The 57,283-nt window shown below is 58.5% G+C and carries 49 protein-coding genes and 2 pseudogenes; 31 read left to right on the plus strand and 20 right to left on the minus strand.

Features of this window, described 5'->3' with window-relative positions; translation table 11 throughout:
- Window positions 1-214 precede the first annotated feature (214 nt).
- Window positions 215-1,156, plus strand: coding sequence for a hypothetical protein (locus FJ145_18735; GenBank protein MBM4263453.1), 942 nt, complete (start codon window positions 215-217; stop codon window positions 1,154-1,156).
- Between the two features lie 4 nt (window positions 1,157-1,160).
- Here FJ145_18735 and FJ145_18740 read toward each other — a convergent pair whose 3' ends face one another.
- Window positions 1,161-2,297 (minus strand): rubrerythrin family protein, encoded by a 1,137-nt coding sequence (locus FJ145_18740; protein ID MBM4263454.1) that lies wholly within the window; start codon window positions 2,295-2,297, stop codon window positions 1,161-1,163.
- A gap of 78 nt (window positions 2,298-2,375) precedes the next feature.
- On the opposite strand from FJ145_18740, the gene FJ145_18745 reads away from it, so the two are divergent.
- The gene (locus FJ145_18745) at window positions 2,376-3,584 is read left to right on the plus strand and encodes a threonine ammonia-lyase (GenBank protein MBM4263455.1); all 1,209 of its coding nucleotides are present in this window, start codon (window positions 2,376-2,378) and stop codon (window positions 3,582-3,584) included.
- A gap of 150 nt (window positions 3,585-3,734) precedes the next feature.
- On the opposite strand, the gene FJ145_18750 is transcribed toward FJ145_18745, so the two are convergent.
- The 3 genes from FJ145_18750 to FJ145_18760 form a co-directional block, all read right to left on the minus strand.
- Window positions 3,735-4,205, minus strand: coding sequence for a universal stress protein (locus FJ145_18750; GenBank protein MBM4263456.1), 471 nt, complete (start codon window positions 4,203-4,205; stop codon window positions 3,735-3,737).
- Between the two features lie 125 nt (window positions 4,206-4,330).
- Window positions 4,331-5,416, minus strand: coding sequence for a universal stress protein (locus tag FJ145_18755; protein ID MBM4263457.1), 1,086 nt, complete (start codon window positions 5,414-5,416; stop codon window positions 4,331-4,333).
- Between the two features lie 9 nt (window positions 5,417-5,425).
- Entirely contained in the window at window positions 5,426-7,003 is a 1,578-nt protein-coding gene (locus FJ145_18760) for a kinase (GenBank protein ID MBM4263458.1), read from the minus strand.
- 301 nt (window positions 7,004-7,304) lie between these two features.
- On the opposite strand from FJ145_18760, the gene FJ145_18765 reads away from it, so the two are divergent.
- The gene (locus FJ145_18765) at window positions 7,305-8,747 is read left to right on the plus strand and encodes an ATP-dependent DNA ligase (protein ID MBM4263459.1); all 1,443 of its coding nucleotides are present in this window, start codon (window positions 7,305-7,307) and stop codon (window positions 8,745-8,747) included.
- A 360-nt stretch (window positions 8,748-9,107) separates the two neighbouring features.
- Here FJ145_18765 and FJ145_18770 read toward each other — a convergent pair whose 3' ends face one another.
- Window positions 9,108-9,446: a cupin domain-containing protein gene (locus tag FJ145_18770; protein ID MBM4263460.1), complete on the minus strand. Its 339-nt coding sequence runs from the start codon at window positions 9,444-9,446 to the stop codon at window positions 9,108-9,110.
- 80 nt (window positions 9,447-9,526) lie between these two features.
- Between FJ145_18770 and asnS the strand changes: the two genes are divergently transcribed.
- The 4 genes from asnS to aroG all read left to right on the plus strand — a co-directional run bounded on the left by asnS (window position 9,527) and on the right by aroG (window position 13,930).
- Window positions 9,527-10,918, plus strand: a complete 1,392-nt coding sequence (asnS, locus tag FJ145_18775; protein ID MBM4263461.1) for an asparagine--tRNA ligase — start codon at window positions 9,527-9,529, stop codon at window positions 10,916-10,918.
- A gap of 163 nt (window positions 10,919-11,081) precedes the next feature.
- Window positions 11,082-12,341, plus strand: coding sequence for an MFS transporter (locus FJ145_18780; protein MBM4263462.1), 1,260 nt, complete (start codon window positions 11,082-11,084; stop codon window positions 12,339-12,341).
- Window positions 12,317-12,673: an MFS transporter gene (locus FJ145_18785; GenBank protein MBM4263463.1), complete on the plus strand. Its 357-nt coding sequence runs from the start codon at window positions 12,317-12,319 to the stop codon at window positions 12,671-12,673. The genes FJ145_18780 and FJ145_18785 overlap by 25 nt, the downstream gene beginning before the upstream one ends.
- A 177-nt stretch (window positions 12,674-12,850) precedes the next feature.
- On the plus strand, window positions 12,851-13,930 hold the full coding sequence (gene aroG / locus FJ145_18790; protein MBM4263464.1) for a 3-deoxy-7-phosphoheptulonate synthase AroG: 1,080 nt from the start codon (window positions 12,851-12,853) through the stop codon (window positions 13,928-13,930).
- A 73-nt stretch (window positions 13,931-14,003) separates the two neighbouring features.
- On the opposite strand, the gene FJ145_18795 is transcribed toward aroG, so the two are convergent.
- The 3 genes and pseudogenes from FJ145_18795 to FJ145_18805 form a co-directional block, all read right to left on the minus strand.
- Window positions 14,004-14,531 (minus strand): hypothetical protein, encoded by a 528-nt coding sequence (locus FJ145_18795; protein ID MBM4263465.1) that lies wholly within the window; start codon window positions 14,529-14,531, stop codon window positions 14,004-14,006.
- Window positions 14,532-14,588: 57 nt separating this feature from the next.
- Window positions 14,589-15,610: pseudogene (locus FJ145_18800) on the minus strand (DUF2235 domain-containing protein).
- A 347-nt stretch (window positions 15,611-15,957) separates the two neighbouring features.
- Window positions 15,958-17,754, minus strand: a complete 1,797-nt coding sequence (locus FJ145_18805; protein MBM4263466.1) for a GMC family oxidoreductase — start codon at window positions 17,752-17,754, stop codon at window positions 15,958-15,960.
- 17 nt (window positions 17,755-17,771) lie between these two features.
- Here FJ145_18805 and FJ145_18810 point away from each other — a divergent pair, with 17 nt between their 5' ends.
- The 3 genes from FJ145_18810 to FJ145_18820 are packed head-to-tail and all read left to right on the plus strand — an operon-like array spanning window position 17,772 to window position 20,745.
- Window positions 17,772-18,824 (plus strand): hypothetical protein, encoded by a 1,053-nt coding sequence (locus FJ145_18810; protein MBM4263467.1) that lies wholly within the window; start codon window positions 17,772-17,774, stop codon window positions 18,822-18,824.
- A 13-nt stretch (window positions 18,825-18,837) separates the two neighbouring features.
- The gene (locus FJ145_18815; GenBank protein ID MBM4263468.1) at window positions 18,838-20,190 is read left to right on the plus strand and encodes an MmgE/PrpD family protein; all 1,353 of its coding nucleotides are present in this window, start codon (window positions 18,838-18,840) and stop codon (window positions 20,188-20,190) included.
- A gap of 12 nt (window positions 20,191-20,202) precedes the next feature.
- On the plus strand, window positions 20,203-20,745 hold the full coding sequence (locus FJ145_18820; protein ID MBM4263469.1) for a hypothetical protein: 543 nt from the start codon (window positions 20,203-20,205) through the stop codon (window positions 20,743-20,745).
- Here FJ145_18820 and murJ read toward each other — a convergent pair.
- Window positions 20,649-22,289 (minus strand): murein biosynthesis integral membrane protein MurJ, encoded by a 1,641-nt coding sequence (murJ, locus tag FJ145_18825; protein ID MBM4263470.1) that lies wholly within the window; start codon window positions 22,287-22,289, stop codon window positions 20,649-20,651. The two genes, FJ145_18820 and murJ, sit on opposite strands and share 97 nt — an antisense overlap.
- 786 nt (window positions 22,290-23,075) lie before the next feature.
- On the opposite strand from murJ, the gene FJ145_18830 reads away from it, so the two are divergent.
- The 3 genes from FJ145_18830 (at window position 23,076) to FJ145_18840 (ending at window position 25,946) form a co-directional block, all read left to right on the plus strand.
- Window positions 23,076-24,371, plus strand: coding sequence for an MFS transporter (locus FJ145_18830; protein ID MBM4263471.1), 1,296 nt, complete (start codon window positions 23,076-23,078; stop codon window positions 24,369-24,371).
- 68 nt (window positions 24,372-24,439) lie between these two features.
- Window positions 24,440-25,555, plus strand: a complete 1,116-nt coding sequence (locus tag FJ145_18835; protein MBM4263472.1) for a Rieske 2Fe-2S domain-containing protein — start codon at window positions 24,440-24,442, stop codon at window positions 25,553-25,555.
- 106 nt (window positions 25,556-25,661) lie between these two features.
- Complete coding sequence (locus FJ145_18840) at window positions 25,662-25,946, plus strand: hypothetical protein (protein MBM4263473.1); 285 nt, start codon at window positions 25,662-25,664, stop codon at window positions 25,944-25,946.
- A 254-nt stretch (window positions 25,947-26,200) separates the two neighbouring features.
- Here FJ145_18840 and FJ145_18845 read toward each other — a convergent pair whose 3' ends face one another.
- The 7 genes from FJ145_18845 to FJ145_18875 form a co-directional block, all read right to left on the minus strand.
- Window positions 26,201-27,217 (minus strand): hypothetical protein, encoded by a 1,017-nt coding sequence (locus tag FJ145_18845; GenBank protein ID MBM4263474.1) that lies wholly within the window; start codon window positions 27,215-27,217, stop codon window positions 26,201-26,203.
- 278 nt (window positions 27,218-27,495) lie between these two features.
- Window positions 27,496-29,733, minus strand: coding sequence for an ATP-dependent DNA helicase RecG (gene recG, locus FJ145_18850; GenBank protein ID MBM4263475.1), 2,238 nt, complete (start codon window positions 29,731-29,733; stop codon window positions 27,496-27,498).
- A gap of 41 nt (window positions 29,734-29,774) precedes the next feature.
- Window positions 29,775-33,005: a carbamoyl-phosphate synthase large subunit gene (gene carB, locus FJ145_18855; protein ID MBM4263476.1), complete on the minus strand. Its 3,231-nt coding sequence runs from the start codon at window positions 33,003-33,005 to the stop codon at window positions 29,775-29,777.
- A 6-nt stretch (window positions 33,006-33,011) separates the two neighbouring features.
- Window positions 33,012-34,178 carry a glutamine-hydrolyzing carbamoyl-phosphate synthase small subunit gene (carA, locus tag FJ145_18860; protein ID MBM4263477.1) on the minus strand — a complete coding sequence of 389 codons (1,167 nt, stop codon included), beginning with the start codon at window positions 34,176-34,178 and terminating at the stop codon, window positions 33,012-33,014.
- Between the two features lie 10 nt (window positions 34,179-34,188).
- Window positions 34,189-36,144, minus strand: a complete 1,956-nt coding sequence (locus tag FJ145_18865; GenBank protein MBM4263478.1) for an aspartate carbamoyltransferase catalytic subunit — start codon at window positions 36,142-36,144, stop codon at window positions 34,189-34,191.
- A gap of 6 nt (window positions 36,145-36,150) precedes the next feature.
- The gene (pyrR, locus tag FJ145_18870) at window positions 36,151-36,690 is read right to left on the minus strand and encodes a bifunctional pyr operon transcriptional regulator/uracil phosphoribosyltransferase PyrR (protein ID MBM4263479.1); all 540 of its coding nucleotides are present in this window, start codon (window positions 36,688-36,690) and stop codon (window positions 36,151-36,153) included.
- Window positions 36,691-36,874: 184 nt separating this feature from the next.
- The gene (locus FJ145_18875) at window positions 36,875-37,369 is read right to left on the minus strand and encodes a metallophosphoesterase family protein (protein MBM4263480.1); all 495 of its coding nucleotides are present in this window, start codon (window positions 37,367-37,369) and stop codon (window positions 36,875-36,877) included.
- A gap of 30 nt (window positions 37,370-37,399) precedes the next feature.
- Here FJ145_18875 and nbaC point away from each other — a divergent pair, with 30 nt between their 5' ends.
- Window positions 37,400-37,945: a 3-hydroxyanthranilate 3,4-dioxygenase gene (gene nbaC, locus FJ145_18880; GenBank protein MBM4263481.1), complete on the plus strand. Its 546-nt coding sequence runs from the start codon at window positions 37,400-37,402 to the stop codon at window positions 37,943-37,945.
- Window positions 37,946-37,988: 43 nt separating this feature from the next.
- Here nbaC and FJ145_18885 read toward each other — a convergent pair whose 3' ends face one another.
- Window positions 37,989-38,621, minus strand: coding sequence for a glutathione S-transferase family protein (locus FJ145_18885; GenBank protein ID MBM4263482.1), 633 nt, complete (start codon window positions 38,619-38,621; stop codon window positions 37,989-37,991).
- A gap of 214 nt (window positions 38,622-38,835) precedes the next feature.
- Between FJ145_18885 and FJ145_18890 the strand changes: the two genes are divergently transcribed.
- The 8 genes from FJ145_18890 (at window position 38,836) to FJ145_18925 (ending at window position 47,161) form a co-directional block, all read left to right on the plus strand.
- Window positions 38,836-41,076 (plus strand): hypothetical protein, encoded by a 2,241-nt coding sequence (locus FJ145_18890; protein MBM4263483.1) that lies wholly within the window; start codon window positions 38,836-38,838, stop codon window positions 41,074-41,076.
- A 155-nt stretch (window positions 41,077-41,231) separates the two neighbouring features.
- Window positions 41,232-42,839 (plus strand): sulfatase, encoded by a 1,608-nt coding sequence (locus tag FJ145_18895; GenBank protein MBM4263484.1) that lies wholly within the window; start codon window positions 41,232-41,234, stop codon window positions 42,837-42,839.
- A 70-nt stretch (window positions 42,840-42,909) separates the two neighbouring features.
- A complete protein-coding gene (locus FJ145_18900) occupies window positions 42,910-43,554 on the plus strand; it encodes an HAD family hydrolase (GenBank protein ID MBM4263485.1) in 645 nt (214 codons plus the stop codon).
- The gene (locus FJ145_18905; GenBank protein MBM4263486.1) at window positions 43,541-44,365 is read left to right on the plus strand and encodes a class I SAM-dependent methyltransferase; all 825 of its coding nucleotides are present in this window, start codon (window positions 43,541-43,543) and stop codon (window positions 44,363-44,365) included. The genes FJ145_18900 and FJ145_18905 overlap by 14 nt, the downstream gene beginning before the upstream one ends.
- Window positions 44,338-44,763 (plus strand): AAA family ATPase, encoded by a 426-nt coding sequence (locus FJ145_18910; protein ID MBM4263487.1) that lies wholly within the window; start codon window positions 44,338-44,340, stop codon window positions 44,761-44,763. The genes FJ145_18905 and FJ145_18910 overlap by 28 nt, the downstream gene beginning before the upstream one ends.
- A gap of 198 nt (window positions 44,764-44,961) precedes the next feature.
- Window positions 44,962-46,143, plus strand: coding sequence for a bifunctional glutamate N-acetyltransferase/amino-acid acetyltransferase ArgJ (gene argJ / locus FJ145_18915; protein ID MBM4263488.1), 1,182 nt, complete (start codon window positions 44,962-44,964; stop codon window positions 46,141-46,143).
- A gap of 176 nt (window positions 46,144-46,319) precedes the next feature.
- Complete coding sequence (locus FJ145_18920; GenBank protein ID MBM4263489.1) at window positions 46,320-46,661, plus strand: hypothetical protein; 342 nt, start codon at window positions 46,320-46,322, stop codon at window positions 46,659-46,661.
- An 80-nt stretch (window positions 46,662-46,741) separates the two neighbouring features.
- Window positions 46,742-47,161, plus strand: a complete 420-nt coding sequence (locus FJ145_18925) for an amidohydrolase family protein (GenBank protein ID MBM4263490.1) — start codon at window positions 46,742-46,744, stop codon at window positions 47,159-47,161.
- A 174-nt stretch (window positions 47,162-47,335) separates the two neighbouring features.
- On the opposite strand, the gene FJ145_18930 is transcribed toward FJ145_18925, so the two are convergent.
- The gene (locus FJ145_18930) at window positions 47,336-48,781 is read right to left on the minus strand and encodes a DUF853 domain-containing protein (GenBank protein MBM4263491.1); all 1,446 of its coding nucleotides are present in this window, start codon (window positions 48,779-48,781) and stop codon (window positions 47,336-47,338) included.
- A 232-nt stretch (window positions 48,782-49,013) separates the two neighbouring features.
- Here FJ145_18930 and FJ145_18935 point away from each other — a divergent pair.
- A pseudogene (locus tag FJ145_18935) lies at window positions 49,014-49,253 on the plus strand (hypothetical protein).
- Between the two features lie 238 nt (window positions 49,254-49,491).
- Window positions 49,492-50,217 carry a hypothetical protein gene (locus tag FJ145_18940; protein ID MBM4263492.1) on the plus strand — a complete coding sequence of 242 codons (726 nt, stop codon included), beginning with the start codon at window positions 49,492-49,494 and terminating at the stop codon, window positions 50,215-50,217.
- 52 nt (window positions 50,218-50,269) lie between these two features.
- On the opposite strand, the gene FJ145_18945 is transcribed toward FJ145_18940, so the two are convergent.
- On the minus strand, window positions 50,270-51,232 hold the full coding sequence (locus FJ145_18945) for a hydroxyacid dehydrogenase (protein ID MBM4263493.1): 963 nt from the start codon (window positions 51,230-51,232) through the stop codon (window positions 50,270-50,272).
- A gap of 128 nt (window positions 51,233-51,360) precedes the next feature.
- Between FJ145_18945 and FJ145_18950 the strand changes: the two genes are divergently transcribed.
- The 6 genes from FJ145_18950 to FJ145_18975 are packed head-to-tail and all read left to right on the plus strand — an operon-like array spanning window position 51,361 to window position 55,224.
- Window positions 51,361-52,323: an ABC transporter substrate-binding protein gene (locus FJ145_18950; GenBank protein MBM4263494.1), complete on the plus strand. Its 963-nt coding sequence runs from the start codon at window positions 51,361-51,363 to the stop codon at window positions 52,321-52,323.
- Window positions 52,324-52,326: 3 nt separating this feature from the next.
- Window positions 52,327-52,881, plus strand: a complete 555-nt coding sequence (locus FJ145_18955) for an ABC transporter substrate-binding protein (GenBank protein MBM4263495.1) — start codon at window positions 52,327-52,329, stop codon at window positions 52,879-52,881.
- Window positions 52,829-53,023 carry a hypothetical protein gene (locus FJ145_18960; GenBank protein ID MBM4263496.1) on the plus strand — a complete coding sequence of 65 codons (195 nt, stop codon included), beginning with the start codon at window positions 52,829-52,831 and terminating at the stop codon, window positions 53,021-53,023. Before FJ145_18955 ends, FJ145_18960 begins: the two co-directional genes overlap by 53 nt.
- Window positions 53,020-53,316 carry a hypothetical protein gene (locus tag FJ145_18965; GenBank protein MBM4263497.1) on the plus strand — a complete coding sequence of 99 codons (297 nt, stop codon included), beginning with the start codon at window positions 53,020-53,022 and terminating at the stop codon, window positions 53,314-53,316. The genes FJ145_18960 and FJ145_18965 overlap by 4 nt, the downstream gene beginning before the upstream one ends.
- Before the next feature lie 13 nt (window positions 53,317-53,329).
- Entirely contained in the window at window positions 53,330-54,481 is a 1,152-nt protein-coding gene (locus tag FJ145_18970) for an SMP-30/gluconolactonase/LRE family protein (GenBank protein MBM4263498.1), read from the plus strand.
- An 11-nt stretch (window positions 54,482-54,492) separates the two neighbouring features.
- On the plus strand, window positions 54,493-55,224 hold the full coding sequence (locus FJ145_18975) for an ABC transporter substrate-binding protein (GenBank protein MBM4263499.1): 732 nt from the start codon (window positions 54,493-54,495) through the stop codon (window positions 55,222-55,224).
- A gap of 95 nt (window positions 55,225-55,319) precedes the next feature.
- Here FJ145_18975 and FJ145_18980 read toward each other — a convergent pair whose 3' ends face one another.
- Complete coding sequence (locus FJ145_18980) at window positions 55,320-55,787, minus strand: hypothetical protein (GenBank protein ID MBM4263500.1); 468 nt, start codon at window positions 55,785-55,787, stop codon at window positions 55,320-55,322.
- A 173-nt stretch (window positions 55,788-55,960) separates the two neighbouring features.
- Between FJ145_18980 and FJ145_18985 the strand changes: the two genes are divergently transcribed.
- A complete protein-coding gene (locus FJ145_18985) occupies window positions 55,961-57,076 on the plus strand; it encodes a hypothetical protein (protein MBM4263501.1) in 1,116 nt (371 codons plus the stop codon).
- Window positions 57,077-57,283 lie beyond the last annotated feature (207 nt).

Here is a 57,283-nt window from a genome sequence, read left to right on the forward strand (position 1 = left end):
TTCTCTCATCGGCGTATCCTTTCCTGCCTGCGCCAACAGGCAGCCTTTCGTTTTTAGATTCGCGAAAGGGTACGCCTACCTATTTCCTATTTCCACACGCTTTGATCATAGCTCGCAAAATTTTGACACTCTTCAAGACCGCGCAAAGCTCTGCTAGAAAAGCAATGTTCATGCCTCCCCAGGTTCGACGCATGAAAGTAGCCTCAGTGTCCCAATGAAGCAATCGAAAAATAGGCTCCGGTCGGCGGCACGCAGCGCCCATCGCCGCATCGTCGGCGCCGCCGGCCGGCGCGCGCTCGCGCGGCTATGCTCAAAGGGATTTCCCGTTGTGCTGCGCGCTCCCACCGAGTTCCTGTTTACCGGTGCGGCTCCATTGCAGGCGAGCCAAATTGCCGATCGAATTGAGGCTCTGCGCGTGGAGCTCATCCGCGCCGGCAATCAAATCGTATCGGTTTACCCATCACCCGAGCCGCAGCCGGAAGGTTCCGGTCAAACCGATCAGAAACGACCGATTCCAGGAGCGATCGATCGGAGCACCCTGGCTTACATCGCCGAAGTCGCCAGTATCTCGCGCTACTGGGGCAGCTTTCTCCATCTCTGCGCCAGCAGCGCACAGGCACGGACGATTCTCGAGCTCGGGGGTTGTGCCGGAATTTCCGGCAGCTACTTGGCGTCTGCCCCCCTTTGTCAACGCTTTGTCACTGTGGAGGGATCGCCTGACCTGGCAAAGCTTGCCGGTCGCCACATAAACCAAGTTGCCGCCGGTCAGTGCGAAGTGAGAAATGCTCTCTTCGACGACGCTCTCGATGCCCTACTGCCAGGCTTTGGCACGGCCCTCGACTTCGCGTACATTGACGGCCAACACGAGCGCGCCGCAACCATTCACTATCTCAAGCGCATCACGCCGGCGCTGCATCCCGGTTCGATCGTCATTTTTGACGACGTTATGTGGAGCCGTGACATGGAATCTGCGTGGCAAGAAATCAGCGCGACCGATGGAGTCTCAGCCGCCGTGCTACTGGGGCGCCTGGGTGTGATTGTGTGGGGTCTGGCCGGGGATAAAGCGGACCACTACGATCTTTCCCGCTTCACGGCCGAATGGAAAAGAGGCAGGTTATCTGCCGAACAGTGGCGCGAAGCAAAAACGCATGCGTGAGACTTCAGCCGGTGGACACGCCGAACAACCACCCCACTCCATACGTAATCGCCGAAACCAATACGCCGATGGCAACCATGCGGCCGCCGCTGACGAGTGGGCCGCGCGCGGTGAAAATCGATACCAACGCGCCGACGCCGAACAATGCGGCGAAGCTCAAAGCAGTGCTGACCGCGACGGCCGTGCTACCGCTCGACAATAGGTAGGGTAACACCGGGATAAAAGCGCCGATCACGAATGACACGAAGGAGCTGAGCGCCGCAATCCACGGCGAGCCGAGTTCCGAAGGATCGAGCCCCAACTCTTCGCGCGCCAGCGTGTCGATGGCGGTGTGCGGGTTGGCAATGATCCGGTGCGCCAACAGCGCCGCTTCTTTTTCCGGCAAGCCCTTGGCGCGATAGATCAGCGACAGCTCTTCTTCCTCCTCCTTGGGCGACATCTCCACTTCTTGTTTTTCCATGGCGATCTGCTGCTCGAAGACTTCGCGCTGCGAGCGCACTGAGACATATTCGCCTGCCGCCATCGAAAAAGAGCCGGCCAAAAGTCCGGCGATGCCAGCGAGAATAATGTATTCCGGCTTGGCCTCGGCGCCGGCAAAGCCCATGACCAAACAAAAATTGGACAACAGACCATCGTTGACGCCGAACACCGCCGCGCGCAAACCGCCGCCGCGCGCCGTCACATGCCAGCGCTCGATGCCGGCAATCGCCTGCTGCTCGCTCATACCGCCGGCCATGGCGCGCAGCGTGCGGCTGTGGGCGCGCTCCTCGGCAGGCATGCCGACCGCTTCGGGTTGCTGCATGTAGCCCGGCTCGTCGCGCGCTTCCATGCTGCTAATAATGGGCACCACCCGACGCGTGCCGAAGCGGCGCGCCATCCAGCCCAGCATGCGCACCCGCGCCGTCGGCCGGTGCGCCGGCACCGTGCCGCCGGCGTTTTTGATCAAGCGCGCCCAGCGCTGGGCGTGGCGCTCTTCGTTTTCCGCCAGCTTCTCGAAAATCGAGACCCGCTCTTGATCCTGCTCCGCCGCCGCCATGGCGCGATACAAAGCGATGCCGTCCATCTCGACGAGATAATTTTCTCGGTAGCGCGCCACATCCGCTGCGCTAACATTCGCCGCCGTTGCCATTTCTCTTGTCATCGCATGAAGCCCTTAAGCATTCAATCGACCGGCCGCGCCTTGCATGCACCGGTTGTTTAATTCTAACGTGAGCGTCATATGGTCACCTTCGTCGACGTCGAAGAAGCGCGCGAGCGCATCAAAGAACGGATCTATCTCTCCCCGTTCGCCTACTCCGAAACCATCAGCCGCATGAGCGGCAATCGGGTGTTCTTCAAACTCGACAATTTGCAAATGACCGGCTCGTTCAAAGAACGCGGCGCTCTCAATCGGCTACTGACGCTGAATGCCGAGGAATCGCGGCGCGGCGTGATCGCCGCCAGCGCCGGCAATCACGGCATGGCTTTGGCGTTCCACAGTCAGCGGCTCGGCATCAACGCGACGATCGTCATGCCCAAACAAGCCCCGCTGATCAAAGTCAGCCGTGTGCGCCACTACGGTGCCCGCGCGCTGTTGCACGGCGCCGACTACGATGAGGCCTTCGCCGAGGCACAGCGGCTGAGCCAGGCGGAAGGTTTGACTTACATTCCCGCCTTCAACGATCCGTGGGTCGTCGCCGGCCAGGGCACCATCGGTCTTGAGCTCTACGAGCAAAACCCCGACTTGGACGCGGTCATCGTGCCGGTCGGCGGCGGCGGCCTCATCGGCGGCATCGCGCTGGTGTTAAAGACGCTCAAGCGCGATATCCGCGTCATCGGCGTGCAAGCCGAAAGCGTGCCGTCGATGCGCGTCGCGTTGCAAAGCGGCGCGCCGGTGCGCGTGCCGCCGGCACTGACCATCGCCGACGGCATCGCCGTGCGCCGCGTCGGCGAAACGCCTTTGGCCCTGGTCAAAGAATTCGTCGATGAGATCGTCACCGTCAGCGAGGGCGAGATCGCCAACGCCGTGTTGATGCTTTTGGAAATCGAAAAGACCGTCGCCGAAGGCGCCGCTGCCGTGCCGCTGGCGGCGCTGATCAACAAGAAAGTAACCCTCGACGGTAAGAACGTTGGCCTGGTGATCTCCGGCGGCAACATCGACATGAATCTGATTGCGCGCATCATCGAAAAAGGCTTGATCCAAGACGGCCGTCTGAGCCGATTTCTTGTCGTCATCCCCGATCGTCCCGGTAACTTGGCCAAGCTGACACAATCCATCGCCGCCCTCGGCGCCAACATCCTGCAAATCGGTCAGAGCCGCGGCTTCGGCGCCATCGCCCTGGGCGAAACCGAAGTCGAACTCACCCTCGAAACCACCGGCCGCGAGCAGATCGAGCAACTGCGCGACGCGCTCACGAAGGAAGGCTTCCGCATCCGATTGGATTCTTAGCTCAAGACTCTGAGAAGCAACCACGAAAGACACGAAAGTCACGAAATCAGAATGATGAATCAGTTTTCGTGTCCTTCGTGTGTTTCGTGGTTCATTTCCGAGCCCCTCCGGCTCCGCGCTCCCTATCCCTACCCTTTGCGCTTTGCCGCCCTAGGCCGCCTTCGCCGCCGCTTTCTTGCGATCGCCCGCCGGTATCACCAGCACCGGGCAAGTCGCCCGCGCGATGACCTTCTCCGCCACGCTGCCGAGGAGAATGTGGTTGAAGCCGGTGCGCCCGTGGGTCGCCATGATGATCATATCCACGCCTTCGCGTTCGGCCGCATCGACGATGTTGCTGTGCGCCGCGCCGAACTCGACGCGTTTGGTGATTTCGACAAGATTTAACTCATCGGCAAATTTCTCACTGAGAAACTTCTCCAACGCGGCAGTCTCATTCGCCAACAGATCGCGCACCGGCCCTGAATCCAGGCGCGGCGGCACCCAATCTTCGCCCAGGGGCATGACCCGATAGACCAGCACTTCGGCGCTCAACTCGCGCGCCATCTCCATGGCGTAGCGGACACCGACTGCGGATAAATCCGAGAGATCCGTCGGCGCCAGAATTTTTCTTACCTTTTTCATAGGGACCTCCTCTTCACAGCGATATTTCGATCTGCCGCGAAAGCTACGGAAATTTTCGCAAACGCTCGCGGCGAGTGTTTCTGGGATTTCCGCTTTACGCGTTTCCGTTTTCACAATTTGCCCTCTCAAGCTGCGTGCACCACCAGCACCGGATCGTCAGAGTGGCGCACGACTTTTTCAGTGACGCTGCCCAGCACCCAACGCTTCACACCCGAGCGGCCGTGGGTGCACATCGCCACCAGCGTATCGGGATGATCATGGGCGTAGCGGATGATCTCGTCGGCTCCCGCGCCCTCCACTAGGACCGCCGACACGTTGGGCAAACCGCGCCCTTTGAGCGCCGCTACTTTTTCGTCGAGATACTTGCGCGCGTCCTCTGCGACTTCTTTTTTCAGCGCGTCGTAGTTAGGCAAATAATCTTCGCTGCCGTAGTAGGCCGACGCCGGCAGCTCGTAGGCTCGGAAGAGCACCACAGACAGATTCAAAAGCTTGGCGACTTCGGTAACCACCGGCAGCACCTTCTCGGCCAACTCGGAGCCGTCCAGCGCGACGATCACCGACTTGAGCGCCGCGGCGCCGCTGCTGACGCTTTCTTCGTCGCCGGCGCGCACGAGAAACAGCGGCGTGGTCGCGCCGCGCAATACTTTTTCGGCGACGCTGCCCATGAGCCAACGGCTGACACCGGACCGGCCGTGGGTCGCCATGGTAATCAGCGTGTCCTGGTTTGCCGCGGCGCGTTCGATGATCACGTCTCCCGGGCCGCCCCGTTTCACCGTGTAGGTGACCTCGATGCCGGGGAACGTCGCGGCGATTTCTTTCAAATATTCTTTGGCGCTGTTCTCGCTTTCGGCGATCAGCACGTCTAGATAACGCGCCTTGTCGGCCGCAACATGGAGCGACATCGTCGAAAGATCGATGACTTCAAGCAGCTCGACGGGAATCTTCAGCGCCCCTCCCAAAGCGCGGGCAAACGGCAAAACTCTCTCGGCGGTTTTCGATCCGTCCAACGGCACCAGCAGTTTCTTGTACATGGGCACCTCCGATCGCTTGTCCCTAAATCTTCCTTGCGCAACTGGCATGCCAGCGAAATCGACCAAAATTCGCGCTGCTAAGAGCGATTTTTCGCAGCTCTGCGAAAATCGCTTTAGAGCTGTCGCAGAAATGAGAGAGAACGGTCGGCTTATACAAGAAATCGGAATAGACCTGAGCATCTGGCGCGGCTAATGCACGGGCGCCAGCCGCCGCTGTAAGAATTTTTCGCACTGGGTCGCGAGCTGATCCGGCGCCGCTTCGGTGTTCAGCTCCAAAAGATCCTCCGCAGACACTTCGTCGAGGCGTTCCTGGGTTTCGAGCTGCTTCTGGTAAATTTCCCAGCGGCCGTCCGAAATGTCATTGGCGGCGGCGGTTCTGGCAGCGAGACGGGCCCGGGTGACGGCCGCGCTAGCAACGCCATGGATGAAAAAGAGCGGAACCTTAAGTTTGCGCGCAAGCTGCGCCAGCTTGTCGCGCTGCTCGCGCTGGGTAAATGTCGCATCGAGAATCACGCTGCTGCCGCGGCTTAAGTATTTCTCGGCTTCACGGATCAGCTGGTTGTACGTCCTGGCGGTCATGCCCTGGCTATAGATGTCGGCAGCGAATGCTACCTGCCGCGCACCCTGTACGCCAGCCAGGTTCTTGCGCACCACATCGGAGTTGAGCACCGGCGCGCCTAAGCGCTCGCCCAGCTCGCGCGCCAAGGTCGACTTGCCGCTGCCGGTCAGGCCGCAGGCAGCAACCAGAAAGGGCGGCCCGCTCCGCCAGATTAAGCGCAGCGCATAACGCCAATAGCGCGCCGCCGTGGCAACGTCCTCAGGGCCGCGCAGGGCATGAACCTTGGCGCGCACCAGCGCGCGGTAGCATTTAAAAAACGGCAGCAGCGTCGCTTGCCCGGCGTCGTCGATCAATTCGCGGTAGCGGCTCTGCAAAGGCTCGATCAGGGCCGCACCGCCGTGCACCTCGAGATCCATCAAGAGAAAGGCCATCTCAGCCGCCAGGTCGCAGCAGCGCAGCTCGGCATCGAACTCGAGGCAATCGAAAATCTGCACCCCTTCGGGAGCGAAGCAGACATGCTCGCAGTGCAGATCGCCATGCGCATCGCGCACCCAACCGGCTTCAGCCCGGCGCACCAGCAGCTCCCCATGGCGTTGCAACAACGCGCTGCCAAAATCCGCCACGCGATCGAGCTCATGGCGTGCGATCCAGCCACCGATGAAGGGCGCCAGGTCAGCGAGATTTTCGCGCCACTGTTTTTCGACCCGCGCCCGGTAAGCGGCGCCGTCCGTGGTATGCGCCCGCGGCGCTTCTTTATGAAAGCGCGCCAACACCGCGGCCAACTCGCGCATCATTTCAACGGTGACTTGGTGGGTTTGCAGGAGAAACGGCAGCATGCGTTTTTCCGGCAAGCGGCGCATCACCAGCGCATACTCCTCCGGTTCTCCCCAACCGCCCAGGCGCCAGGCCCCATCGTCTCGACAGATCGGCATGACGCCGATATACACCGACGGCGCCAAGCGCCGGTTGAGACGCAGCTCTTCGTTAAGAAAGTATCGCCGTCTGGCCAGCGTGCCGTAGTCGAGAAAGGCGTAGCGCACATTTTTTTTGATTTTGAACACCAGATTGCCGGCAAAAAACAGATGGGAAATGTGTGTCTCTTTGTGCGTGACTTGCGCCGGCGGCTTCGGATAGAAGCCAGGCTGCATCATCGCCGCGATCAGGTCGGCCGCCGCAGCGGGACCTTCGGTATCATCGCTTTGGTTCACGCTAGCGGATAAACGCAAGACAAGTGCCAGTAGTAAAAACAAGGGATTTTCGTCCGCGGCATTCTTACGAGAAAGAAAGCCCGCAGCGCGATTACCAAAAACTGGAAATTCGGAGCAGAGCCATTAGCCGCACGGCTGAGCTGCAACCGAGTTTCTATTAAAAATCCAAGAATGCTAGACCGGCTCAGCATGAACGGACTATTTCATGAACGATTTCAACTCCGATTCCGTTCGTCCTGAGCCTGTCGAAGGACTCCGGATGGTTTTTTAGCACAATCCACCCAGACTTCTACGCGCCCCTTTGCCGATGCTAAGATACACCATGCATTTCTCGCAATTCGCCAGCCTGTGCGTCGATTTGGCCAACACTGCGAGCCGCCTCACGAAAATCAATCTCGCTGCGGATTTTCTCAAGCAACTGGCCCGCGATGAGGTTCGCACTGCCGTTGCGTTTCTCTCGGGACGACCCTTCCCGGTTTCCGATCCGCGTACGCTTGACCTTGGCCCCGCCGCTTTCGCCGAGGCCAGGGGGATTGCCGCACAGCCTAGTTCTCAGGAGGAATCACCGACTCTCAGCGAAGTTGCCGACGCCTTCGGCCGCATCGCCGGTGCCAACGGGAAAGGCTCACGCCTGGAGAAATCAAACCAGCTGCGTGCTTTGGTCGAGCGAATCAATCTCAACGATCGGGGCATTTTGTTCCGACTCCTTCATGGCGAGCTGCGCATCGGCCTGCATGACGGCTTGATTCTGGAAGCGATCGCGCGCGCCGCGGGCGCCGATCTAAAGTCGGTCCGGCGCGCCGCGTTGTTTCTAGCCGATCTCGCGGAGGTCGCCGCAATTGCGCTTTCAGAGAAAGCCGACGGATTGCAACACGTCGACATCAAGCTATTTGTGCCGCTTTTGCCGATGCTTTCCGAGTTGACGGGAGACTTGACCGAAATCCTGCGCATTCACGGCGGAACCACCGCGCTCGAATATAAATACGACGGCGCGCCTGTGCAGATTCACAAGCACGGCGACCAGGTGCGCCTGTGGAGTCGCCGTCTGACCGAAGTCACCTCCAGCTTGCCGGAAATCGTCGCGCTGATCCGCCGGATGGATCATGCCCAATCGCTGATCCTCGACGGCGAGGTGGTCGCCGTCGGCAACGACGGCCGGCCCTATCCATTTCAGGAATTAATGCGCCGCTTTCGCCGGGTGCACGGCATCGAGGCGGCCAGCAGCGACATTCCGCTTCAACTTTTCCTCTTCGATTGTCTGCTGGTGAACGGCACCTCGTTGATCGACGAAAGCTACGAATCTCGTTGGCAGAAATTATCCGAGCTAACCAGCGGCAGCCATCTCGCCACACGCACGCGCGCCACCGACGCTGCAGCGGCAGAACATTTTCTCAGCCAAGCGCTCGCAGCCGGCCACGAAGGCATCATGGCCAAGGCGCTCACCAGCCCCTACATGCCCGGCAACCGCGGCAAGCTCTGGTTCAAGATCAAGCCGGCGCAAACCATCGACTGCGTCATCGTCGCCGCCGACCGCGGCTCGGGCCGGCGCCGCGGCTGGCTGTCCAACTATCACTTGGCCGTCGCCAGAGATGACGACTTTGCCCCGGTCGGGAAAACTTTCAAAGGATTGACCGATAAACAGTTCAGCGAAATGACCGCGCGACTCCAGCAACTAAAACTCGCCGACGATGGCGACACAGTGAGCGTGACTCCCGATGTCGTCGTCGAAGTCGCCTACAACTAAATCCAAAAAAGCCCGCAGTACAGCTCCGGCTTCGCGCTGCGTTTTGCACGCATCAAGCGCATCCGCGACGATAAAGGACCGGGCCAGGCGACCAAGTTGGAAGAGTTGCGCGCGCACTACGAAAAGCAATTCGCGACAAAAAGTCGGAGGGAAGTCTAAGAGATTCTCGCGCAGAGGCGCAGAAGCTGTGAAAAATCAAATCCCCCTGTGTCCCCCTTTTTCAAAGGGGGAAGGATCCAGGTCGACTCCGAGTCCCCCTCTTTGGAAAAGAGGGGTTAGGGGAGATTTGTGGGGCGTGGGCGGAGAGGCTCCCGATTTTTGTCACAGCTCCGCAGAGGACGCAGAGAAACCTTTCGCGCCTCATGATCGCCTTCCGATAACATGCACCGCCAACCAAATCGTCTCCGCATCCGTCCGCGCCACGCGGTGGCGCGCGTGACGCGGGATGGTCAGATAATCGCCCTCGGCCATCTCGACGAGGCGTCCATCGTCGAACTCGATCACCGCGCTGCCGCGCACGACCATCACCCATTCGTCATCGTCCTGATCGTACCAAAAGCCCGGCGGGCTAGCGTGATCGTGCGAAACAATCCGCTGGATACGCCCGCAGTTAGTCTCGAACAACGTCGACAGCACCTCTGCGCCAGGAGGCACCGAGATATCTGAAAAAACACTGCGAAGGGTCCGGCCATTATCCATTTTCAATTTTCCATTATCCATTACTATGCATTATCCATTTGTCGGTTGAATCGCGCGCACGAGTCCGATACTTGAAGAATATGAGCGCACAATACGTTTCGGTCAAACAGGCCTACGGTCTCAAGGCCGGCAGCGAAATCACGCTGCGCGGTTGGGTCCGCTCGCGGCGCGACTCCAAGGGCATTACGTTTATCGAGTTGAACGACGGCTCCCGATTCAAAAGCATGCAACTAGTAGTCGACGCCGGTGTCGTCGCCGAGGACTTGCTCAAACACATCACCACCGGCAGCAGCATCGCCGCGACTGGGACCCTCGTCGACTCGCCGGCCAAAGGCCAAGCGGTGGAGCTGCGGGTTGCCTCGCTGCATCTATACGGCAGTGCCGACGCCGCGACCTACCCGCTGCAGAAAAAGGGCCACACGCTGGAATTTCTCCGCGAGATTTCCCACCTGCGCGTGCGCAGCAACACCTTCGGCGCCGCCTTTCGTTTGCGCAACGCGCTCAGCTACGCGATCCATCGCTTTTTTCAGGAGCGCGAGTTTCTCTATGTCCAGACGCCGATCATCACGACGTCGGATTGCGAAGGCGCCGGCCAGATGTTTGGCGTGACGACGCTGGATTTGCAGAAGCCACCGCTGACTCAAGACAGCAGAGTCGACTGGTCCAAGGATTTTTTTGGCAAGCCCGCGTTTCTCACCGTCAGCGGCCAACTCGAAGGGGAAATCTTCGCCATGGGCTTTTCGAAAGTTTACACCTTCGGCCCCACCTTCCGCGCCGAGAACAGTAACACGCCGCGCCATCTGGCGGAGTTTTGGATGATCGAGCCGGAGATGGCGTTCTACGAGCTCGAAGACGACATGCGCCTCGCCGAAGATTTCTTGAAATACATTATTCGCTACGTGCTCGAACAGTGCCGCGAAGATTTAGAATTTTTCAACCAGTTCATCGAAAAGACCGTGCTGACAACTCTAGAGCATGTCGCCGAATCCGACTTCGGCCACATCACCTATACCGACGCCATCGGTGAAATCAAAAAGTCGGGCAAGACCTGGGAATTTCCGGTCGACTGGGGCAGCGACCTGCAAACCGAGCATGAGCGCTTTTTGTCCGAGGAGATTTTCAAAAAACCGGTGATCGTCACCGACTATCCCAAGCACATCAAAGCCTTCTACATGCGCATGAACGACGACGGACGAACGGTTCGCGCCATGGACGTGCTGGTGCCGCGGGTCGGCGAGATCATCGGCGGCAGCCAGCGCGAAGAACGCCACGATGTTTTGCTCCAACGCATGCGCGACGCCGGTCTGGACGATAAACCCTACTGGTGGTACCTCGATCTGCGCCGCTTCGGCACCGCGCCGCACGCCGGCTTCGGCCTCGGCCTAGAACGGATAATGATGTATCTCACCGGACTGAAAAACATCCGCGACGTGATCCCCTTTCCGCGCACGCCGGGGAGCGCGGAATTTTGATTCCGCGCTGTTTTGCGCGAGGCGGCGCGTTGTCATTCTGAGCGCCAGCGAAGAATCTTCGGACACGTAGAAAACGAGATACTCCGCAGATCCCTCGGCGGACCTCGGGACGACAACAAGAATGACATTCATAAATCCCCAGAAATAGTACAGGACCATTCTTTTGTTCAATAAGCTGTCCGACCTTTTCTACGGCTGGCGCATGGTCGCGGCCACCTGCGCCCTGCGCGTCCTCGGCGCCGGCTTGCACAGCTTTGGCTTTACGATTTTTTTTCTGCCGCTTAGCCAAGAGTTGAACATCAACCGCACCGCCACTTCGCTGGCATTTTCCCTGGCGCGCGCCGAGGGCGCCGTCGAAGGGCCGATCATCGGCCACTTGCTCGACCGCTATGGGCCGCGGCCGATCATGCTCACCGCCGTGTTGCTGATGGGCTTTGGCTATCTTTTGTTCTCTCAAGTAGACAGCTACGCGACGTTTCTAATTGTCTATCTCGGGGTGATTTCGCTGGCCCACGCCGGCGGCTTCATGCATGGGCCGATGGTGTTGATCAACACCTGGTTTATTCGCCAGCGCACCCGCGCCATCACCATCAGCAGCGCCGCCTTCGGCCTGGGTGGCGTGCTGATCGCGCCGATCTTGAGCGCCATCGTCCACGCCTGGGGTTGGCGCTGGGGTGCGGCAATTGGCGGCATGACATTCTTGATCGTCGGCATCCCGCTTTGCTTGTGCATCCGCCGCTCGCCGGAAAGCATGGGGTTGTTGCCCGACGGCGATCCGGCGCCGCCCACGATCACCGACAAAGACGGCAAGGTTCAGCCTGCCAGGGCTGAGAACGACGTCACCGTGGCCCAGGCGCTGCGATCCTTTGCCTTCTGGGGCTCGGTGCTCGCGGCCGGCGTGCGCAACGGCTCCTACCATGCGATCTCCGTACATTTCATTCCCATGATGGTCTGGAAGGGCTTGAGTCAGAATGAAGCCGCCTGGCTGCTCAGTGGCTTTGCTTTCCTCGGCATGGCATCGACGTTGATTCTCGGCTGGTACGCCGACAAGTCGAACAAGCCGCGCTTCAATGCGGCCATACTGCTCGTCGCTGCGGGGTCAATGTTGATTCCGATCTTCACCGACTCGGTCTGGCTTCTGTGTTTATTTACGATTTGCTTCGCCTCGGTGGAGGCCACCTACCCGGTGGGCTGGGCGTTGGTCGGCGATCTCTTCGGCCGTACCCACTACGCCAAAATTCGCGGCTACATGACGCTATTCTACACCTGGGGCGGCGTGCTCGGCCCGGTCATCGCCGGCGCCATCTTCGACAAATGGCAAACCTACGAGCCGCTGCTCTGGGGATTGATCGCAGTCTTTCTCGTCGCCTCGGCTTTTTTTGCAAGCCTGAGTAATTCGTGGCTGCGCGCTACCGCAAGATGAAACTCACTGCGGGCGTGCGCGGCCTCATCACACTCTACACGAGCACCATGCTGGCCGGCATGTGGGCGATGGTCGTGCCGACCATTTCCGTGCTCGCCCAGTCCTTTAACATCACCCCGGGCACCGCGGCGCAACTAATCACCGCGCTTGCGGTGGGCCGCTTTGCCGGCATGCCGATCAGCGGCTGGCTGCTCGATCATTTTGGTTCGCGCACCGCGCTGATCGTCGGCCGGCGTGCCGTTTTTAGCCTACGCGCCTTTGCTGATCATCGCGGTAATTTCGCTGGCGGTGGTGGCCCACGAAACACTGAAGCGCTAAGGGCAAAGCGGTAAGCGCGTCCGTCTCTTACCTCTTACCTCTTACCTCTTACCTCTTACCTCTTACCTCTTTGCTCTTTTGCTCTTTTGCTCTTTTGCTCTTTTGCTCTTTGCCCCTTACTCCCCGCCGTTTCGATTTTCTCGCGATTTGCGCTATGATCTCGCCTTAACCAAATTTACGGCCAGATTTTTATGAAACCGAACACCGACGATCTGCGGATCAAGGAAATTAAGGAGCTCCTCACACCGTCGACGCTGCTGGGCGATTTTCCCATCACCGACAAAGCGGCGCGCACGGTCTATGAAACCCGCCAGGCGATTCATCGCATTTTGCACGGCGCCGACGATCGCCTGCTCGTGATTATGGGACCCTGTTCGATTCACGACGTCAAAGCGGCGAAGGAATACGCCGGCAAGCTCAAAGAGGCGCGCGACCGGCTGGCGGCCGATCTGTTGATCATGATGCGCGTCTACTTTGAAAAACCGCGTACTACTGTGGGCTGGAAGGGCCTGATCAACGACCCCAATCTCGACGGCAGCTTTCAAATCAACGACGGCCTGCGCGTCGGCCGGCAGTTATTGCTCGAATTGAATGAAAGCGACGTGCCCGCCGGCATCGAGTTTCTCGACATGATCACGCCGCAGTACATCGCCGACCTGGTCTCCTGGGGCGCCATCGGCGCGCGCACCACCGAGAGTCAGGTGCATCGCGAGTTGGCTTCGGGCTTGTCCTGTCCGGTGGGATTTAAAAACGGCACCGACGGCAACGTGCGCATTGCGCTGGACGCGATTCGAGCGGCCCAGGCACCGCATCATTTTTTGTCGGTCACCAAGGCCGGCAAGTCGGCCATCGTTTCGACGACCGGAAATGAGGACTGCCATGTCATCCTGCGCGGCGGCAAACAACCCAATTACGATGCCACCAACGTCACCGCCGCGGCGAAAAGTCTAGCCGAAGCCGGCATCCCGGCGCGCATCATGATCGACTGCAGCCACGGCAACAGCGGCAAAGAACCGGCCAAACAAGCGGCCGTCGGCCATGACGTGGCGAAGCAAATCGCCGAAGGCGATGCGCGCATCTTCGGCATCATGGTCGAGAGCCACCTGAAAGCCGGCAGGCAGGATTTGATCCCAGGCAAAGCGCTGGTCTACGGCCAAAGCATCACCGACGCCTGCATCGGCTGGGACGACACCCGCACCCTCGTCGACGCGCTGGCCGAAGCCGTGCGCAAGCGCCGGCTGAAGGCCGCCGAAAACGGCGATGCGGAATAGGCCGAGTCCTAAGATTCTCTCGCGCAGGGGCGCAGAGCACGCAGAGTTCGGAAGATTTTGGTAGGGGCGCGATTTATCGCGCCCGCTTCTCGCCGCGCTCCCACACCACCATCGCAGCGTTCAGAACGCGCGCCGCTTTCTTCGCATCGTAGTCGTGCGGAATATGCACGAACCCGTAGCGCGTCGACAAGCGTTTTTTCCTGATCAAGTCCAACATCACATACATCGAGAAATTACAGACGTAATCGCCCGCAAAGCGCGAGCGCCGTCCACTGCGGCCCAGCGCAGGACGCAAAGTTGTCGGCAACTGCGCTTCCTTGTTGCGCACAATCGACTTCGGCTTTTCGGTCTTGCGCTGGCGCCGCGCATTCACGGCGCGCGTTTCGACCCGTAGGAGCCGCCCGCGCCCGCATTGTCCCAAACCAAGAACGATATCCGGCTGATGTTGCTCAACCGCCGCGATGAATTGCGCCCAGTGAAAACGCACCGGGAAAACAATCTTCTTCAGGCCGCGCCGCGCCGGCAGCGCCCGCAACACATGTTTGGTGACGTTGTCACGAAACTGCCGATAGGGACCAAAGCCATAAATCAAAATTCGCACTTTTCCCGCCTCTTCCTCTCCAGCTCCCCATCAGAACTATTGCCTACTGCCTGTTGCCTACGGCACTTTCGGCAATCCATCGTTCTGCGGCTCGTATTCGCGATCTTCCTTGCGCCGTTTCTGCACCGTTTCGTCGAGCACCTCATGGCCGAACTTGGTCGCGCCGAACTTGCGGTAGTGGCGCGCATTGCGTTTGGCGTAAATGCCTTTGAGAAACTGCGCGTAGGAGTCAGCGTATTCACCGAGATAGTTTTGCGCTCCCACGTTGACGCGCTTGAGACCAAGCCCGAGGTTACTGGCCTTGTCCTGCATCCACGCAAGCGCCATGTCCGACAGCCGCCGGTCGGCGTAACCGCCACCGACGTCGCAGTGAGCGCCGACAAACCAACGCTGCTCCATTTTTTGCTCGGGCTCTGTCTTGGGGTTCCACAGGCAGACTTGGAAATCGAGCCGATGCTCATCGATGGCCACCGCGTGATAGGCATTCTCGACAATTTTCGACAGTTGGGTGTCGTGAAATTCGTAGTATTTTGCGTTCACCATGTTGAGAATCTGAATCGGAATACCCAGAGCACCGACGGTATCCCAAACGCCGACGAATTTAATCTTGACATCCCGTGAGAACATCGACTTGAAAAACTTCGCCGCGGAAGAATCCGGCCCGTCGTCGCGGGTGCGATAAATGCCGTAAGCAACCGCCGTGCTGGTGCCCAGAAAACTGCTTTTGATCAGCCCGCAGTTGCGAATCATGCCGACTAAGCTGCGCGCCGTGTAGGCGCCGCGGCTAAAGCCAAGCACATACACTTCATCACCGTTCTCGTAGTTCTTGGCGATAAAGTCGTAGCCCTGCATGATGTTCAACTCGAGGCCAAGCCCAATGGTGCCCCAAGAAACTTGTCATACCATTTGCTGCCAACCCCCTCATCATACCATTTGAGCTGCGCCGCGCCGTCGGTGCCTCGGTCCGCCAGCGACTCGTAAAAACGACGGACGTTGGTCTCAACCTGTTTATCGGCCGGTAAATTCTCATCCGCCGGCTTATTCCACGTGCCATCAAAGCACACGACGATGCGTTTCATGAGAATACCTCCCTGTAATGCTAGGTTTCAGATCAAAATCGCGCAGCCCAGGCCCTGCTGTCAATCACTGCTCGACAAAATTTGCGGTCAACCGCTGGTGGGTGCAGCCTTCTTGCACAAGCTTCCACGTAAAGCTGGAGAATGAGAGTCTGGTTGGGTGTCGCTACCGGACACTAAACAAAATTCCCATCACGCATATTGTAGACTTTCTTAAACTTTTCCACGGCCTTGGGATCGTGGCTCGCCATGATTGCGGTTTTGCCGTGCTCTTCCGCGAGGAGAGAAATAGCGTGTGAACCGCGCCAGAAATAAGCCTTAAGGCGGAGCAAGTTTGTGCGCGTCGCGCGCTAGTCAAACCATTGCTTCTGTTTAAGCACGAATTCCGCGGTGCGATAGGCCAGCGCCGCCACGGTCGCCGTCGGCGGATAGCCGGCCATGCTGGGAAACACCGATGCACCGACGATGAACAAGTTAGGCACGTCGTGAGTCTGGCAAAATTCGTTTACCACGGAATTCTTCGGATCGGCGCCCATGCGTGTGGCGCCGGCCCAGCGGTTCGGCCGGCCTTTCTCCTCGGTCCAGACTTTGCTCGCGCCGGTCGCTTTCATGATTCTCTCGCCGACCCCGGCCATGTATTTCTGCAGTCGCAGCTCGTTTTGATGGAAATCGAACGTCACACGCGGCAGCGCGATGCCCCAACGGTCTGTCTGGCGCGGGTCGAGATCGACGCGGTTATCTCGATGCGGCAAGGTTTCCGGCTGCATGTTCAAGTCCATGGTCCGCGTGTAGTAGTGCGTATAATATTTCTTGAACTCTTCGCCCCAGGCCGGCACATCGGGCGGTAGGACATCGAAGCGCGTGGCCGGCGTGCCGTCGCCGCTGGTGCCGATCGTGCCGCCGCGGATAAACCCCAAGCCGGTGTGATCGAAATTGTTGCCGTTGAAATCGTCGATGCGCATCGCCGCCGAGCCGGGGCCGATGAAGCCATTGATGATGTAATCGTCAAAGGCCGCCATGGCGCGCACGTCGCCGTGGGCGAGAATGTTGCGGCCGACGTAGCCGCTTGTATTCGCCAACCCTTTAGCAAAACGCTTGTGGTCAGTTTTCGACAACAACAACAAACGCACCGACTCGAAAACAAACGCGCTTAAGATAACCACGCGCGCCCGCTGTTCGTGCGCGCGTCCAGCGGGGTCGAAGTAGCGCACGCCGGTCGCGTTTCCCTTGTCGTCACTCAGGAGGTGAAAGACTTTGCTGTTAGCGTGCAGCGCGAAATTGCCGGTCTGCTGCGCCACCGGAACCACCGTGTAAAGCGAAGCCGATTTAGCATGCACGTGACAGCCATAAAAATTGCAGTGGCCGCAGTAGACGCAGGCCGGCCGCTCAGGCATGCGCGTGTCATACGGCTGCGGTGGCCGATACGCTTGCGAGAGGATGCCTGCGGCAGTGTCGTACGGATGATAACCAAGCTTGCGGCATGCCTCGGCGAAGATCTCCATTTTCGCGCTATGGCGCAGCGGCGGCACCGGGAAGTCGCGCTGGCGCGGGCCGGCAAAGGGATTTTTCCCGCCCGTGCCAGAGATGCCGAACTCCCACTCGAATTTTTCGTAATAGGGCTCAAGATCGTCGTAGCTGAGCGGCCAATCGATAATGTCGTAGCCGGTCAAGTCGGCCTTGGCGCGCTCGGCATTGCCGCTGGCGATTTCATTGGTATGCAGTTTAAAGTCGCCCGGCATGTAGCGCGACGACTGCCCAGTCCAATGCAGCAGCGCGCCGCCCAAGACATTTAACGGGCTGGTGCGATATTGGATGCGCGCCTTGTCGCCCGGTTTCTTGCGCGTCGTCGTCGGCTCGTGTTTCGACCAGTCGGACAACTCGGGGCGAATGAGAAATTTAACCGCGTCGCGCGGTGCGTAATCTTCCAACGTTGGCACCGGGCCGCGCTCGAAACCCACCACTTTCAGTCCGGCTGAAGCGAGCTCTTTTGCCAAGATACCGCCGAGCCCGCCTACGCCAACGATACACACATCCGCAATCGTATTTGCCACGCTGCAATACTCCCCAATAGAAATCCTGTTCTTGATAGCAGAGTTGCCCCGCAAAAAGGAAGAAGAAAGAAGTTGTTTGACAGGAACAACGGTCATCGCATAGCCTGCCGCTCGTGATCAAACCGCGCAGGAACATTTCGTTTTTCATATTGGTGATTCTGCTGGGTGTTGGCCGTCCTGCGTTCGCACAGGGATCCGGCGAATCGTTCTTCAAAGGCAAAACACTGCGCTTCATCGCCGGCTCGGCGCCGGGGAATTTTTACGACTCCTGGGCGCGGCTGATCGCCCGCTACTGGGGCAAATACATTCCCGGCAATCCCAATGTGATCGTGCAAAACATGCCCGGCGCGGGCTCGATCACCGCCGTCAATTACATCTACAACGTGGCCAAACCGGATGGCCTCACGGTGGTGCTGCCCAACAACAGCATCTATATCGAGCAGTTAGTGGGCCGGCGCGAGGCGCAATTCGACTTGCGCAAATTTCACTGGCTCGGCTCGGCGTCGCAGGACTCGATCATCCTCTACATGCGCGCCGACATCGGCATCAAATCCATCGCCGATATCGTCAAAGCCAAACAGCCGCCGAGCTGCGGCGGCAGCGGCACGACCAGCTCGGACTACATCATCGCGCGCATCTTAGAGCTCACCGTCGGCGCGAAAATCAATTCGGTATCGGGCTATCAAGGCGGCAGCGACGCCGACCTGGCCGTCGAAAAAGGCGAGATCGTTTGCCGCGCCCATACGCTGGCGTCGCACTTCGGCCGCGAGCCGTTCAACGGCTGGCACAAAAAGGGCTTCGACCTGCACTTACTCCAGTCCGGCCGCAAGCGCGACCCGCGCGCCGCGGACGCGCCGACGGTCTATGAAATTCTCGACGAGTTCAAAGTGCCCGCCAACAAGCGGCGCGTCGCTCAAGCGCTGCTCTCGGGCGGTGAGTTCGGCCGCCCCGTGCTGGCAACCCCCGGCACACCGGCCGATCGCGTCCGCATGCTGCGCGAAAGTTTTCGTGCCGTGTTGAAAGATGCGGAACTCTTGGCCGAGGCCAAGCGCGCCCGCATGGACGTCGACTACACTTCCGGCGAAGAGCTGGAAGCGCTGCTCAAAGACGTGTTGAACCAGCCTGCCGAAGTGGTCGAGCAGGCAAAGAAGATTCTCGGCAGCTGAATGGGAGGCAACCATGGACGTCACCGCCAAACTCGCGCAATTCGCCGTTAATACAAGATACGATGCCCTGCCCGCGCAGGCGATCAAAACGGCCAAGGTCGCGATTCGCGATTGCCTTGGCGTCGCGCTGGCCGGCAGCAAAGAGGAAGATGCGAAAATCGCCGCGCACGTTGCGCGCGAAGAACAGGCCAAAGAAGAGACCACGGTGATCGGCAACAACTTCAAGTCATCGGCGCTCAATGCCGCCCTCGCCAACGGCACGGCGGCCCATGCCATGGACTACGACCACAGCTTCACGTTGATGGGCCAACCCACTGCGCCGATTATTCCGGCCACGTTCGCGCTCGGCGAAGCCCTTGGCGCGAGCGGCCGGCAAATCATCGAAGCCTATGCCATCGGCTACGAAGTGACGGCCAAGCTGGTCCACTCGCTGCGCGATTCGACCCATGAAGGTTGGCATGGGCCGTCGAGCTTGGGCGCCTTCGGCGCGGCGGCATCCTGCGCCAAGCTCCTCGGCCTCGACGAGGCGCGCACGCAGATGGCGCTCGGCATCACCGCCTCGCTGGCCAGCGGCGTGGTGGCCAACTTCGGCACCATGACCAAACCGCTCCACGTCGGCCACGGCGCGCGCAACGGCGTGCTCGCCGCCAAGCTTGCCCAAGCGGGATTTACCGCCAACAACGCGGCCATCGAACATGCGGTCGGCTATTACAACGTTCATCATGGCGGCACCCCGGTCAACGAAGCGGCCATCGGCGAGCTCGGCCGCTCGTGGGCTTTGCTCAGCGACGGCCTGCGCATCAAACCCTACCCCTGCGGCGGCTTGACCCATCAAGTCATCGATTCGATCTTGGAGTTCCGCGGCAAGCACAATCTCACGCCGGACGTGGTCGAGAGCGTCAAAGTCGACGTCGTCAAACACACCTTCGATCGCATCGCCTTTCGCGTGCCGCAAAACGGCATTCAAGGAAAATTCTGCATGCCTTACCTGGTTGCCCGCGCGTTGATCGACGGCAAGGTTTCCTTGCATGCGTTCACCGACCAAGCGGTGCGCGACCCGAAGATTTTGGCCTTCGCCGAAAAAGTTGAGATGAATCTCGACACCGCACTCAAGAAAACCGACGCCGGCGGCCGCCCCTGCCGCGTCACCGTGCAACTAAAAAATGGCCAAACCTACACGCGCGAAGCACAGCACGCCAAAGGCAGCCCGGAATTTCCCATGAGCGAGGAAGAACTGCGCGGCAAGTTTACCGAGTGTGCCCGGGAGACAGTGAGCGATGCCACGGCGCAACAGCTGCTGGACAATATTGCACGGCTGGAGACGCTGGCGAGCGTCAAGCCAGTGTGCGAAATGCTGCGGACATAGATCATAGCTCAGATGATGCCACAAGGACGGAGCGGAACTTACATTGTCCGATTTAGTAAGGCCGCCGCGCAGCGTGTCTTCGCCAAATATATGCGCACCAACGATCCCCAAGTCTTGGAGACTTCTTACGCGAACTACGTCAAGACAATTCCGCGCAAGCCGGGCTTCACGCCGAAGGGAATTCAGTTCATGCTCGACATGTTGGCGCCACAGATGCCGCAGGCGAAGACAGCCAAAGTGGCGCAATTCATGGAACCGAGCCTAGTGAACGAGCTCGAAAAAGAAGGCTTCTTCGTCGAGATGGCCAAGCGCTACCCAGAGCGCTGGCCTCATAGGCTGCCAAAAACTCCTACGGATGCTTCGATTCAGCATGAACGGATTCTTCCTAACGGCTTCAACCTCCCGTCCCATCGTCCTGAGCTCAGTCGCAGGGCTCCACAGAGTTTTTCCGCCGTCCGCTATTTTTTGCGCTTAAGCCGCCGCAGCACGCGGCCGCCGATCGCCTGCGCTGCTTCATCGAGCTCGGAAATTTTCAGCGCCCGGCAGGAAAAATAGAAAGCCACGGTCGCCAGGCCGATGGCGCCGAGCACTTGGACCAGGCGCGCCGCCAAGCGCGGCAGCGCCAGCTCGCCAAGGGCCGTGCTCGCCAGCCAAGCGACCACGCCCATGACCACGCTCGCTGCGACGATGCGCAGCCCCTTCGCCAGGAGCTCGCCGCCGCCGAGATGCCTCAGCCGGCGGCGTAGCAAAATCGCCAACAACAGAAAATTGACCAGTGCCACCGCCGAGGTCGACAGCGCCAAACCGACATGGCCGAAGCGCTGGACCAACAGTGAATTCATCACATAGTTCACCACGATCGATCCCAGGCTAATGAGCATCGGCGTGCGCGCGTCGCCGAGCGCGTAGAATGCCGGCGACAAAACTTTTACCGCGGCGTAACCGGCGAGCCCGACGGCATAGGCCGCCAAGGCGTTGCCGGATTGCACGGTATCAAACGCGGTGAACTTGCCGTGCTCGAAGATCAGCGCAACGATCGGCTTGCCGAGAATCGCCAGACCGAGAGCGGAGGGAATACACAGCACGAAAATCAACACCAGCGCGTGAGTCAAAGTCTTGCGAAAGTCATCGTGGTCGTCGCGCGCCGTGCTGCGCGAAAGCTGCGGCAACGCCGCCGTGGCCACCGCGACCCCGAAGACGCCGATGGGAAATTGCATGAAGCGAAACGCATAGTTCAGCCACGAGACCGGACCGTTCATCACCGCCCCGGTAGCCGGGTCAACGATGGCGGAGGCAAAATTGGTGTTGACGAACACATTGATCTGCACCGCCGCCGTGCCGATGACGGCCGGTCCCATCAAGCCGATCACTTGCCGCACGCCCGGATCGCTGAATTGAAACGCCGGCCGGTAGCGAAAGCCCGCGCGCCACAGACTCGGCCACTGCACCGCCAACTGTAAGAAACCCCCGAGCAACGTGCCGCACGCCATGCCGGCAATCGGGCTCAGGCCGATATAAGGGCCAAGCACAAAGCCCAGACCTAGACCACCGACAATCGAGCCGATGTTGAAAAACGCCGACGCCAGCGCCGGCACGCCAAAGACATTGACGGCGTTCAGCACGCCCATCGCTTGGGCGGCCAGCGCGACCATCAAGAGAAACGGAATCATCACCCGCGTCAGCGTAATCGTCAGCTCGGCTTTGCCGGGTATCGCGAAAAAACCCGGCGCGAGAATGTGCACGATGGTCGGCGCGTACCACCATGCCGCGATCGAGATTAGCGCGATCACCAGCACGATCAGCGTGGCGACGCGATGAAACAACTGCACCGCCGCGGCCTTGCCGCGGGTTTCCAAGGTTTGCGAAAAAGTCGTGACAAACGCTGAAGAGAGCGCGCCTTCGGCAAACAGATCGCGCAGCAGATTGGGAATGCGAAAGGCGGTGAGAAAGGCGTCGTACTGAAGCCCGGCGCCAAAGAAGATCGCAAAGACCTGGTCGCGCACCAAGCCCAAGACGCGGCTGGTCATCACCGCGAGGCTGACGATGCCCGCGTGGCGCGCGACGTTGGCGCGCGCTTGCTCCGAAGATTCCTGGTTCATTCTTATGGAGAGCTACTTTTTAAGGGTTAGCACGAAAAGCCCTGCCCGTCGACGCAGACGAGCAACAGCTAACGACATTGTAAACTTGCTGAACAGACTGCTCGTCGGCGGTCCGCCGTGCCCCTTCCCGACGACTCTTTTTTGCTACTGCGTTGACCATTCCCTCCCAAACCATTCGGTCGATGCGACTTCACTCATTCTTTGGCGAGTCGCCCATTACGCATAGCGAGCGATTTGTATAGGTCGCTTACATTTGAGATAAGCTCAATTAAGCGTTCGATCTAGCGCCATTTTTTATTTCTCGCAAACCACCCCGCAACAGTGGTTGTCAATCAGATTTACACTTCTCATCCCTGCCAACGATCTAAATCGTCTGAATGTCAATGTTTTGTTTTTGGCCTCGCGATTGCTCTTAGACCGGGCAAGCCGTTCGACATGAGCGGCGGTGACTCAATACTACATGGGTGATTGTGCCGATCCCCTCCCCTACCGAGTTCCTTCTGCGGCACTGGCTATGCGTTGCGGCTCGACTCCTGTCTGAACCGAAAACGCAAACGAGACACTGCCCTGTTTCGTGCCAGGAAGGAGCCCTACCCTCTCTTCCGAAAACAGCCGTTCCAATCGTTCAAACCATTCCAGCCGTTCATGCCGCCAGACACTCGCACATTGCATAGCCAAATCTTACGTGCACAGAATTGCCCCAAGTGCTCACGGTTTGAACGGCTTGAACGGAACGCTGTGATTGAACGGTTTGAACTAATAGAGGTTTTCCCATAACTCGTTAATGTGGCAGTTTCGTCGGTCGCGCACCAAACATCTCACCCGAGATTCTTTTACGGTTGGTACATCGTCGGTGTCGGCATTCTCGTTAACATCGCCGGCACCTTCGCCTTTTCCAGCACGTTGAGCATTTTTCTCAAGCCGATCACCGAGGAGCTCGGCGTTTCGCGCGGCGCATTTTCGCTGATCCGCACTTTTGAAATCGGCGTCGCCGCCTTCGTCGTGCCGCTGCTCGGCCCGTGGATCGATCGCCACGGCGGCCGCGGCGTGCTCGTGCTCGGCGTGTTGATGGAAGGCGCCGGTATGCTGCTGTCGAGCCTGGTGCAGGAGTTCTGGCAGTTTGTCCTGGTGCGCTGCTCGCTGGTGATCGCCGGCGAAGCGCTGCTCGGCTCGCTGGTCATCAACGTCACCATCGCGCAGTGGTTCGTGCGCAAGCGCGGCCGCGCCATAGGCATCGCCAACCTCGGCACCGGGATCGCCAAGCTCAGTATTCCGATCGCCGCGGCATCGCTCTTCGTGCTGGTCGGTTGGCGCTCTACCTGGGCGATCTTTGGCATCGTCGCGCCGTTGCTGGTGGTCGCACCGGCGCTGATCTTCATGCGCCGGCGGCCGGAAGACATGGGCCTGCGCCCCGACGGCGATCCGCCCACTGCGCCCCACAACCAGACCAAGATCGGTTCCGATGCGCGATCGTCCAGAACCGAGCGAGTATCGAATGAAAGAACTTGGACGCGCGCGCAAGCAGCGCGTCTACCAACTTTCTGGGTGCTCGTCATCACCTTTGGCATCGCCAGCGTCGGCATTGCCGGGCTCAATCTGCACATTTTTTCGTATATTACGGACGTCGGCTACTCGCCGGTGGTGGCGGCGTCTTTCATGAGTACGATCGCCTTCACCCAGTTGGGCTCGACGCTGGTTTGGGGCTGGCTCGCCGACAAGTTCGATATTCGCAAAGTCTCCTGCGCGCAGTTTTTAATACAGGGCACCGGACTGATCATCGCGATCACCAGCCGGCAAACTTATCTCACCTACGTCGGTTTTTTTCTCTACGGCACCGGTTTGGCGGGCAGTTTCGTTTTGCGCGAAGTTATCTGGGCCAACTTCTTCGGCCGCGCCTCGCTCGGCACGGTGCGCGGCCTATCGCTGTTTTTCTCCCACTTGTTCGCCGCCAGCGGCGCGCCGTTTTTCGGTTTTCTCCACGACCGCACCGGCAGCTACGATCTATCGTTTACGATTTTTACCTGCGCGCTGTTTACGTCGGCGTTTCTCGTCCTGTTAGCACGAAGACCGGTGCGTGCGTGATCGAGCGCTAGCCGTGACGCTTGCGCTGTGGCATACTCCGGGCCACTCAATCTACGGAGACATCTGTCATGCTGACCGTCGAAGAAAACGAACGACTCACCCGCGTCGGTCCCGGCACTCCTGCTGGCGAAATGCTACGCCGTTACTGGTGGCCCACCGGGTTTTCTGAGGAGATCAAAGCTAAAGACCGCCCCAAACGTGTGCAACTGCTCAACGAGGATCTCATCCTGTTTCGCAACGGCGCAGGGCAAGTCGGGCTGCTCGGCATTCGCTGCGCGCACCGTGGCACCTCGCTCGAATTCGGCCGGGTCGAAGACAAAGGCTTGCGTTGCTGTTATCACGGCTGGCTTTATGCGCCCGACGGCAGATGTCTGGACCAGCCGGCGGAGCCGGAAGGCAGCACGTTTCACGAACGGGTGCGGCAAAAGTGGTATCCCGCCGAAGAACTCGGCGGCCTGATTTTTACCTATCTCGGCCCGCAGCCGGCGCCGCTCCTGCCGCGCTACGACTTGCTGGTCCGTCAAGATGGCGCCCGCGTCGTCGGCGCCGGCGAAGAGTATTGCAACTGGCTGCAGCGCGCCGAAAATTCCGTCGACCAATCGCATTTGACCGTGCTGCACGCGAGCGTCTATCCGCACCTGGCGCTCAAGCGCCCCAAACTCGATTGGCAGAAAACTTGGTACGGCATCCGCATCGAAACCCAGATCTCGTCGGCCGGCGCCCCGAAGATTTCCCACTGGCTATTTCCCGCGCACACCCGTCACACCACAGCGCGCAAGGGCGAAAAACCCGATCACGCGCTGCGTTTCCGGGTGCCGACCAACGACACCAAGACCACCACCGTGTGGGTTAAGTTCTATCCGCAAGACCCCCCGGGTCTCACCACCAAAGGGCTCAAGAAGCGCGAGCCGGGCATTTACAACCGCATCGACGATGATTGGTGGGGCATCCCCTCGCACGAGCAGGATACTGTTGCTCAGGAAAGTCAGGGCGATATTTTCGACCGCTCCCAAGAACACCTCGGCGCGTCTGACCGCGGCTTGATCATGATGCGCGAAATCATGAATGACTCCATCGACGGCATCAAGCTCGGCAAAGATCCTGTGGGCGTCATCCGCGATCCGTCGCAAAATGAGATGATCACTTTCGATGCCAGCATGGCGGAAATCGACGCATTGGGTTAACCGCGGCAATATTGAGAACCCTCGCGCGTTACGAAAGTCGCGTTTCAGGCACCACGGACGGGCACCATGTTTTTGCGCAGCTTCGGGCAACAAGGAGCATGGCACAATGAAACATACCATCTCGATCCTAATTGCCTGGATTTTATGGATTCACACCCAAGCGCCCAAAACCGATAGTTGGACGCAGATCAGCGGCTTTGTCGGAGAAAAGCAGTGCATTGAAAACCTCGACGAAAAGCTTGGCACTTGGAAGGCCTTCAAAGACGCGCGCTTTAACGGCAACTCGGTAACTTTTGCAGGCAGCAAAACCACCGTGACTTATCTGTGCCTGCCAGAGAATGAAGCACCGCGCAAAGCTGAAGCGAGAAAGCGTCCGCCGGCAAAAAGATAATCAAAGGAAATTCATGTTGCTATCAACAGTCGTTCGCTCATGCCTCATCATCACGCTGCTTGCCGTATCCCACCGTCGTGCAAGCGCGGCGCGAGGGTTTCCGCGAAATGCTCGACATCGCGTCCCTAGGCATGCCCTACGCGTCCTCGGGAATCGGCGTCCTGCAACAAACAATGACGGCCTACCTCGCCACAAGTGCGAGTGAATGAACGCTAGCTCGCCGCTGAGCGGCTTCTCATCGCAACTACCCTCATTCACGGGACGATGGCACTCGCGCTGGCGCTGCTGCCGTCGGAAAATTGCGCGGTGAGTGTAAAGACCACCCCGCTTGAATACATCCGCTGGTGATAATCGGCGGCGAATAACTTGAGCGTGCTGACCTCGGCAGCGGAGTTACCGAGCGAATCGTCCGAAGCATTGATCAAAGCCGCATCCAAACCAGTGGCAACGCCGAGGGCCCAAAATATATCCGGCGCCTCGGTGTTCCAGACGCCGCCGAGGTTGTTGGTGAGATAAAGGCGCGTGATCGCGCGCGCACCGCTGCCTGGATTTAACTTCATGGTGAACACGCCATCCGATTGGCCATCCGCATGTAAGGCAAACTCCGCCTGGCCCACTCGATCTCTCAGCCGGCCGTCGTAGCTCAACGAAATCGGCGGCGGCGCGGCCGCCGAAGCAATCGTCGCGTCGGCGCTGGCCGTGTTGCCATCGGCGAAAGTAGCCGTTAGCCTAAATGCGGTCCCGGCGAAATACATGCTATCCTTGGAGTCGGCCGCGAATATTTTGAAGCTACTGCCGTCGCTCACCGCCAAAGTCATGCTGTCGTCACTGCGGTTCATCAGCGCACTATCCAGACTACTCGCCACACCCAAAGACCAATAGCCGTCCTGGCTATAAGTATTCCACACGCCGCCAGATGTATTGGTCAACTGGAGGCCGGTGATCGCGCGCGCGCCGCAGGAGCAATTGCCGCTGCTGGCCTGATACCAGGTCTTGACCACACGAATATCGACATGGTCGGCTGGGATGGTGCCCGGCCCGACAAGCGCGGTCGTGTGAATTCGAATTTCGTTCAGGTTTTCGCCGGCGCGCAGCACGAACGTCGCCGGGTCGAATTTGCCGGATGCGGTATTTATCGCGATCGCATAGCCTTCGGCGCCGGGAAGAGGCCAGGTCGTGTCAATGACTTGGTATTGTTTGGTCGGCACCGCCAGCGGGTAGATACGCAGGAAAGCGCCCGCATTGCCAGCGAATAACGACCCCGGAAGCAAGATGGCAAAAAACCACGCTATGAAAAACGACCTGCGATCTAAACGACTAGAACGATGATTGCTCGATTCCTATGGCATGATCTAACCGACTCCATTTGCGACCTAGATTAACTTAACGGACATCGCTGAGGGAGCAGGAAATATGCCACATGGATGTTTCGATTGTGCTGTCCAGCTCGAATAAATTATCGCAGCGAAACGGCACTTGAAGAGACTGCGTGCCCAAAAGTGCAGGAGATCGACTACAGCGCCGCCGTAGGCGAGGTGCCACCCACCTGCTACCCTACCGCGCCCAATTGCAATTTCTGTCCCCAGCGTTGCTGCAAAATATTGCGCAACATCGCTGATTCGCGCGACTTTAGCTCTGGATCCTTTGCCAACCACGCCAGCGCTTCTTGGCGCGCTATGACCAGCAGTCGCTGGTCGCGCGCCAGATTGGCCAGACGAAAATCGGCCAGGCCCGACTGGCGCGTGCCCAAGAGCTCACCTGGACCGCGCAGCGCCATATCAGCTTCGGCGATTTTGAAACCGTCGCTCTGCTGCTCCATGACGCGCAGCCGTTTGGCCGCTTCGGGGCTGTGGATGTGATTCACCAGCAAACAATAACCGGCGGCCGTGCCGCGGCCGACGCGGCCGCGCAGTTGGTGCAACTGCGACAAACCGAAACGCTCGGCGTGCTCGACGATCATCACCGTGGCGTTTGGAATGTCGATGCCGACTTCGATCACCGTCGTGGCCACGAGAATCTGCAGCGCACCGTCGCGAAACTGGCGCATGGTGACGTCGCGCTCTTCGTTGCGCATGCGGCCGTGCACCAGACCGACTTTGTGATCGCGAAATACCCCTTGGCTTAACTCTTCGGCCATGCGCGTGGCGTCGTGAATTTGCTGGAGCTGCTCGGAGGCCTCGACCAGTGGATAGACAATGAAGACTTGATGACCCTGCTGAATCTGTTCGAGCACCAGCTTGTACATGGCGGCGCGGCTGTTGTCGCCAAATACTTTGGTGCGAATTGGCGTCCGCCCCGGCGGCATTTCGTCGAGGAACGAAACCTCGAGATCGCCGTAGAGCACCATGGCGAGGCTGCGCGGTATCGGCGTGGCGCTCATCAGCAGCATATGCGGCTGAAACTCATCGAGGCCGTGCGAATTTTCACGCTGCACCAGATTTTGCAGCGACATGCGCTGCAGCACGCCAAAGCGGTGCTGCTCGTCGATGACGCCGAGGCCCATGCGGGGGGCGCGCACGCCTTCCTGGATCACCGCATGGGTGCCGACCACAAAGTGGATCTCGCCTTTCTCGATCTCTGCAAGAAGTTGGCGCATCTCTTTCGCTCCCACCGAGGCCGTCAGTAGCGCGCCGCGCAAACCGAGCGCCTCGCAGTAGCGCTTGAGGCCGTTGTAATGCTGTTCCGCCAAGAGTTCCGTGGGCGCCATCCACAGCGCCTGATAGCCATGTTGAATCACCCGCAGCGAGGCGAGCCAAGCCACCATGGTTTTGCCCGAACCGACGTCGCCCTGTACCAGGCGCTGCATGGGGCGGGCCGAATTCATGTCGGCGTCAATTTCCTGCAAGACGCGCCGCTGTGCGCCGGTCAATTTGAAAGGCAAGTGGCCGATCATCTTGGTCGTCAGACCGGCTTCCTGGCGCGGAAACAAGCGGCCGGCATGGTCAATGCCGCGCCGCCGCCGCAACCCCAAGCCCAATTGAAGAAAAAATAGTTCGTCGAAAATAATCGTGCGGTGCGCCGGGGTATCGAAACGGTTAAGCGTATCGAGGTTCGTGTCGAGCGGCGGATCGTGCAAAAACGTCAACGCTTGGGAAGGCCTCGGTAGGCCAAGCCGTTTTAGGCTCTCCGCGGGCAAACTGTTTGGCATGTGCGCGGCGTAAAGTTCCAGCGCCTGGCCGATCCATTTGCGCAGCAGCGATAGCGGCAGACCGCCAGGGTGCATGTAGACCGGCACGATGCGCGCGAGCTGCAACTCCTCATCGGCATCGAGAATTTCAAAATCGGGATGGACGATGCGCAGTTGCCCGCCCATGGCGCGCTCGACTTTGCCATGCACCAGCAGCCGCGTTGCCGGCAGGACTCTCTCGGTCAAGTAACTGGGCGCACGATACCAAACCAGTTCGAGCATGGCGCTTTCATCTTTCAGCGTCGCCGTGAGGATTTGGCTGCGCCGCTGCGCAATGTAGCGCTTCTGCACCCCGGCCAACTGGCCGATAAAACTCTCTTCCTGCCCCGGCAGCGCTTCAGCGATGGTCTTTATTTGCCGGCGATCTTCGTAGCGAAACGGCAAATGCAACAGCAAATCTTCGACCGTGTTGAGACCAAACTTGGCAAGTTGTTCGGCGCGTTTGGGGCCGACGCCTTTGAGGAATTGCAGCGGCGTCTGCAGGCCGGAATGGTTTCGCGTTTCGGGTTTCTCGTCCAAGGTTAGCGCTTTTTTCCGAGTCTGATGCCCATTCGCCGTGAGCTCTAAGAAGCTAAGTTTTAGCCTACCGCCGCCACCCAAACCCGGAACCCGAAACTGTAAACGCGAAACAGGGCGGCGTGCTAGCGCGCCGCCGCCCCATAGTCCTGCAGCGGCTTGACCTCGAACTCGCGGTGGTTCAAATACTCGATGCCTTCGGCGGCCGCTTCCGCGCCGGCGATGGTGGTGAAGTACGGCACTTGGTAGTCCAGCGCCCAGCGGCGGATCGAGTAGGAATCCATCTGCGAGTGGACATCTTCCGGCGTGTTGATCACCATCGCGATCTCGCCCTTCTTGATCTGATCGCCGACGTGCGGGCTACCGTCTTTGACTTTCTTGACCACTTCGGTGGGAATGTGCGCCGCTTCGAATCGTTGCGCCGTGCCGCGGGTGGCGACAATCTGAAAGCCGACGCGATAGAGCTTCGCCGCGACTCGCGTCACCGCATCTTTGTCTTCGTCGCGCACGCTGATGAATACCTTGCCGGCGCGCGGCAGGCGCATGCCGCCGCCTAGCTGCGCCTTCGCGAAGGCCAGGCCAAAGCTACTGTCGATGCCCATCACTTCGCCGGTGGATTTCATTTCAGGGCCGAGCAAGGTGTCGACGCCGGGGAATTTGTTGAACGGGAACACCGCTTCTTTGACCGAAATATGTTTCGGCAAAATCTCCGCCGTCAAGCCGAGCGCTTTCAATTTATCGCCGACCATGATGCGCGCGGCCAGTTTCGCCAGCGGCACGCCGATGGCTTTGCTGACAAACGGCACCGTGCGCGAAGCGCGCGGATTGACTTCGAGCACATAGACATCGCTGCCCTTGACCGCGAACTGCACGTTCATCAAGCCGCGCACGTTGAGTGACTTGGCCAGCGCGATCGTGTGGCGGCGAATTTCATCTTGCACCGATGGCGGAATCGATTTCGGCGGCAGGCTGCAGGCGCTGTCGCCGGAGTGCACCCCGGCGCGCTCGATATGTTCCATGATGCCGCCGATGACGACGTCGTCACCATCGCCCAGCGCATCGACGTCCACTTCGATGGCGTCGTCGAGAAATTTATCGACCAGCACCGGATGCTCAGGCGAAGCCGACACCGCATGGGTCATGTAGTCCTTCAGCGCTTCGTCGTCGTAGACGATCTGCATGGCGCGACCGCCAAGTACATAGGACGGCCGGACGAGCACCGGATAGCCCAGGCGGCCGGCGATTTTGAAGGCTTCGTCGTAGGAACGCGCCAAACCGTTGTCGGGCTGTTTGATGCCAAGCCGAATGATCAATTCGGAGAAGCGCTCGCGGTCCTCTGCCAAGTCGATGCTGTCGGGCGAGGTGCCGATGATCTTGACGCCGGCACGCTCCAGCGGCAGGGCCAATTTAAGCGGCGTCTGGCCGCCGAACTGCACGATCACGCCGTCGGGCCGCTCGCGATCGACGATGTTCATCACCTCTTCCATGGTCAGCGGCTCGAAATAGAGCTTATCCGAAGTATCGTAGTCGGTGCTGACGGTCTCCGGATTGCAGTTGACCATGATGGTTTCGAAGCCGGCTTCTTTAAGAGCGAAGGCTGCGTGCACGCAGCAATAGTCGAACTCGATGCCCTGGCCGATGCGGTTCGGGCCGCCGCCGAGAATCATGATTTTTTTTCGCTCGGTGCGATTCGATTCGTCGGCGCCTTCGTAGGTTGAATAGAGATAAGGCGTGAAGGCACGAAATTCGGCGCCGCAGGTGTCGACGGAATTGAAAACCGCCTCGATGCCCTTGGTCTTGCGCAAGGCGCGAACCTCGGCCTCGCTGCTCCCGGTCAATTTCGCGATGCGATTGTCGGCAAAGCCCATTTGCTTCCAGCCGCGCAGCTGGTCGTCGGCAACGTCGCCCGCCTTGTTGGCAAAACTCCCGATCGTCGCCTCTTCGATCACAATCTCGCGGATTTTTTCGACAAACCACGGATCGAAGCTCGACAACTGAAAAATCTCGTCATTGGTCAGACCGAGCCGGATCGCATCGCCGAGATACCAGAGCCGCTGCGCGTTTGGGTTCTTGAGTTTTTCGCGAACGATTTGCAGCGACGCTTCCCGCTGAGACAGATCCACCTTTGATTCGAAACCGAAGGAGCCGATCTCCAAAGAGCGCATCGCCTTCTGCAAGGATTCTTTGAAGGTCCGGCCGATCGCCATCGCTTCGCCGACGGATTTCATCTGCGGCGTCAGCAGGTCTTTTGCCTGGGGGAATTTCTCAAACGTAAAGCGCGGCACTTTCGTGACGACGTAATCGATGGTCGGCTCAAACGACGCCGGGGTTTCGCGCGTGATGTCATTGCGAATCTCGTCGAGCGTGTAGCCGATGGCGAGCTTCGCGGCAATTTTGGCTATCGGAAATCCCGTGGCTTTGCTCGCCAGCGCCGAGCTGCGCGACACCCGCGGGTTCATTTCAATGACCACCATGCGGCCGTTGTGCGGATTGACGGCAAATTGGATATTCGAGCCGCCGGTGTCGACGCCGATCTCGCGGATGACCCGCAGCGAGGCGTCGCGCATGATCTGATATTCTTTGTCGGTGAGCGTCTGCGCCGGCGCGACCGTTATTGAATCGCCGGTATGCACGCCCATGGGATCGAAGTTCTCGATCGAGCAGATGATCACGACGTTGTCTTTGTGATCGCGCATCACCTCGAGCTCGAACTCCTTCCAACCCAAGACCGACTCTTCGATCAACACTTCGTGCACCGGCGAAATCGCCAAGCCGGCCTGCACCACTTCTTTGAACTCTTCAGGGGAATAGGCGAAATTGCCGCCGCTGCCGCCGAGCGTGCGCGACGCGCGAATGATCACCGGGAAATTCAACCGCTTTTGAATGCGCGTGGCGTCTTTCATGCTGCGCGCGTAGCCGCTCTTCGGCAGATCGAGGCCGATCTTGCGCATCGCTTCTTTGAACAGGTCGCGGTCCTCAGCTTTCTTGATCGAGTCGATCTTGGCGCCGATCATTTCAACGCCGTAGCGCTCGAGGATGCCCTTTTCCGCCAAATCGATCGCCAGGTTGAGCGCGGTCTGCCCGCCCAGCGTTGGCAGAATGGCATCGGGTCTCTCCTTGGCGATGATCTTTTCGACGATGTCGGTGGTAATCGGTTCGATGTAAGTGCGGTCGGCGAAACCCGGATCGGTCATGATCGTCGCCGGATTGGAGTTCACGAGAATGACCCGATAGCCCTCTTCCTTGAGCGCCTTCAGCGCCTGCGTGCCCGAGTAGTCGAACTCACAGGCCTGGCCGATGATAATCGGCCCGGCGCCGACCAGAAGGATAGATTTGATATCGCTGCGCTTGGGCATGGTCTGCTATTTGCCTCGGTGTTTCGCCATCAAATCGGTGAAGCGTTTGAAAAGATAGTTGGCATCGTGCGGCCCAGGCGAAGCCTCGGGGTGATACTGCACGGAAAAAATCGGCAGGTCGCGGTGCGCCAAGCCTTCCACGGTGTTGTCGTTGAGATTGACGTGGGTCAGTTCCACCGCGCCTTTGAGCGAATCGGCATCGACGGCAAAGCCATGATTCTGCGAAGTGATCTCGACTTTGCGCGTCGTCAGGTCCATCACCGGCTGATTGCCGCCGTGGTGGCCGAATTTTAGCTTGTAGGTCGTGCCACCCAGCGCGAGCCCAAGAATCTGATGGCCGAGACAGATGCCAAAGATTGGCTTCTTGCCGACCAGCTTCTCGACGTTTTCCTTCGCATAGGGCACCGCGTCGGGATCGCCGGGCCCATTGGAAAGAAAAATTCCGTCGGGGTTGAGTGCGAGCACATCTTCTGCCGGCATCGAGGCGGGGACAACTCTTACGCTGCAGCCCGATTCGGCAAGATTGCGCAGGATATTGTACTTGATGCCAAAATCGTAAGCGACCACCGAAAACGCTGGCGCGCTAAATGACCCTTTCTTCGACTTTCGCGCTTTCACCGCTGCGCCGTTGCGTTTCTTGTAGCCGCCATCGAGCTCCCAGAGACCTTCGTTCCAGTCGTAGGCTTCGGCGCAGGTCACGTTTTTGACCAGGTCGACGCCGACCAGCCCCGGCGCATGCTTCGCCTTGGCGATCAGCTCATCGATGCTGCTCGTCTGCGTCGAGATAATGCCTTGCTGCGCGCCGGTATCGCGCAGGTGGCGCACCAAGGACCGCGTGTCGATGCCCTGGATGCCAACGATGCTGTGCTGCTGCATATATTCGTGCAGCGGCTGCGCCGCGCGCCAGTTGCTCGGCGCCGCCGTGTAGTCTTTAACGATAAAGCCGCGCAGGAACGGCCGGCGCGATTCGACGTCTTCGAGATTGACGCCGACATTGCCAATCTGCGGATAGGTCATGGCGACCAGTTGCCCTTCATAGGACGGATCGGTGAGAATCTCCTGGTAACCGGTCATACTGGTATTAAAAACCACTTCGCCCAACGCCTCGCCCAACGCGCCAAATGCGCTGCCCTCGTAACATCGCCCGTCCGCCAGTGCCAAAATCGCTTTCATGGTAAATCGTCTATTCTAAGTTGCTCGTCGATGGCTCCGAGCCGGCTAGCGCCGCTTCCGGCTCGTTGGGATTGATCATCGAATAGATGATCACCTGGTCCGCCGAGTCGCCGCCCGACTCGCGCAGCCGCACCCGCACCCGCTCTTTATCGGAGCTCGGGATATTTTTGCCGACATAGTTGGGTTTAACCGGGACTTCGCGATGACCGCGATCGATCAGCACCGCCAAGCGCACCGCCTGCGGCCGCCCGGAACGAAAAATCATGCTCAACGCGCTGTTAACTGTCCGGCCAGTGTACAAAACATCGTCGACCAAAATAATCTCCCGGTCTTTGAGAATCAACGGACCAGCTTCGGGATCGGTCGGCGATAAGCGGCGGATTTCTTCGCCGGCGCCGTAGATCTCAATCTCGCCGACTTCCACTTTGCGCTTCTGCCGCGTTTCCAACTCGCCGGCGATCCGCTGCGCCAGAAAAGAACCCTTGGTGCGAATGCCGAGCACGAGCAGACGATCGGCATCCTGACAATCTTGCAAAACCTGCCGGGCAATTTCTGAGATCGCCGAGGCAACGGCCGCGGCGTCCATCAGCACCCGGCTGGCGCTGCTATTGAACGGCTCGTAGCCCAACTCTTCAGCTTCTTTTAGAGAATCGAAAATCACCAGCTCTTTCTTTTTGAACCACGCCTGTATCGTCGCGGCCAAGGCGATATCATAGGCGCAATAGCGCTTCGCTTGGGCATTGCCGACCAACTGCACCTTGAAACGGTGATCGCAATAAAAGCAGCGCAAAATGAGCGCACCGCCTGGTCCGCTGGTCAACATTTCAAAGCGGCGCCGCGTCGAGATCGGCTCTGTCAGAGTGATGCAATTGGCGTTGCGACACTGTGGTCCCAACCGTTCGGCGCTTTCATACCAATGGGTCTTGGTTTTCTTGGCGGCCGCTTTGCGTTCGTTTTGATCGAAGAGAAACTTAAGCAACGCCATGCGGATCGGCACGCCGTAGGCCGCCTGTTTAAAATAGATGCCGCGCTTGTCTTTATCGACCTCCTGCGACAACTCGTCGACGCGCGGCAGCGGATGCATCACTACCGTGTCTTTGAAACGCCGCTCACGAAGAAACTCAGCGCCGATGGTCGGGTAGCTGCCGTTGGCTCCCTCTTTCATGCGCTCTTTCTGCTTGCGCGTCATATAAAACGCATCGTAGCGCACGTCGCTGGCGAGCGCGTTTAGCTGGGAGTGCACCGCTTTGTCCACCTGGGTAAACAGCGCCAGTTGATGCGGCTGCTTGGGCGAGAGATAGAGCGCGTCAGTCTCGGTCACCACCGCGCCTAGATCGTTGGCAGCGAGCGGCGCCAAACTGTAGCCATGCTCGCGCTCCAGGCGCTCGAGCACATATTGCGGCAGCTCCATGCCGTGGGCGCCGAGCGTCACCACGTTGGCGCCGAAGCGCGCCAGCGCATAGACCAGCGAATGAATCGTCCGGCCGTTTTTCAGATCGCCGCAGATCACCACCGTCAGGCCGCGCAGCTCACCCTTCTCTTTGCGCAATGTGTAGAGATCGCAGAGCGTCTGGGTCGGGTGCTCGTGACTGCCGTCCCCGGCATTGATCACGGGCACATTGGCATGCTCAGCCATCGCTTGCACCGCGCCGTCCCAGTAGTGGCGCACCACCAAAACGTCGGCATAGCTCGACACCACTTTGGCCGTATCGGCGATGGTTTCGCCTTTGGCGGTGGACGACGATTTCATGTCCGAGCAGCTAATCACCCCACCCCCCAGCCGATGCATGGCCGACTCAAACGACAAGCGCGTGCGAGTGCTCGGTTCGTAGAAAAGCGTCGCCATAATCTGGCCGCTGGCAACGCGATCGGCGCGCAGTTTGGCGGCATTGTCGGCAAGCTCGAAAATCGCTTCGATCTCGTCGTTGGTCAGATCGGCTATGCAGGTTAAGTTGCGTCGGCTCACGGAATATTACCAGTTCGTAATCGTAATCTGATCGATGCCGTCAGCTTCATCCAGGCGCACGTTGACACGCTCATTGCTGCCAACCTGAATATTCTTGCCGACGATGTCGGCGCGAATCGGCAGCTCGCGCGCGCCGCGGTCGACCAGCACAGCGACAAGAATGCGTTTCGGTTGTCCTAATCGAGCGACCGCTTCCATCGCCGCGCGGATGGTCCGGCCGCGGTAAATCACATCGTCGACCAGCACCACGCTTTTGTCATCCACCGCCACCGGCGCTTCGAAGGCGCCTACCGCGTGCAAAATCTGTTCTTGGTTGCGATCGTCGCGATACGGCGTTACATCGACAATACCCACGGGCAGCACGGTTTTGGCGCTGTCGTGGATTTTTTTCGCCAAGCGCCGCGCCAGGTGCACGCCGCGCGAGCGAATGCCAATCAACACCAACTCTTCTGACTGAAGAACTTTCTCGGCGATCTCACGCGCCATGCGGGTGATGGTGCGCGCGACTTCTTCGCGCTCGGCAATGACCTGCTTTGCTTCGGCCATAAAAAAACCCTCAGCGTTGCCGCGAGGGTTCCCACAAGCCAAACCTTGGTAAATCAACCGACCAATCGCTCCCTTTGCCAACCTCGCGGGATCAGCTTAAAAAGGCTAATTCTGTTTAACGTGCATAACCCGGAATGTCAACGAATTGATAGAAAGTAGGAAAATTTCTCGTCAACATTTCGATTCAAGCGGACAACTCGATGATCTCAGCAGCCACCAATGCTGCGCCAATCGAAACGCGTGCCAGCGCAATCGGCAGCTTGAAACGCCGCGGTCCGGCGCTACCGGGATTCAGGTAGTGGATTCCTTCGGCCACCCGATGCACCGGCTTGTGCGAGTGACCGCTGATCACAAGCTGGGTTCCTCTGACAAACGGCGCCTGTGGCAGCTCTTGGAGATTGTGAATGACGTGCAGCTTCGTCGAAGCAATTTTTAACTCGAGCACATCCGGCAGCGCTTCAGCCCACGGACCCGCGTCGTTATTGCCGCGGATCGCGAAGACCGGCGCCACCCTTGCTAACGAATCCAACACCTCGGCTTTGCCGATATCGCCGGCATGGATGATCAAGTCCACACCTCGCAAGGCCGCCAGCGCTTCGGGACGCACCAGGCCGTGGGTGTCGGAAATTACCCCGACTACACCGTTCTTGAGTTTGGCGATCTTGCGCTGGCGCTGCATGACTAGACCGCTTTAGCTTGATTCGTTGCGATGCGCAATTCTATATTGGGGCTGACGCGACGGGGAGGTTCTGTGTTCCCACATTTGACTCAGTTCAATCTACAAAAATGGATCGACGAAAACCGCGGCGCCTGGGGTCAACGGCGCGTCATCTGGCACGATTCGGATTTCATCGCCTTCGTCACCCGCGGCCCCAACCGGCGCAAGGATTTCCACATCAACCCCGGCGATGAGATTTTCTACCAGCTCGAAGGCGAGCTGAATCTGCATTACCTCATCGATAAGAAACGTGAACTCGCCGTGCTCAAAGCCGGCGACATTTTTCTGCTACCGAAAAACGTTCCGCACTCGCCGCGCCGCGGGGATGGTTCTTGGACCTATGTGGTCGAGCGCACCCGTGGCAACCACGAAATGGATCAATTCATTTGGCCCTGCGAAAAGTGCGGCGAAAATCTTTACAGCACCAGCGTGCGCTTCGACGACCCAGGCGAAGCAGTCAAAAAAGCCACGGACTCGTTAAAATCTGACCCTGCGTTAGCAACATGCAAGAAATGCGGCGCGATCTTGGAGCTATGATCGCGGTCGCCAAATCTCCCGCTCTACCGCGTCTCCCACGCTGCTAGTGGGCCTGCAGAGCGGCTAGCTCCACATCCTTTGCCTTGACTCGCGCCACCGCCGACCGCGCACCCATGCGCTCGACGAATTGCTGGATTACCGCTGACGGTGGAATCAATTGAAACATCGTCGCCCAGGCCAACGCCGTGCCCCAAAGCAGGTCGGCAGCGGTCATGTTTTCTCCGAGCAAGTAGGGTCCCCGCGCCAATTGGTCGGTGAGCGTCTTTGACATTGTCTCGAAGTCACCGTAGCGGGACATCGACGGCGCCGCCGGTTCGCGCTTCTGCGCGCGGTCGACGAGCGCGGGCTCGAAGCAAGCAGCGCAGAAAACCAGCCAACGCAAATAAGGTCCGCGCAAAGGATCGCGCAGCGCTGGCGCAAGCCCAGCTTCTGGAAACAAATCGGCGAGGTACAAAAAGATCGCCACCTGTTCGGTGACCAGCGCCCCGCCGTGCAAAAGCGCCGGCACTTTGCCCATCGGATTGATCGCCAGATACTCCGCTTTAAGTTGCTCGCCGCCTTTCATGTCCAACACGCGCAGCTCGTCGGGAACGCCCAGTTCTTCGAGCAAGAGCAAAACACCGGAAGAACGCGTATTCGGCGCATGAAAAAGCGTGATCTTATCGCGATCCGTCATGAATGAACCTCCCTCGGTAATACAAGGCAACTTTATCACCTTTTAGCGCCACCGTTTAACAACGATTGCAAGCCCGGCAAATGGCGCGCCACCCGGGCCAATCAGGCTCTTGCCGATAAAGAAACTGACCCGCCAAGCGATAGTAACGTATCGAGCGATCTCTTCACCGTTTACTTGAACAACTTCCGTAATTCGCGTCGCTTGCAATCGCAAAATGAGCTTTGGAGGTAAATCGATGACAATCTCAGCCGCGCTAGGTTTGCTGGCGCGAAGCACACTCGCCGTCTTCTTGGGTGCCTTTTCACTGCTAGCGATCACGGCTCCGGCGCGAGCACAGGTCATGGAGATCGTTAAAGACTTCGAATCAGCGGCGAGCTATCCGATGTCATCTCTGATTGTTGGCGCCGACGGGTATCTCTATGGCACGACCTACAGAGGCGGTGACTTCAATGAAGGATCGGTTTTCAAGATCGCGGTTAACGGCAGCAATTTTTCCATTCTCAAGTCACTTCGCTGCGGCGCAGCAAGCAACGGCTGTTTGCCTTTGGCTGGGCTGGTTCAAGGTTTAGACGGCTACTTGTACGGCACCACCAGCTTGGGCGGTGCCAGCGATGAAGGCACCATCTTCAGAATCGCAGCCGACGGCAGCGGCTTTGCTGTACTCAGGTCCTTTCAATGTGGCATCAGTGGAGATGGCTGTAGCCCACAGAGCGGCTTACTTCAAGGAAGCGATGGCATGCTCTACGGCACGACAGCGTTTGGCGGCTCCGGCGATGGCGGAACCATTTTTAAGCTCTCTCCTAGCGGAAGCAGTTTTGCTGTGCCTCGATCGTTCCGTTGCGATCAGCCGACGGACGGCTGCCATTCCGCGGGCAAGCTGCTCCAAGCAAGCAACGGTTTCCTTTACGGCACCAGCTATCACGGTGGAGCGCACAACCAGGGGAGCGTTTATCGGCTCGCACCGGACGGCAACGGTTTTACGCTGCTCAAGTCCTTTCAATGCGCCGTGGCCATTAACGGCTGCATGCCATTGGCAGGTTTGATCCAGGCGAACAATGGCATGCTCTACGGCACCACGCAGCAGGGCGGCGCCGTTGACGAAGGCACGCTATTCAGACTCAGCGGGGATGGGAGCGATTTTTTGGTGATTCACTCTTTCCAATGCGGACAAGCAGCCAGTGGATGTCTGCCTGTGGCTGGGGTCGTCCAACTAGGCGACGGCAATTTGTACGGCACGACAACGTTTGGCGGCGCCAACGCCGAGGGCACATTGTACAGAATCGCTCCCGACGCCACCAATTTCACCGTGCTCGATCGATTTGCCTGTGACGGCGACGACGGCTGCAAACCGCAAGCACAACTCACTGTTGTTCCCAATGGCTATCTCTACAGCACCACCTCCGCTGGCGGAAAATTTGGCGGAGGCACGATCTTTCGTTTACCTGCGCCAGCAGCATCCTCGACAAGCAGCAATACAGCCATCTCGACGGGCCCGGTAGCCGCCGTCATTGGTCCGACTCTGACAGTGAATCCGAACACAGCTCCACGCGGCGCCAATGTCACGGCGGTTTGGAGCGGCATTGTCAATCCAACGGCAAAAGATTGGGTCGGCTTATATCCTGCAGGCAGCGGCAACTCCGCTTACCGCACCTGGATCTACGTCAACTGCTCAACCAGCGCGGGCGCGGTGGGAAAAGCCACCGGCTCTTGCCCCTTGACGCTGCCTCTCAATTTGGAAAACGGCACCTACGAACTACGGCTCTTGGCCAACAACGGTTTCACAGTTCTCGCCAAGAGCGGTTCGCTTGTTGTGGGCAACCCCGTGACGTCAGCCGCAGCGTCGATCTCAGTAACGCCTTCGGCAGTCAAAAAAGGCGAGTTTGTCACAGTCGCCTGGAGCGGACTTGCCAATGCGGCCGCCAAAGATTGGATCGGCTTGTACCCTGCAGGCGCTCCAACTTCTTCTTACTTGACCTGGCTATACGTAAGCTGCAGCACGACTGCCAATAGCGCTAGAGCGACCGGCACCTGCAACCTCCTTGTCGCGCCAAGTGTCCCACCCGGCGACTACCAGGTGAAACTGCTAGGCAACAATGGGTACGGTGTGATCGCTACGAGCCGCAACTTCACGATTGAACCAGCGGAGCAATCAGCGACGCTATCGGCGACACCAAACCAAGTACGCCGCGGCGGCCTCGTGAACGTGGCCTGGAGTGGCATCGACAGCCCCACCGCGAAAGACTGGGTTGCACTCTACGCGCAAGGCGATCCCAACTCTTCATACTTGACTTGGGCGTACGTGAGCTGCAGCACAACGGCGACCACTGCGAAACCAGCGGGTAGCTGTGCGCTGGAAATACCAGCGACGGCCAGTCCCGGCATCTATCAGCTGCGCCTCCTTGGCAACAACGGCTTCAATGCGCTTGTAACGAGCAGCTCCTTCACAGTGCAGTAAGAGTGGGTACGGCGCGGGGAAAAATTCCCCGCGCCGTACCCTAAACCCCAAAAGCTGGCTCAGTGCCGCCAGCCTAAGTACGCCCATCTAAAGCATTGCTCGACACCGTGCCCATCCGTTAAGCTTGGCCTTCCCGACACGGAGGGCCAAGCTTTATGCAACCACGTCCCAACTTTCTCTTCATTATCACCGACCAGCACCGCGCCGACCACCTTGGCTGCTACGGCAATAACGTGGTCAGGACACCCAACATCGATCGGCTCGCGCAGACCGGCGCACGCTTTGAGAACTTCTATGTTGCCACGCCGATTTGCATGCCTAATAGAGCCACATTCATGACCGGTAGAATGCCATCTCTTCATGGAGCACGGCAGAATGGCATTCCGCTGTCACTCAAGGCGACCACTTTCGTCGAGATCATGCGCGCGGCGGGATACGCCACAGCGTTAATCGGCAAGTGCCACCTGCAAAGCATTAGCGGCACGCCACCCACGGTCGGGATGCCGGAGCCAGACCTGGGCAAAACCCAACCACCGGTGCACCTTCGCGAAGCCGACCGTAGCTGGCTTGACCATGGCCGCTATGATCAGGAGCTGCGCTCGACCTGGAAAAATAACCCCCACTTTGAATTGGCGCTTCCATACTACGGCTTCAATCATGTTGAGCTGGCGGTGGGTCATGCCGACGCCGTGGTCGGCCACTATGAGCGCTGGATCGAGGCACGCCATGCCAACTCTGACTCGCTGCGCGGATGGGATAATCAGCTGCCCGGAAACAAATACATCGCGCCGCAGGCCTGGCGCACGCGAGTCCCCGAATCACTCTATCCGACTGCTTATGTTGCCGAGCGGACGATGAACTTTCTGGAGCAGCACGCACGCGGCGATCGCAGCCGGCCGTTTTTTCTGCAGTGCTCGTTTCCGGACCCGCATCACCCGTTTACGCCGCCGGGACGCTATTGGGACATGTACGACCCGGAAAAGATTCCGCTGCCAGAGTCTTTCCACAGCGGCGAGCGACCGATTCCGCCGCACCTACAGAAACTCTATGACGAACGGGCGCAGAATAAGAGCAACAAAGACGGTCAACGCACGTTTGCGGTAAGCCCAAGAGAAGTGCGCGAGGTGATCGCGCTAACCTATGGCATGATTACCATGATCGACGATGCCGTCGGCAGCATTCTCGGGTCGCTGCGGAGCTTGGGATTGGCATCGAACACCATTGTCATCTTCAATGCCGACCATGGCGACTTTATGGGCGATCACCAGCTACTGCTCAAAGGCGCCCTGCACTATCGCGGTCTGGTGCGGGTGCCGTTTATTTGGCGCGATCCGCAAGCTCAACGCACGGGCTTAGTCAACAGCGGTCTATGCGGCACACTCGATCTGGCGCGAACGATTTTGGATCGAGCCGGGCTCGCTGGGCACAACGGCATGCAAGGCCGCTCATTGCTCAACGCCGTTCAGGGCGGTGACACCGGCCATGAAGCCATACTCATCGAAGAGCATCAGCGCCGCGGCTACATGGGCTTGGCCAACAACTTCCGCGCTCGCAGCCTGATCACTCGCGAGCAGCGCTTGACGCTCTATGAAGGCGCGGACTGGGGCGAGCTCTACGATTTTACGACCGACCCTCTGGAAATGGACAATCTTTGGGATTCGCCGACCACGCAGGCCCTGCGCAGCACGCTAACCGAACAACTGGCGAGAAAAATGATGGAGTTGAGCGATACAAGTCCTCTGGCCACGCATCACGGGCCGTAGTTTCGTGACGCTTCATCCCAAAGTTCGGCTAGCGCTTCTTCACCGAGAGGAGTAGGTTCGGCACCAGACTATGATCGGCAACTACCGACATATCATTTGGGATTGGAACGGCGCGCTGGTAGACGACCTGGCGTTGAACGTCGCGATCGTCAACACGATGTTATCGCAGCGTGGCATGGCACCAGTGACGCACGACCAATATCGGGAACTGATTACTTTTCCGATCCAGGAATTTTACCGCAGCATTGGCTTTGACTTTGACCGGGAGCCGTTCGAGCAACTCGCTGTGGAATTCATCCGCAGCTACAAATCGGGCTGGCACCAAAGCTCGCTTCATCTCCATAGCCGCAAGATACTGGAACATGTCCGCGCCATGGGGAGAAGCCAATCGGTTCTGTCAGCGAACCACAGGGACACTCTGCGCGAATATGTCGCGACGTTTGGCATTGTTCACTTATTTGAGCACTTGGTAGGTCTAGACAATTTTCAAGCCACCAGTAAAGTCGCGGAAGGCCGCCAGTTGCTCGACAGGCTGCCCCACGACGCCACGGAGATTCTGTTGGTTGGCGACACCCTGCACGACGCCGAGGTCGCCGACGCCATCGGAGTTGACTGCGTGCTGGTAGCCCATGGCTATCAGTCGCGGCAACGGCTGGAGCAGAGCGGCAGGCCGATCATCGATTCTCTGAGTGAACTGATGAATGGCAAACCGTAAACGCCCGATGTCCTACACCAAGCTCGCGCGCTTCTATGACGCAGTTATCGGTGACCGCAGAGACACAGCAACATACATCTGCGATCTCATTCACCGCTACAACCCTAAAACACGAACCGTTCTCGAAATCGCCTGCGGCACTGGAGCAGTCCTCGGTTTGTTATCACAGGCCTATGAAGTCACTGGGCTCGATCGATCACGCAACATGCTGGCGATCGCACGCAGAAAACTTCCTCATGTGAAGCTCTACCTGCAAGATATTACGAGCTTCCACCTCAACCAGCGCTTCGATGCCATCATCTGCGTCTTTGACTCGATCAATCACCTACCGCGATTCTCCGATTGGCAAAAGGTCTTTCGCGGTGTCAAAGCGCATCTCAGCGATGGCGGACTCTTTATTTTTGACGTCAACACTCCCGGGCGATTGCACCGGCTGAGCCACAGCCCACCCTGGGCGACCGCTTTCGGGAGGAATTGGCAGATCCTCACTATCACCAAAGGACGCGACAGCATTTACAACTGGCACGTGCGAGTCTTGGAACATCGCCGCGGAAATCACTATCAGCTCCACGCCGAAACTATCCCCGAATTGGCCGTGCCGATGAAGGATCTGATGAACTGGGCTGTGCGCACGCCGCGGGTTGGAAAAATAGAACTGCTAGTTCGCGCCAGCAAAGAGCCGGCGATTCGTTTGTACACAAAACTGGGTTTCGTCGAAGAAGGCCGCTTCAAAAACCGAATCAGCCTGCCGGACGGTAAATACGTCGACGATATCGCCATGGCGTGGTTTCCGCGCAGAACAACGTCGTAGACATCAGAGCCGCCATTATCGGCAACAGCGGCAGTGGCAAAACTTGGCTCGCCAATCGGCTTGCCGCCGTTAAGCAATCACCGGTCATTCATCTTGACGAAATCTTTTGGCAGCCAGGTGGATTCAACCGCAAGCGCACGCCGGTGGAAATCGAGCAACGGATCGCGGCATCGAAGCAGCCGGCGTCATGGATCGTTGAAGGCGTCTTCGGCGAGCTCGCTGCAATGTATCTGGACGAAACCGAAGTACTAATTTGGCTCGATATCGATTGGCAAACTTGCAAAGCGAGACTTGAAGCGCGCGGCTCCGAAAGTAAGCGGCACATGAACCGGGAACAGTCTGAGAAAGGCTTGCGCGATCTCATTGAGTGGGCGTCGCATTACTACGACCGACCGTAGCGATGGTCGCTCATAGAGGGGTCATCAAGCTTTGTTTGAAGGCTTCCGCGGCGATCGGATGTGCCTCAAGAGTCAGAACGAGGTCGAAGATCTCGTGGCTCATTTAGAAATTTAGTCTTTGGTTCCGGCAAAACTTGGCGCGGCACGCCGGATTTGCTTTAATGCCGACTCAATCGATAGTTTGGAGAGCAGAAGGAAATGACCGCAAAAACACATCCTCAACCAGCACAGTTTGATCATCCCCAGGGCTTCCTCGCCCTGGCGAAGAACGTCGGCATTAAAGACTCGACACTCGACCTGACCGTAGTTTACTCCACTGCACGCGCCCGCGCGGCGGGCATGTTCACACGCAACCGTTTTCCCGGCGCGCCGGTAATCGTTGGGCGCAAGCATATCGCCAACGGCTTTGCTCAAGCATTGGTGATCAACAGCAAAAACGCCAACGTTGCCATGGGCAAGCTCGGCATCGACAATGCCGTGGAGACTTGCCAAATCGTCGGCGCAGAGCTCGGCATCGATCCCTACGACGTCCTCCCTTTCTCCACCGGCGTCATTGGTCGCCCGTTGCCAATGGACAAGATTCGCTCCGGGTTGAAAGGCATCAAGGCCGAGCTAAAAGCGGAGAATCTAAAGCTGGCGGCGGAAGCGATCATGACCACCGACATGTATCCCAAATACATTTCGGCCAGGGTTGGAAAAGCCACCATCGCGGGCATCGCTAAAGGCGCGGGAATGATCGAGCCGAATATGGCAACCATGCTGGTCTATCTCATGACGGATGCAGAGCTGCCCAAAGCGGTGCTGAAACCGATGCTTAAGCGCGTCGTTGACAGAACGTTTAACTGCATGAGCATCGACACGGATACCAGCACCAGCGATACCGTGATCCTGATGGCCAACGGCCTGGCCGGCAAAGCAAATCTCAGTTCGTTCGAGAAAGCGTTGCACAGCGTCTGCGAGTATCTGACCCGCGAAATCGCGCGCAATGGCGAGGGCGTGACCAAGCTCATCACCGTCGACATCAAAGGCGCAAAGAATGAAAAACAGGCGAAGCATGTCGGCAAGCTAGTGGCCAATTCGCCGCTGGTGAAAACCGCCGTATATGGCTGCGACCCCAACTGGGGCCGCGTGATCATGGCGGTAGGGAAAAGCTTTGATCCGATCATCGAGCCGGCGAAAACAACAATTCGCTTCGGCGATACCGCCGTTTTCAAAAAAGGCTCGCCGATGGATTGTGATCTGGAAGCATTGCGGAAGTATTTGGGCCAGCCGGAAGTTTCGATTGGCATCGATCTCGGCATTGGCAAGACGTCAGCGCGGGTATGGGGCTGCGACTTGACCGAAGGCTATGTGAAGGAGAACGCCTACTACACGACGTAGGGGAAATGTCTCGCGCAAAGGCGCAAAGGGCGCAAAGCCAGGAAAGTAGTTCACCGCGAAGGGCACGAAAACCACGAAGGTAAGAGAAGCATAGGGAAAAAGATATTCGAACTTCGTGACCTTCGTGCGCTTCGTGGTGAGATAATTTCCGTCGACCAAGAGACGGAGCCTTTGATATGAGTGTACAGAAATCATTTAAATACCTCCTCAAAGGCGGCCGCCTTATCGATCCCGCCTCGGGCCGAGACGGCCAGTTCGACATCCGCGTACGCGATGGCAAAGTCGGCGTCATCGGCGCCAATCTCGACGTCGATGGCGCGACCGTGATCAATGTCAAGAATCACGTCGTCACTCCTGGGCTGATCGATGTTCACTTGCACCTCATGAAAGGCCTCGGCGCCTTCGGCGTCGACCCGGATATTTTCGGGGTCGGCTCGGGCGTTACAACGGTTGTCGACGCTGGCAGCGCCGGGCATGCTGCTCAATGTGTTTCGCAACTACGTCACGGCCAACGCTAAAACACGCGTGATGAATTACATCAATCTCTCAACACTCGGCTGTCGAAGCCAACCGCGACATCATCGTCGGCATCAACATCATGGCCACCGGCGGCGTGCTTGGTGGGCAAGGGCTAAAGCCTCTGGCGCGGGCGCGCAAGCTCGGCGATGAACTAAAGATTCCGCTGCTCGTCCACATCGGCGGCCACCGCGGCAACCGCGCCGGGCCCTTCTACGATTTGCCGACCATAATGGCGAAGCTAATGGCGTTGGGTTTTTCGCTCAATCAAGTCATCGAAATGGCGACCGCCAACGCCGCGCGACTGCTCGGCAGAAGCGGCGAGCTCGGCACGCTGACAGTTGGCACGCCAGCAGAAATTTCAGTTTTGAAGATCGAAGATAGAGAATGGAGAGCGGTGGACTCTCAGAAAGGCACTCTACCCGCTCATCAAACGATCACGGCGATTTATGCGATCCGTGGCGATGCGATCTACGAGCCGCTCGCCGTCGAGCGGCCGTAGGCAAATCAGCTTCGGCAGATTGGCTGCTAAAGACGCAAAAAAGGGCGGGTTTGAAGCCCGCCCCTACGTAACTCATTCAATGTTGGCCCACTATGCCGCAGAACTTGCCGGCGGGCGCCATAGTTCGTGCCCTCTACATTGCTTGTCCAATCTTGCGTCTTTTGGGCATTCTCCTTACCTTCTTCGCCGCGTCGTTGACGAACCAAAGATCGATCCCAACACGCCGCGAATGATCTCTCTGCCTACGGTGCTGCCGATGGCGGTCGCGGCGCTTTTGGCTAACGCACCTGCGAGTTTGCCGGCTTGGGCTTGCCAACCGGAGCCGGCAGCGGCGTCGCCTGCCACAGGGGCCCGCTGCTTTAACATTTCATAGGCCGACTCGCGGTCGACGACTTTTTCGTAGTGGCCGAACAGCGTCGATTGCTTGACGATGCCATCGCGCTCTTGGGGCGTTAACGGCGGCAACTGGCTTTGTGGCGGGTAAATTAGCGCACGATCGACGACCGTCGGTTGCCCCTTGGCGTCGAGGAATGAAACCAAGGCTTCGCCAACTCCCAATTGCGTAATCGCTTCTTCGACGTCGATGCTTTTGTTCTGGCGAAAGGTTTCCGCCGCGGCTTTCACTGCCTTTTGGTCGCGCGGCGTAAAGGCACGCAGCGCATGCTGCACGCGGTTGCCCAACTGACCGAGCACGATGTCCGGCACGTCGAGCGGGTTTTGTGTAACGAAATAAACTCCCACACCCTTGGAACGGATCAGCCGCACCACCTGTTCGATCTTTTCCATCAGCGCTTCGGGCGCATCGCTGAAAAGTAAATGGGCTTCGTCGAAAAAGAAAGCGAGTTTGGGTTTTTCCGGATCGCCGACTTCCGGTAAGCGCTCGAACAGTTCGGACAACAGCCACAACAAAAAAGTGGCGTAAAGCTTCGGCGCATTGATCAGCTTCTCGGCAACGAGAATATTAATCACGCCGCGGCCGTTGCTGTCAGCTTGCATCAGGTCGTCCAGTTCGAGCGCCGGCTCGCCGAAAAACTTGTCGCCGCCCTGCTCTTCCAAGGTCAACAAGCCGCGCTGAATCGCGCCGACGCTTGCCGCCGAGACATTGCCGTATTGAGTTTTGAACTGGGCGGCGTTGTCGCCGACATGTTGCAGCATGGCGCGCAGGTCTTTGAGATCGAGCAGCAACATGCCATTGTCGTCGGCGATCTTGAATACCAGGGTCAAGACACCGCTTTGGGTTTCGTTGAGATTCAACAGCCGCGCCATCAGCAGCGGCCCCATCTCAGAAATGGTCGTGCGCACCGGATGGCCCTGTTCGCCGAAAAGGTCCCAGAACACCGTCGGGAAGTCAGCGAATTTGAAATCAGCGAGGCCGAGTTGCTTAACCCGCTCGGTGATCTTTGGGTGGTCCGCGCCGGCACGCGCGATGCCCGACAGGTCGCCTTTGACGTCCGCCATGAAGACCGGCACGCCGATCTGGCTAAAATGCTCGGCAATGACGCGCAGCGTAACCGTCTTTCCGGTGCCCGTCGCGCCGGCAATCAGGCCGTGGCGGTTAGCCATGCGCGGCAACAGAAAGTGCTCTTCGGCTCCTTTGGCAATCGATAGACCCTCGGCCATTACGCTACTCCTTAGGTTATTTTTTACGACTTGAGAACTATTTATTGGACAGATGGGATGGGTCCGCTTGAGGATAGCATCACTGTTATGTATAGATCAGCAATAACCTGAATTAAAGGCACCGGGATACGTCCAATCTGCATAGGCGGCAGCTGTCTCAACTCGAGCGGAGGGCGGTTGTGACGACGCGCCGCACAACAAAAACCATTAACCCAATCGAGGAGGTTTCTAGATGAAGCGATTGTTAGGATTGTTGATTGCCACTTTTTTTCTCGCCTCGGCGTCGCTCGCCTTGGCCAAAGATTACCAGGTCACGGGGCCGATTGTCGACGTGAAGGATGACGTAATCGTCGTTAAAAAGGGCAATGAGAATTGGGAAATCGCCCGCGACAAAGACACCAAAGCCGGTGGCGATGTCAAAAAAGGCGACCGCGTCACGGTCAAATATCGCATGATTGCCACCAGCATCGAGAGCAAAGCTGGAGCCAAGCCTAAGGAAACTAAGGCGGCGGAAAAAGAAACCAAAGCTGAGAAAAAGACCGAGGCGAAGGCCGAAGCGAAAGCAAAAGAGAAGCACTAAGCCTAATAAGTTGCACCCTCCACAACTTGAGCAAAAAGGCCACCTACGGGTGGCCTTTTTGCTTTCTCCGGCTTTCCATTTTCCCGTGCTTTTGTTAGGTTGGCTGGAGTAACTTACGAGGGGACCACCTATGTCCACGCGCTCCGAAGTCGTCATCGTTCACAGCTCCGACTTGCATCTCGGCACCGACGACAGTTTTAGCGATAGAGACCGCTTAGCCGCGCTGCCAAGAGTCTTAGGCGCCGCCAATGAAGTGCACGCCGATGTCGTTGTGCTGGCGGGCGATTGCTTCGATAATCACCGCCAGCCTGTGGAATTGTTGGAGCGCTGCGCCGGGATCCTGCGTGACTACAATCGACAGGTGGTCATTCTTCCCGGCAACCATGACCCGCTGACGCCGGACTCCGTCTACCGCCGCGGCGGCATGGGGCAGATTCCCAAGGTGAGAATTCTCGGTTTGAACTGCGACCAGGCCGTGCTGTTCCCAGAACACCAAATGGAAATCTGGGGCCACGCTCATTTCGACTACACCGACATGTCGCCGCTGGCGAACCCACGCCCGCGCACAACGCGTTGGCAGCTCGCCGTTGCCCACGGCCACTATGTCGATGAAGCGCGCGATCCGAATCGCATGATCGGCTCGTGGCTGATTCACCCTGAAGAGCTCAATGCTACCGCCGCCGATTACGTGGCGCTCGGCCATTGGAACCAGTCGACCGCGGTTGGTGACGGCACGGTAACGGCGCACTACTCCGGCTCGCCGGAATACGTCAATACCGTTAACGTCATTCGCTTGCATCCGGGTGGCGTCGTTGAGGTTTCGCAGGCGGTGTTAAACGGCCATGCGGCGCGGTGACCCGCTCTAACCTCAGCGTTGTCTGGTTGTAGGGACAGGTCCTGACCTGTCCCTACGGGATTACGACCACCGGGTTCTTTGGCTGATTACCTTCCAAAACCCGTACCACCTCTTCGGCCGCGCCCCACTCGCCGCGCTCGGACGCCTCGATCGTCACCGCCCCCAAATGTGGCGTCCACAAAACATTGTCGAGTTTGAATAAAGGATGATCTTTCGGGGGCGGTTCAACGGCAATGACATCGAGGGCCGCACCGGCGATCTTTTTTTGCTGCAAGACTTGCAGCAGCGCCGCCTCATCGGCGATGCCGCCGCGCGCGGCATTGATTAAAAACGCCGCGCGCTTCATCAGCGCCAGCTCGGCGGCACCGATCATACCGCGCGTCTCGTTGTTGAGCGGGCAATGGATCGTGACGAAGTCGGACTCTTTCAATAGTTCCATTAACCCAACAAATTTGCCGCCCAACGCGGTCACGTGCGACTCTGGGACATAAGGATCATAGACAAGAAAATCCATCTCAAAGGCCCGCGCGCGGATCGCCACCCGCGCGCCGATGTTGCCCATGCCGACGATGCCGATCGTCTTGCCGGCAAGCTCGGTGCCGATGAATTTCAGATACTCGCCCCAGCGGTTTTCTTTCACCGCGCAGTTGGCTTCATGCGTGTGGCGCACCAACGCAATCATCTGGCCGAAGACCAGTTCCGTCACCGCAACAGAATTGCTTCCGGGTTGATTGGCAACCCACACTTTCAATTCCTTGGCCGCGTCGAGATCGACCCGCGACGGGTCGACGCCGACACCGGTGCGCGCGATGATTTTTAAGCGCCCTTTGCTTTGCGCCATGTGTGCGCGTGTGATCTTGCCTTTGCGGCTGATCACCGCGTCGACGCGCCCTGCTTCGAGGTCCCAACGGTCCGGCTCAACCCAGGGATTAACGACGACCAGCTCGACACGCTCGCCCAGCCATTTCAGCACTTCGGCGTGAAACTCTTCGACCAGGACACGACCGAGAAACATTTTGCATCCTCCGCAACGCGCTATAATGTGACATAGTAATCGCCGCCCCGACCGATTTCTAGCGGATTGCGAAGCGCATCGAGATCGCTATACTACGCAGAATTTCACTTGCCGAGGTAAACGCATTAATGCTCAAAGCCTTATTGTCACTGTTACACGTTGCTCTCTTGGCGGCTTTCTTGATTTGCCCCAGTAGCGCCGACGCTGAACGGGTGAGGCTCGCGCTGCCATCGCGCTCGATGGGCTACCTGCCAATGTTTGTCGCACTGCATCGTGGTTTTTTGAAAGATGAGAACATCGAACTTGAGCTTCCGGCCATGCTCCCCAACATCGCCCACAACGCGCTGCTCAGCGGCGAAGTGGACTATCACGGCGTGGCCGATTCCGCGCTGCGCCTGGCCGCCAAAGGCGCGCCGCTGAAGGCGATTTTTTTTAGCGCGCGGTTGCCGAATTATTTCTTAATGTCGAAGCCGACGATCAGATCAGTGAGCGAGCTGCGCGGCAAGATGGTCGCGGTCAGCCGTTTTGGCGGGACCACCGATCTTGCCGCCCGCGTCGCGCTGCAATCGAACGGCCTCGACCCGCAAAAAGATGTTGTGCTGATCATGATCGGCCTGGGTAATACACGCAACGCGGCGCTGATGGCCGGCTCGGTGGACGCCAACATCGCCAATCCACCAGACAACTCGATGCTCAAACAGAAAGGCTTTCGCGAGCTGCTATTTCTCGGCGACGCCATCGAGTTTCCCAGCAACGGATTTACGACCACCGAAAAGCGACTGGCGGAGAACCGCGATCAGGTGAAGCGCATGATGCGCGCTTTTTACCGCGGCCTCTTATTCACCCGAGAGAACCCTGAAGAAACCATCAAGCTCGTCGAGCGCGAATGGAAGTTGGACCCAACCATGGCGCGTGACTCGTACCAGTCGATCATGAAAGCCGCGACGCGCGACGGCTCATCATCTGACGCAGGCCTCAAAGTCCACGTCAAACTCATGCAAGCGAGCGACAAATCCATTGGCGACGTGCCGTTAAACAGGATGGTCGATTTCCGCGTGCTCGAAGAAGTGCGCAAAGAAGTTGCGAGGTAACCGATGGCCGCTATGCCAGCGCTCTTGTCATTCCTCCCATTATTCCTATACGTCCTGTTCCCTTCCGACGCGGTCGCCGAGCGCGACCGCACCGTCATCCCACGCGCCACGCTTAACTATCTCAGCGTGCCGGTGGCTGAAGTCAAAGGATTTTTCCGCGATGAAGGTCTCGAAAACGAAACCATCGTCATTCCGGGCGCCACCGCCATCGCGGCGCTGGTGAGCGGTGACGTCGACTATAGCGGCGTTGGCGGCACCGGCATGCGTGCGGCGCTGCGCGGCGCGCCCATCAAAGCCGTGATGTTTCAAACCGAAAAAGTGACTTGGTATTTGATTGCCGCGCCTGAAATTACCAAGGGTGCAGACCTCAAAGGCAACAGAGTGGCGGTCGGCACAGTAGGAGACACCCCAGGACGCTTTAGTCACCGCCTACGCCGAGCGCAATGGTGTTGCCGCCAAGGATCTCACCCGAGTCGCCATGCCGTCTCGGACCACAACCACGACGATGCTCGGTCTAAAATCCGGCGCCATCCAGGCCGCCACAATCAATGGCGATGAAGCGATCATCGCCGAGAAAGAAGGCTTGCGCACGGTGACGTTCATCGGCGACCTGTTCCCCTATGCGTTGCAAGGCTTCATGGCGTCGGACAAAAAATCGCCGAGCGGCCCAACGACATCAAGCGCTGGCTGCGCAGCATGATGCGCGCGCTGGTGTTTATTCGCGAGCGGCCGGAAGAAGCCGCTGACATTGCAATGAAGAAGATTCCCATGGGTAGCAACGCGACGCGACCCGTTGTCATCGAAGGCCTTCGCCGCTTCGCCCGCGCCCTGCCCGACGGCGTGCCCGGCGTGCCAACGCCACTGGGCATGAAAAACATGATCGAATACGACGTCAAAGCTCCTTTGAAGATCAAAGAAGACGTGGCGCCGGAGAAATTTCTTTACCTAAAGCTCGCCAGCGAAGTTAAAGAAGAGCTGGAGCGCAACCGCTGAGCGGAGTCATCGGATGATTGACGTCGGAAGCGTGCGGTTCCCAATGCAGCGAAGCCGCAACCAACATGGCAACAACCAGCCGTGCGTGGACCCCGGCCTTCGCCGGGGTGACGGTGGCGTTGGTCCGTCATTGCGGCGCAGGCCGGAATCCAGGTGGCGGAGAGCTCTGTACAGAAAAGCCGCCCTCACAATTGCCAGCATCTTGTTCTGGTTTGCCGTCGTCCAGGCGCAAAATCAAAAAGTTTCAATCCTGATCGACCTCGACCCCAACAGCGCCGAGCGAAGCGTCATAGTCGAGAGCATCGCCGCCGACAATCGCGGCAGGCTCTACACCGCCGATCGCGTTAGCGGCAATGTGTGGCGCATCGATCCAAAAAATCCCAGACTCGTGGTCGTCGGCCGCGTGGTGGAGCGCGAGATCGACGGCAAAAAAATCCGTGCCGATGTTTCGGGAATCACCTTCAACTCGGCGGGCGATCTTTACCTCACCGCCGGCGGATTTAAAGAAGTGCTGCGCATCCGCGCTAAAGAGTTGAACCCGGACAAACCCGGCGTCGCGCAAACCTTCGCGACGCAAACGGAGAATGCCAATGGTCTCGCCTTCGACAAGGCTGGCCGGCTCTACGTTTCCGGCGGCCGCAACGGCAAGATTTATCGCACCGGACCGGAGGGCGGCAAAGCCGACGTGGTGGTTCAAATACCACCCCATGTTCGCACACTCCCCGACGGCAACACGCAGCAGGCCCTGACAGCGAACGGTTTGGCTTTCGATGCCTCTGGCACCGTGTTGTACATCGCTGACACCACGCGCGGCGCGATTTGGCGATCGACCATCACCAACGACGGCACGGCCGGCCCGCCGCAGAGCGTCGTCCAAAGCGCATTGCTCGAAGGCGCCGACGGTCCGGCGTTCGACCGGCACGGCAACCTTTGGGTGGCCGCCAACGAACGCAATGCCGTGGTCGTCGTCACTCCCGAGGGCCGGGTTTATGACGCGCTGAAAAACAACAGCAAAGGTCCGCTGGAGTTTCCAACTTCGGTCGTCATCGTTGACAACACGGTCTACGTCAGCAACTTCGACACGCCGCGGCGCGACAATCTTGCTGCCGACGGCAAGACCTCCATCGACGGCATCGGCGCGTCGATCGTGAAAATAGAACCCTAAGGGACACTCAAGTGAAACTCCGACTATTCGGTGTATTTGCCCTATCGGTCCTATTCCGCTTCTCGCTCCACGCCCAAGAGCTCAAACACCTGCGGGTGGTTTTCGTGACTCTCGCCTGGAACGCGCAGCTTCCGTTCCGCGTCGCCGACGCGCGCGGCTTTTTGCGTGAGCAGGGTCTCACGGTCGAACAAATTTTCGTCCGCGGCGCGCCGACAGCGGTTACCGCGCTGGGGTCTGGCAACGTTGAGTTTTCCAGCATCGGCGGCGCCCAGGCGGCGATCCGCAGCAAAGCGCGCGGACTCGACATGAACATCATCGCTTCGATCTCCAACTACACGAATTACACTTTGATCGGCAGCAAAGACGTCCGGCGCGTCAAAGACCTGCGCGGCAAGATTGTCGGCATTACCGGCGCCGGGGCGTTTTCCGATTTCACCACTCGGCTCTATCTCAAACGCAACAACATCGATCCCGACAAGGACGTGACGTTAAGGGCCATCGGTCAGACGGTGATACGGGCCAGCGCTCTGGAGAAGGGACTGATTTCTGCCGCGCCTTTCTCTGCCGAGGACACGATCAAACTGCTCGACAAGGGCTTTCCGATGATTGCCAACTACAACCAGTGGCCTGGGAAGGCATTCAGATTATGCTCGACGACGACCATCGCACCGGCGTCGTCGACAGGAAGTTTCACCCTGGACCGAGTGATCAACGAACGGCCGTTGAAACAAGCGCAGCAATAACTGAAGGCCGAAGGCCGGCTACGGCAATGAAGTTAGATTTCGGATATTCACCACAGAGACCTAGCGCAGAGAACGAGACGGCCTCGCGCACACGCTTACGCACTCTTTGCGCGCACAACGAGGTCCACTTCGCAATCGAGGATCTGCAGCAAAGCGATCAACTGATCGACTGACTTGTCGTAGTTGGTTTGATCCAGCAAACGGTAGAACTGGGTTGCCGACGTACGCAGCCGGCGAACCATCTCTCGCTTCGCCAGCCGGCTCTTCGCCACGCGCTTTTGCGCTTCGAGCGTGAGTCTGTAGATCAGCAAATCTCTCAGGTAAGAAGGGTCTTGGTTGTATTCAAGCACCTGCTCAACATGGATTGTGGCGGTTTTGCCCGAAGCGAGTTGGTAGGTGAAACCCTCTTTGGCAATTTCCTTGTCAACATAAACCCGCACGATCGGGTCTTCTGCAGTTGGCGTCAGCTCGGCTTTGACATACGGAAAAGAAAGCAGCCTCTTCGCTGTTTTGATCTCGAAGAGTTTTTTTCTATTGTTAAGTTTAACGGACGATATTTTCATAGGACGCCTTCCGTTTTGAGTTGTCTTATAATCTCCACTACCCTTCTAGGCGCAGCCCCGTGTTTCCTGATCGCTCTGTACACAATTCGATTGACCAAGATAAACTGTAGCTAGTAAAGTGGAGTGGATTTGATGAATAGGGAAAAGAAACCGACCTAGCGCGGAGTTGAACTATGGCGATCGGACTTTCTCACGGCGGCACCAATGTTTATTCGGCCAAGCAACGATCCACCGAACTGTGGGTCGCCACGCAGGATGGCCTCGTTCGTTTTGAAAAGAACAACGGCAAGTGGCAAGAGGCGCAGCGGGCGCTGCGCGGCAATCACATCAGCTCGATTATCTTCGAGCAGACCAGCGGCACCATGTTTGCCGGCGCATTCTTCGGCTCGGTGCATGCCAGCAGCGACGGCGGCAAAACTTGGGAGCGGCGCGACAACGGCATCGCCTGTCACGACGTCTACAGCCTTGCGTCGAAAACCATCAACGGCAAAACCCGCGTCTATGCCGGCACTCAGCCGGCACACTTGTTTGTCAGCGAAGATTTGGGCGCCCACTGGAGCGAGCTGCCGGCGCTGCGCCAAGTCGAAAGCGTCGGGCAATGGTCCTTCCCCGCCCCACCCCATGTCGCGCATACGAAATTCATCACCTTCGATTCTAAAGACGAAAACGCTATCTACGCCTGCGTCGAGCAAGGCGCATTTTTGAAGAGCGATGATCTGGGGAAAAGCTGGAAGCAGCTCAACACCGTCGGACTTTACAAAGACAGGAACCGCCCGGTGGAACATTTCTATGACGTGCATCGCTGTTTGATCGACCCGCGCGACCCACAAAAAATCTACGTCACCGGCGGCGCCGGCCTCTACGTCACCCACACCGGTGGTGCTAGCTGGCAGCGCTGGATGTGCCCCGATTGGGCGCCGGATGTTTACCCCGACGGCTTTACTTGGAACCCGAAAAATCCCGACATGATGTTCGTCGCCGCAGCGGAGCACAATCCCGTCACTTGGCGCAAAGCCGGTCCCGCCGCGCGCGCTGAAGGCAAGATTTATCGTAGCAAAGATTGCGGCAACAGCTGGGAGCGCTTGGGCGGCGGATTGCCGGCAAGCTTGAAACATGAATTTGGTGCACTTTGCCTCGAAGAAGCCAACGGCACCTGCGCTATCTTCGGTGGCACCACCGGCGGCGAGGTTTTCTGCAGCGAGGACAACGGCGAGAGCTGGACATCGATTACCGACAAGCTTGCGCCGATCTCGAAGAAGGGCCATGAGCGCCTGCTGGCAGCCAGCTAAATTCTAAAGTCCTTACTTGATACTTAAAGGCCGGGACAATCTGTATGACCGATCCCGGCTTTTTTGCATTTCCGCACGATCCATAACTCCGCTCTAAGCCCACGCGGGTTTCAGAAACTGTAGGGTTTTCAGGAAGTTTTGGGGTATTGGGATTCGCCCATTGGGCGAGTTTTTTCTTGACTTGTATCTGGTTAGTGTTTTATATTT

Source organism: Deltaproteobacteria bacterium, from assembly GCA_016874755.1.
In the GTDB taxonomy this organism is placed as follows: domain Bacteria; phylum Desulfobacterota; class Binatia; order UBA9968; family UBA9968; genus DP-20.

Excerpts from the sequence above, each read along its gene's own strand:
- FJ145_18925 (MBM4263490.1), top strand. The coding sequence starts at position 46,742 with ATGGCCACCGGCGGCGTGCTTGGTGGGCAAGGGCTAAAGCCTCTGGCG.
- carB (MBM4263476.1), bottom strand. The coding sequence starts at position 33,005 with ATGCCCAAGCGCAGCGATATCAAATCTATCCTTCTGGTCGGCGCCGGG.
- FJ145_18955 (MBM4263495.1), top strand. The coding sequence starts at position 52,327 with ATGGCCGCTATGCCAGCGCTCTTGTCATTCCTCCCATTATTCCTATAC.
- FJ145_18815 (MBM4263468.1), top strand. The coding sequence starts at position 18,838 with ATGGACGTCACCGCCAAACTCGCGCAATTCGCCGTTAATACAAGATAC.
- FJ145_18755 (MBM4263457.1), bottom strand. The coding sequence starts at position 5,416 with ATGCTCAGGTCTATTCCGATTTCTTGTATAAGCCGACCGTTCTCTCTC.
- FJ145_18950 (MBM4263494.1), top strand. The coding sequence starts at position 51,361 with ATGCTCAAAGCCTTATTGTCACTGTTACACGTTGCTCTCTTGGCGGCT.
- FJ145_18980 (MBM4263500.1), bottom strand. The coding sequence starts at position 55,787 with ATGAAAATATCGTCCGTTAAACTTAACAATAGAAAAAAACTCTTCGAG.
- argJ (MBM4263488.1), top strand. The coding sequence starts at position 44,962 with ATGACCGCAAAAACACATCCTCAACCAGCACAGTTTGATCATCCCCAG.
- FJ145_18885 (MBM4263482.1), bottom strand. The coding sequence starts at position 38,621 with ATGACGGATCGCGATAAGATCACGCTTTTTCATGCGCCGAATACGCGT.
- FJ145_18930 (MBM4263491.1), bottom strand. The coding sequence starts at position 48,781 with ATGGCCGAGGGTCTATCGATTGCCAAAGGAGCCGAAGAGCACTTTCTG.
- FJ145_18770 (MBM4263460.1), bottom strand. The coding sequence starts at position 9,446 with ATGGATAATGGCCGGACCCTTCGCAGTGTTTTTTCAGATATCTCGGTG.
- FJ145_18945 (MBM4263493.1), bottom strand. The coding sequence starts at position 51,232 with ATGTTTCTCGGTCGTGTCCTGGTCGAAGAGTTTCACGCCGAAGTGCTG.
- FJ145_18840 (MBM4263473.1), top strand. The coding sequence starts at position 25,662 with ATGAAACATACCATCTCGATCCTAATTGCCTGGATTTTATGGATTCAC.
- FJ145_18970 (MBM4263498.1), top strand. The coding sequence starts at position 53,330 with ATGATTGACGTCGGAAGCGTGCGGTTCCCAATGCAGCGAAGCCGCAAC.
- FJ145_18900 (MBM4263485.1), top strand. The coding sequence starts at position 42,910 with ATGATCGGCAACTACCGACATATCATTTGGGATTGGAACGGCGCGCTG.
- FJ145_18890 (MBM4263483.1), top strand. The coding sequence starts at position 38,836 with ATGAGCTTTGGAGGTAAATCGATGACAATCTCAGCCGCGCTAGGTTTG.
- FJ145_18895 (MBM4263484.1), top strand. The coding sequence starts at position 41,232 with ATGCAACCACGTCCCAACTTTCTCTTCATTATCACCGACCAGCACCGC.
- FJ145_18820 (MBM4263469.1), top strand. The coding sequence starts at position 20,203 with ATGATGCCACAAGGACGGAGCGGAACTTACATTGTCCGATTTAGTAAG.
- asnS (MBM4263461.1), top strand. The coding sequence starts at position 9,527 with ATGAGCGCACAATACGTTTCGGTCAAACAGGCCTACGGTCTCAAGGCC.
- FJ145_18875 (MBM4263480.1), bottom strand. The coding sequence starts at position 37,369 with ATGCAGCGCCAGCGCAAGATCGCCAAACTCAAGAACGGTGTAGTCGGG.
- murJ (MBM4263470.1), bottom strand. The coding sequence starts at position 22,289 with ATGAACCAGGAATCTTCGGAGCAAGCGCGCGCCAACGTCGCGCGCCAC.
- FJ145_18940 (MBM4263492.1), top strand. The coding sequence starts at position 49,492 with ATGTCCACGCGCTCCGAAGTCGTCATCGTTCACAGCTCCGACTTGCAT.
- FJ145_18750 (MBM4263456.1), bottom strand. The coding sequence starts at position 4,205 with ATGAAAAAGGTAAGAAAAATTCTGGCGCCGACGGATCTCTCGGATTTA.
- FJ145_18805 (MBM4263466.1), bottom strand. The coding sequence starts at position 17,754 with ATGACCGTTGTTCCTGTCAAACAACTTCTTTCTTCTTCCTTTTTGCGG.
- FJ145_18735 (MBM4263453.1), top strand. The coding sequence starts at position 215 with ATGAAGCAATCGAAAAATAGGCTCCGGTCGGCGGCACGCAGCGCCCAT.
- FJ145_18740 (MBM4263454.1), bottom strand. The coding sequence starts at position 2,297 with ATGACAAGAGAAATGGCAACGGCGGCGAATGTTAGCGCAGCGGATGTG.
- FJ145_18835 (MBM4263472.1), top strand. The coding sequence starts at position 24,440 with ATGCTGACCGTCGAAGAAAACGAACGACTCACCCGCGTCGGTCCCGGC.
- nbaC (MBM4263481.1), top strand. The coding sequence starts at position 37,400 with ATGCGCAATTCTATATTGGGGCTGACGCGACGGGGAGGTTCTGTGTTC.
- FJ145_18985 (MBM4263501.1), top strand. The coding sequence starts at position 55,961 with ATGGCGATCGGACTTTCTCACGGCGGCACCAATGTTTATTCGGCCAAG.
- pyrR (MBM4263479.1), bottom strand. The coding sequence starts at position 36,690 with ATGGCCGAAGCAAAGCAGGTCATTGCCGAGCGCGAAGAAGTCGCGCGC.
- FJ145_18905 (MBM4263486.1), top strand. The coding sequence starts at position 43,541 with ATGGCAAACCGTAAACGCCCGATGTCCTACACCAAGCTCGCGCGCTTC.
- FJ145_18960 (MBM4263496.1), top strand. The coding sequence starts at position 52,829 with ATGCTCGGTCTAAAATCCGGCGCCATCCAGGCCGCCACAATCAATGGC.
- aroG (MBM4263464.1), top strand. The coding sequence starts at position 12,851 with ATGAAACCGAACACCGACGATCTGCGGATCAAGGAAATTAAGGAGCTC.
- FJ145_18745 (MBM4263455.1), top strand. The coding sequence starts at position 2,376 with ATGGTCACCTTCGTCGACGTCGAAGAAGCGCGCGAGCGCATCAAAGAA.
- carA (MBM4263477.1), bottom strand. The coding sequence starts at position 34,178 with ATGAAAGCGATTTTGGCACTGGCGGACGGGCGATGTTACGAGGGCAGC.
- FJ145_18920 (MBM4263489.1), top strand. The coding sequence starts at position 46,320 with ATGAGTGTACAGAAATCATTTAAATACCTCCTCAAAGGCGGCCGCCTT.
- FJ145_18965 (MBM4263497.1), top strand. The coding sequence starts at position 53,020 with ATGATGCGCGCGCTGGTGTTTATTCGCGAGCGGCCGGAAGAAGCCGCT.